This is a genomic window from uncultured Maricaulis sp. (assembly GCF_905480005.1).
Classification (GTDB): domain Bacteria; phylum Pseudomonadota; class Alphaproteobacteria; order Caulobacterales; family Maricaulaceae; genus Maricaulis.
In genome coordinates this window covers 1-51,345 of sequence record NZ_CAJQOO010000038.1, presented here as the reverse complement: position 1 = coordinate 51,345, position 51,345 = coordinate 1, and the positions used below count along the sequence as shown (strand labels likewise).

The 51,345-nt window shown below is 63.0% G+C and carries 36 protein-coding genes and 1 pseudogene; 15 read left to right on the top strand and 22 right to left on the bottom strand.

The window, feature by feature from the left end; all coding sequences use genetic code 11:
* Positions 1-238 precede the first annotated feature (238 nt).
* From QZ266_RS04775 to QZ266_RS04765, 3 genes are all read right to left on the bottom strand, one after another.
* The gene (locus QZ266_RS04775; RefSeq protein ID WP_295692074.1) at positions 239-1,369 is read right to left on the bottom strand and encodes a hypothetical protein; all 1,131 of its coding nucleotides are present in this window, start codon (positions 1,367-1,369) and stop codon (positions 239-241) included.
* A 189-nt stretch (positions 1,370-1,558) separates the two neighbouring features.
* On the bottom strand, positions 1,559-2,764 hold the full coding sequence (locus QZ266_RS04770; protein WP_295692072.1) for a hypothetical protein: 1,206 nt from the start codon (positions 2,762-2,764) through the stop codon (positions 1,559-1,561).
* Between the two features lie 107 nt (positions 2,765-2,871).
* Entirely contained in the window at positions 2,872-3,330 is a 459-nt protein-coding gene (locus QZ266_RS04765; RefSeq protein ID WP_295692070.1) for a hypothetical protein, read from the bottom strand.
* A gap of 82 nt (positions 3,331-3,412) precedes the next feature.
* On the opposite strand from QZ266_RS04765, the gene QZ266_RS04760 reads away from it, so the two are divergent.
* Positions 3,413-4,567, top strand: coding sequence for a PQQ-dependent sugar dehydrogenase (locus QZ266_RS04760; protein WP_295692069.1), 1,155 nt, complete (start codon positions 3,413-3,415; stop codon positions 4,565-4,567).
* Positions 4,568-4,573: 6 nt separating this feature from the next.
* Here QZ266_RS04760 and QZ266_RS04755 read toward each other — a convergent pair whose 3' ends face one another.
* The 4 genes from QZ266_RS04755 to QZ266_RS04740 form a co-directional block, all read right to left on the bottom strand.
* Positions 4,574-7,774: an efflux RND transporter permease subunit gene (locus tag QZ266_RS04755; RefSeq protein ID WP_295692068.1), complete on the bottom strand. Its 3,201-nt coding sequence runs from the start codon at positions 7,772-7,774 to the stop codon at positions 4,574-4,576.
* Positions 7,771-8,904, bottom strand: coding sequence for an efflux RND transporter periplasmic adaptor subunit (locus QZ266_RS04750; RefSeq protein ID WP_295692067.1), 1,134 nt, complete (start codon positions 8,902-8,904; stop codon positions 7,771-7,773). The genes QZ266_RS04755 and QZ266_RS04750 overlap by 4 nt, the downstream gene beginning before the upstream one ends.
* 73 nt (positions 8,905-8,977) lie before the next feature.
* Positions 8,978-10,159, bottom strand: coding sequence for an NAD(P)/FAD-dependent oxidoreductase (locus QZ266_RS04745; RefSeq protein ID WP_295692065.1), 1,182 nt, complete (start codon positions 10,157-10,159; stop codon positions 8,978-8,980).
* 3 nt (positions 10,160-10,162) lie between these two features.
* Positions 10,163-11,101 (bottom strand): alpha/beta fold hydrolase, encoded by a 939-nt coding sequence (locus tag QZ266_RS04740; protein WP_295692063.1) that lies wholly within the window; start codon positions 11,099-11,101, stop codon positions 10,163-10,165.
* Between the two features lie 101 nt (positions 11,102-11,202).
* Here QZ266_RS04740 and glpK point away from each other — a divergent pair, with 101 nt between their 5' ends.
* A complete protein-coding gene (gene glpK / locus QZ266_RS04735; RefSeq protein ID WP_295692062.1) occupies positions 11,203-12,690 on the top strand; it encodes a glycerol kinase GlpK in 1,488 nt (495 codons plus the stop codon).
* Positions 12,691-12,816: 126 nt separating this feature from the next.
* Positions 12,817-14,349, top strand: a complete 1,533-nt coding sequence (locus tag QZ266_RS04730) for a glutamate synthase-related protein (protein ID WP_295692060.1) — start codon at positions 12,817-12,819, stop codon at positions 14,347-14,349.
* Between the two features lie 14 nt (positions 14,350-14,363).
* On the opposite strand, the gene QZ266_RS04725 is transcribed toward QZ266_RS04730, so the two are convergent.
* The 3 genes from QZ266_RS04725 to QZ266_RS04715 are packed head-to-tail and all read right to left on the bottom strand — an operon-like array spanning position 14,364 to position 17,438.
* Entirely contained in the window at positions 14,364-15,515 is a 1,152-nt protein-coding gene (locus QZ266_RS04725; protein ID WP_295692058.1) for a PLP-dependent aspartate aminotransferase family protein, read from the bottom strand.
* A 1-nt stretch (position 15,516) separates the two neighbouring features.
* A complete protein-coding gene (locus tag QZ266_RS04720) occupies positions 15,517-16,455 on the bottom strand; it encodes a homoserine O-succinyltransferase (RefSeq protein ID WP_295692057.1) in 939 nt (312 codons plus the stop codon).
* Entirely contained in the window at positions 16,452-17,438 is a 987-nt protein-coding gene (locus tag QZ266_RS04715; RefSeq protein ID WP_295692056.1) for a homoserine dehydrogenase, read from the bottom strand. Before QZ266_RS04715 ends, QZ266_RS04720 begins: the two co-directional genes overlap by 4 nt.
* A gap of 366 nt (positions 17,439-17,804) precedes the next feature.
* On the opposite strand from QZ266_RS04715, the gene QZ266_RS04710 reads away from it, so the two are divergent.
* On the top strand, positions 17,805-19,478 hold the full coding sequence (locus QZ266_RS04710) for an ATP-binding protein (RefSeq protein ID WP_295692054.1): 1,674 nt from the start codon (positions 17,805-17,807) through the stop codon (positions 19,476-19,478).
* 201 nt (positions 19,479-19,679) lie between these two features.
* Complete coding sequence (locus QZ266_RS04705; RefSeq protein WP_295692053.1) at positions 19,680-20,459, top strand: SDR family oxidoreductase; 780 nt, start codon at positions 19,680-19,682, stop codon at positions 20,457-20,459.
* A 204-nt stretch (positions 20,460-20,663) separates the two neighbouring features.
* On the opposite strand, the gene QZ266_RS04700 is transcribed toward QZ266_RS04705, so the two are convergent.
* The 5 genes from QZ266_RS04700 to QZ266_RS04680 form a co-directional block, all read right to left on the bottom strand.
* Entirely contained in the window at positions 20,664-23,396 is a 2,733-nt protein-coding gene (locus QZ266_RS04700; RefSeq protein WP_295692052.1) for a pitrilysin family protein, read from the bottom strand.
* Between the two features lie 88 nt (positions 23,397-23,484).
* Complete coding sequence (locus QZ266_RS04695) at positions 23,485-23,832, bottom strand: zinc ribbon domain-containing protein YjdM (protein WP_295692051.1); 348 nt, start codon at positions 23,830-23,832, stop codon at positions 23,485-23,487.
* Between the two features lie 86 nt (positions 23,833-23,918).
* Positions 23,919-24,455 carry a hypothetical protein gene (locus QZ266_RS04690; RefSeq protein ID WP_295692049.1) on the bottom strand — a complete coding sequence of 179 codons (537 nt, stop codon included), beginning with the start codon at positions 24,453-24,455 and terminating at the stop codon, positions 23,919-23,921.
* Positions 24,456-24,562: 107 nt separating this feature from the next.
* On the bottom strand, positions 24,563-25,618 hold the full coding sequence (locus QZ266_RS04685) for an AraC family transcriptional regulator (protein ID WP_295692046.1): 1,056 nt from the start codon (positions 25,616-25,618) through the stop codon (positions 24,563-24,565).
* Between the two features lie 4 nt (positions 25,619-25,622).
* Entirely contained in the window at positions 25,623-25,940 is a 318-nt protein-coding gene (locus QZ266_RS04680) for a hypothetical protein (RefSeq protein WP_295692045.1), read from the bottom strand.
* 198 nt (positions 25,941-26,138) lie between these two features.
* Between QZ266_RS04680 and QZ266_RS04675 the strand changes: the two genes are divergently transcribed.
* From QZ266_RS04675 to QZ266_RS04665, 3 genes are read left to right on the top strand one after another with little or no spacing between them, the layout of a single operon-like run.
* Positions 26,139-27,590, top strand: a complete 1,452-nt coding sequence (locus QZ266_RS04675) for an efflux RND transporter periplasmic adaptor subunit (RefSeq protein WP_295692043.1) — start codon at positions 26,139-26,141, stop codon at positions 27,588-27,590.
* Positions 27,590-28,270: an ABC transporter ATP-binding protein gene (locus QZ266_RS04670; RefSeq protein ID WP_295692041.1), complete on the top strand. Its 681-nt coding sequence runs from the start codon at positions 27,590-27,592 to the stop codon at positions 28,268-28,270. The genes QZ266_RS04675 and QZ266_RS04670 overlap by 1 nt, the downstream gene beginning before the upstream one ends.
* The gene (locus QZ266_RS04665) at positions 28,267-29,502 is read left to right on the top strand and encodes an ABC transporter permease (protein ID WP_295692039.1); all 1,236 of its coding nucleotides are present in this window, start codon (positions 28,267-28,269) and stop codon (positions 29,500-29,502) included. Before QZ266_RS04670 ends, QZ266_RS04665 begins: the two co-directional genes overlap by 4 nt.
* A gap of 2 nt (positions 29,503-29,504) precedes the next feature.
* On the opposite strand, the gene QZ266_RS04660 is transcribed toward QZ266_RS04665, so the two are convergent.
* Complete coding sequence (locus tag QZ266_RS04660) at positions 29,505-32,969, bottom strand: PAS domain-containing protein (protein WP_295692037.1); 3,465 nt, start codon at positions 32,967-32,969, stop codon at positions 29,505-29,507.
* 240 nt (positions 32,970-33,209) lie between these two features.
* Here QZ266_RS04660 and QZ266_RS04655 point away from each other — a divergent pair, with 240 nt between their 5' ends.
* The 3 genes from QZ266_RS04655 (at position 33,210) to QZ266_RS04645 (ending at position 38,746) form a co-directional block, all read left to right on the top strand.
* Positions 33,210-35,069 (top strand): dipeptide ABC transporter ATP-binding protein, encoded by a 1,860-nt coding sequence (locus tag QZ266_RS04655; protein ID WP_295692036.1) that lies wholly within the window; start codon positions 33,210-33,212, stop codon positions 35,067-35,069.
* An 83-nt stretch (positions 35,070-35,152) separates the two neighbouring features.
* Positions 35,153-38,017 (top strand): pitrilysin family protein, encoded by a 2,865-nt coding sequence (locus tag QZ266_RS04650; RefSeq protein ID WP_295692035.1) that lies wholly within the window; start codon positions 35,153-35,155, stop codon positions 38,015-38,017.
* 24 nt (positions 38,018-38,041) lie between these two features.
* Positions 38,042-38,746 carry an FKBP-type peptidyl-prolyl cis-trans isomerase gene (locus tag QZ266_RS04645; RefSeq protein WP_295692034.1) on the top strand — a complete coding sequence of 235 codons (705 nt, stop codon included), beginning with the start codon at positions 38,042-38,044 and terminating at the stop codon, positions 38,744-38,746.
* A 45-nt stretch (positions 38,747-38,791) separates the two neighbouring features.
* On the opposite strand, the gene QZ266_RS04640 is transcribed toward QZ266_RS04645, so the two are convergent.
* Positions 38,792-40,348, bottom strand: coding sequence for a pilus assembly protein TadG-related protein (locus tag QZ266_RS04640; protein WP_295692033.1), 1,557 nt, complete (start codon positions 40,346-40,348; stop codon positions 38,792-38,794).
* 93 nt (positions 40,349-40,441) lie between these two features.
* Positions 40,442-41,944, bottom strand: a complete 1,503-nt coding sequence (locus QZ266_RS04635) for a pilus assembly protein TadG-related protein (protein ID WP_295692031.1) — start codon at positions 41,942-41,944, stop codon at positions 40,442-40,444.
* 128 nt (positions 41,945-42,072) lie between these two features.
* Between QZ266_RS04635 and argE the strand changes: the two genes are divergently transcribed.
* Positions 42,073-43,242, top strand: a complete 1,170-nt coding sequence (gene argE / locus QZ266_RS04630; RefSeq protein ID WP_295692030.1) for an acetylornithine deacetylase — start codon at positions 42,073-42,075, stop codon at positions 43,240-43,242.
* On the opposite strand, the gene QZ266_RS04625 is transcribed toward argE, so the two are convergent.
* The 3 genes from QZ266_RS04625 to QZ266_RS04615 form a co-directional block, all read right to left on the bottom strand.
* Positions 43,239-44,408 (bottom strand): DUF1501 domain-containing protein, encoded by a 1,170-nt coding sequence (locus QZ266_RS04625; RefSeq protein WP_295692028.1) that lies wholly within the window; start codon positions 44,406-44,408, stop codon positions 43,239-43,241. The two genes, argE and QZ266_RS04625, sit on opposite strands and share 4 nt — an antisense overlap.
* Before the next feature lie 9 nt (positions 44,409-44,417).
* A complete protein-coding gene (locus QZ266_RS04620) occupies positions 44,418-45,788 on the bottom strand; it encodes a DUF1800 domain-containing protein (protein ID WP_295692026.1) in 1,371 nt (456 codons plus the stop codon).
* Positions 45,789-45,905: 117 nt separating this feature from the next.
* Complete coding sequence (locus QZ266_RS04615; RefSeq protein WP_295692024.1) at positions 45,906-47,111, bottom strand: NAD-dependent epimerase/dehydratase family protein; 1,206 nt, start codon at positions 47,109-47,111, stop codon at positions 45,906-45,908.
* A 385-nt stretch (positions 47,112-47,496) separates the two neighbouring features.
* Here QZ266_RS04615 and gap point away from each other — a divergent pair, with 385 nt between their 5' ends.
* The 3 genes from gap to QZ266_RS04600 all read left to right on the top strand — a co-directional run bounded on the left by gap (position 47,497) and on the right by QZ266_RS04600 (position 50,970).
* Complete coding sequence (gene gap, locus QZ266_RS04610) at positions 47,497-48,507, top strand: type I glyceraldehyde-3-phosphate dehydrogenase (protein ID WP_295692022.1); 1,011 nt, start codon at positions 47,497-47,499, stop codon at positions 48,505-48,507.
* A gap of 24 nt (positions 48,508-48,531) precedes the next feature.
* The gene (gene pgk, locus QZ266_RS04605; RefSeq protein ID WP_295692021.1) at positions 48,532-49,743 is read left to right on the top strand and encodes a phosphoglycerate kinase; all 1,212 of its coding nucleotides are present in this window, start codon (positions 48,532-48,534) and stop codon (positions 49,741-49,743) included.
* Positions 49,744-49,932: 189 nt separating this feature from the next.
* Positions 49,933-50,970, top strand: a complete 1,038-nt coding sequence (locus tag QZ266_RS04600) for a class I fructose-bisphosphate aldolase (RefSeq protein ID WP_295692019.1) — start codon at positions 49,933-49,935, stop codon at positions 50,968-50,970.
* Positions 50,971-51,098: 128 nt separating this feature from the next.
* Here QZ266_RS04600 and QZ266_RS04595 read toward each other — a convergent pair.
* A pseudogene (locus QZ266_RS04595) lies at positions 51,099-51,345 on the bottom strand (hypothetical protein); the annotation flags it as partial.

Here is a 51,345-nt window from a genome sequence, read left to right as displayed (position 1 = left end):
ATCGACGAGACCACGATGCGCATCGAGCTGATTGTGGATGAAGAGCCGCTCTATGCCGGCATCGACCCCTACAACAAGCTGATCGACCGCAATTCAGACGACAATCTGATGCCGGTGACAATCGAGTAGACCGGGCTCTCGACGGGACTGGAAAAGGCCGGCCTCACTAGGTCGGCCTTTTTCTTGTCCGCGATCGGGTCGACCCCGGTCAATCGGTATTGCCGGGCGGCGTCGCCGGTCAGGTGACGAGAACCTTGGGAACCCCGTCGCCCCTGTCGCGGATGAGGCTTCGCAGGAATGCCGGAAAAATCTCCATCGCATCACGCGCCGAAAGTGAGTCGGGATCGCGATGTCGCCACCAGTATTCCCAATAGGAGGTCACATGGCTCAGCGCCGACAGGTCGCTGCCCAGATGGTAGAAATAACTGTCAGCCTTGAGCAGGAAGTCGCGAATGGTTTCGGCGTTTCCGCTACTGCAGAACCGGTCGAATTCTTGTTGGAAGCCGTCGAGAACGGAGATCAGTGCTGCCCAGCGCTGGCGGGTTTCCCTGAGGATGAGACGCTGGATCTCATTGATCTGCTGTCGTTCGCTCGGGGTCACGCCGCGAATGATCACATCATCCATTTCGATGACAAATTTCCGGAGCCGATCCGTCGCATCGTGCAGCTTCCAGCGGTAGTAAAGCACACCCTTCCAGCCGTACATGCCGTCGGCAAACTCCTCGGGTGTCATGCCGAGCGTCTGGCGCAGCGCGTTCATCTTGGCGGTGTCATTCCCCTCGATGATCTCGACCGCGAACTTCATGGCGCGGGCGTCGTCCTCGGCGAGATTCTCGCGTCCGAAAGCAAGGCCGACCACGCCGGCAATCTGCCTCGCCACATAGGCCTGCATGGCCTTGCGTTCCTTTGGCGCGATCTGGAGATACCGCGGGTCGACCGGCCGCTCATGTTTCAAGAAGCGGTCCGCCAGCAGAAAGGGATCGAAGGATGGAAGCTTCGCGAGTTCGCGAAGGCGGGTGAGATCGTCATCAATATTGTCGCCGCCTTCGACCGTCAGGTCGAGAAACAGGCGCAACTTCGCCAGGCCGCGTCTTTCCTCGACAAACAGCGAGTGACCGCCCATGCCGAGGTCGTCGATGGAGACTGGAATGATCACCTTGGTGACGACGGCCGCATCGACCGACATCAAGGCGCGTTCGTGCGGCCGCACAGTGTGCTTGATGAGGAAGCTGTGATTGAGCTTGGGATTCTTGAAGACCGGGCGCTGATCGAAATCGAGATCATGCTTGTGTGCACGGGTGATCGAATAGAGGTCGAGAATCCGCGTCGTCCCGCCACCCTGCACAATTCGCGTTAGATTTGCGTCCATGTTCAATCCGAGCCCACACCAGGCAAGGCTAATCGAGGACGTGTCGCCGACCGGTAACCGTCGCTGACGCGGCGGATCATATATTATGAAGTCAGCGCCTTGGCCGGCTGCGTGTCCTGAATCCGACGAGCCGCGCGGCCGGGGCCGGCGGCCCGTGGTGGGCGGGACGAGGGTGGGGATAGGGAAGCGTCAGGCGGCGTTGACGGCCTGAACGACCGGGTGGGGAATGAGGGAATGCGTGCGCCGGCGGGTGCCATCCAGGTCGGGTTCACGACCCGGAGAAACCCGGGTGACACTGGCAATGAAGTCAGAGAACAGCATCACGGCCTCACGGGCCTGCAGGAAACCCTTGGCATTTTGCTTGGACCAATAGGTCCAATAGCCCGGGATATGGCTGACGACCGACAGATCGCTGCCGACATCATAGAAAAGGCTCGGTGCCTTGAGCAGGAATTTCCTGAAGCCATTGGCGTCCTCACCGCGGCAGAAGCGCGCGAAGACCTGCTCATACTCCTCCATCACCGATGTGAGGCTTTTCCAGCGATGTCGGGTTTCCTCGATGATTCTCCGGCGCATGTGCTGCAGCTCGTTATACTCGTGATCAGAGGCGCCGACGATACTCACGGCCTTGAGCTCGTTGAGGAAGGATTTCAGCGCGCCGAGCGCTTCGCCCATGCTCCAGCGATAGTAGAGAATGCCCTTCCAGCCGAAGATGCCGGTCTTGAATTCGATCTCGGTCATGTCGAGGGATTTCCGCAAGGCCTGCATGCGGCCATCCAGGTCTCCGGGCAGGAGCTGGCGCGTGAAGCGCATGGCCCGATCATCATCGCGGTCGGCATCACTGGTCCCGAAGGCCAGGGCCACGACCGAGGCGATCTGCTGGGCGACGGATTGCTCCATCCGCTCCGCCTCGGCATCGGTGATATCGAAATAGCACTCATCGATGGGGCGCACATGATCCCGGAAGCGTTCGGCCAGGAGAAAGGGGTCGAAGGAGGGCAGGCCTGCCAGCTCGCGCAGACGGATCATGTCCAGATCCATCAGATGGGGTTCCTGCTTGCTCTCGAACAGGGTGCGCATCTTGCTGGCGAAACCGATTTCCTCGACGAAAACCGCATGCCCACCCAGGGCGAGGTCATCATGCGCGAGTGGTACGAGAACCTTCGTCACCACGGGCTGGCTCGACATGACATAGGGGCGTTCGTGGGCACGCACTGTGTGCTTGACGATGAAGCAGCGATTGAGCCGGGAATTCAGGAAGAAGGGATTGTCGGCATGGGCGTCATACTCGCCATGGCGGCGGGCGATCGAATGCAGGTCGAGGATGCGGGAGGTCGCGCCGCCCTTGACGATATTGCGCAGATCGGACCGGACGGTTTCGCGAATACGTGTCATCGGCATCCCTCTTCGTGACCTGCAGGCTAGGCAGGGGCGATTTAAGGATCGGTCTGCCGGAACAGGGGTATTCGAGATGCAATTGAGTCGAATGCGCGATGACGCAGTTAATGTGCGGCCGGTTTGAGCCGTGAGAACAGAAGCCCGGCGACGCCTCCGCCGAGGGACAGCATCAGCAAGCCACTGATCTCGCGACTTGAGGCGACAGGGGTGATCAGCGATCCCAGAACCGCACGATAGTAAATCGTGATCGCCGAAATCATCACGATGATGGCGACGGCACCTGCGAGAAAAAAGCCTACAGACCGCCAACCCGGTCCGAGTCGTCTGGCGATCAGGCCGGCGACCGGCAAGGCGATGGCGAATCCGATCGCCGTCAGCGCGCCCAGCGTCGGTCCGAACCCGGCCAGATCGCGCGCAATGGCGTCGAGGCGAACGGTGAGCGGAATTTCCGCCCCAATCGCGATCAGGGCCTGCAGATCGATATGCGTATTGGTCAGGCTGACAAGAATTGTGCCGACAAGGACGGCGGCCAGATAACTTGCCGTGATGCGAAACCGGTTCATATTCCTGACCCAATCGGGTCCTCTACAGCCATTCGCAGAGCCTATAGGGTGGCGCCGGTGACGACAATTCGGGAGTGGCGCGATGCGCATGATCTGGGCAAGTCTGATTCTGGCCGCGGCTGTCGTGACGGGCCCCGCTACCGGGCAGTCGGCGGGTGAAGCGCCGCAACTGGCAACCGTGGTCGAAGGACTGGAATACCCCTGGAGCCTCGCCTTCCTGCCCGATGGCCGCATGCTGGTCACCGAGAAGCCCGGGCGGCTGCGGATCGTGACGCCCGACGGCGAGGTCTCCGACCCCGTCAATGGTGTGCCGGCGGTGTTGTGGTCCGGTCAGGGCGGGCTGCTGGACGTGGCGATCTCTCCCGACTTTGCCACCGATGGCGAAGTCTTTCTGACCTGGTCGGCCGGTGAGCCCTACGACAACACGCTCTATCTGGGGCGGGGCCGGATTGAAGGCGAGGCCCTGAGCGATTTCGAGACCTTGTTCGAGGCGGCACCGCATCGGCGGTCCAATGTTCATTATGGAGGTCGGATCACCTTCTTGCCGGGTGGTATCACGGGTCATCGGGCGGGCAGTCATGCCCCCATTCCCGAGACCTTGGTCCTGGGCATTGGTGACGGCTTTGACTTTCGAGAACAGGCCCAGAACCCCGCCAGTCATCTTGGAAGCTTCGTACGCCTGACCCTCGACGGCGAGCCGATGCCCTCGCCGTTTGAGGGCGCTGCGCCCGGTATTTTCTCCATCGGACACCGCAACCCCCAGGCGGTGCTGTACGATGCGGTTGATGGCGTTCTCTACGCCAATGAGCACGGGCCGCGCGGCGGCGACGAGATCAATATTCTCATCGAAGGCCGGAATTACGGCTGGCCAATTGTCAGCCAGGGCACGGATTACACCGGCGCCCTGGTCACGCCGTTCGACACCTATGACGGCATGATCGAGCCTCTCCACGCCTGGACGCCCTCCATCGCGCCAGCCGGGATGGCGCTCTATCGCGGTGACATGTTTCCTGAATGGGAGGGCGACCTCCTCGTCGCGGCCCTGATCGCCGGCGATGCCGATACCCCGTCCGGCCATGTCCGCCGGGTGGATCTGGAGGCCGGAGAGGTGGTCGGCGAGGAAATCCTTTTCGGCGAACTCGAGGCACGCATCCGCGATGTCCGCGTCGCGCCGGACGGCGCGATCTGGCTGCTCACCGACGAGGCGGACGGACGTCTGGTCCGGGTGTCGCGCTAGCGTCGACTACTCTGCCGGGGCCGGCTCGACCGATTCCGGATGACTTGCCTTGCGGTCGAGGCCGAAGAATTTCGCCAGCCGGGACGGCGCGCCGAGCATGACCGGAGTCAGAAGCAGGGTCAGCAGGGTCGAGAAGCCAAGCCCCCAGACCACGGCGGAGGATAATTGCACCCACCATTCACTGGCCGGGCCACCGATCGACAGCGTGCCGTGCGCGAAGTCCGCATTGAGCTGGAAGACCATTGGCAGGAGGCCGAAAATGGTCGTGATCGTGGTCAGCATGACCGGCCGCAGGCGCTGTGCTGCCGTGCGCACGATGGCTTCATCCACGGCCATGCCCAAGCCGCGAAGACGCTGGAAGGTGTCGATCAGGACGATATTGTTGTTCACCACGATCCCGGCCAGCGTCACCACGCCCGTACCGAGGAAAAGGATGGAGATATAGGGGAAGGTCAGCATCACGCCGAGCAGTACCCCGATGACCGACAGAACCACGGCCTGCAGGGTGAGCAGGACATGCCAGAAATTGTTGAACTGCCAGAGCAGGATGACTGCCATCATGAAGAGTGAGGCCGCCATGGCGCTGGCAAAGAAGGCCCCGGCCTCGGCATTCTCCTCGTCGGCACCAAGATAATTGACCTCGACCGAGCGTGGGATTGTGCCGTCGGCGATGCGATCCGCGATGAAGCCGCGAAGCTCGGTCAGCAGGATATTGCCGGCATAGCCCTCATCGGCATTGGCGCGGACAATCAGGACACGCTTGCCATCGCGCCGCGAGATCGAGTCGAGGCGCTGCCGGGCTTCCCGGGTGACGAAATTGGAGATCGGCACGGCCCCGGTTTGCGTATTCACCCGCAGATCGTCGAGGCGTGAAATATCGCGATCGGCCGCCGGGAAGCGGACGCGGATATCGACTTCTTCGTCGGCATCATCCGGGCGGTAGCGCCCGACCAGCGTGCCGGTGGTGACGAGTTGCACCGCTGCGCCGAGCTGGGTCACGTCAGCGCCGTACCGACCGGCTTCCTCGCGATCAACATCGAGGCGCCATTCGACACCGGGAAGGGGCAGGGTGTCGTCAATGTCGGCGAGCCCCTCCATCTGGTCCATATAGCCGCGCACCAGGCGCGTTGAAGCCTCGAGGGCTTCGGCATCATTCGAGCGCAGTTCGACCTGGATGTCCTTGCCTACCGGCGGGCCCTGCTGGAAGGGGCGGACCTCGATGATGACTCCGGGAATACCAACCATGGCGTCGCGGATTTCCCGTTCGATCAGGCGGCCATTGGGGCGCTGGCCGAAGGGTTCGAACTCGACGAAGATACGCGCCACACTGTCCGCCGGCGCCGCGCCGACCCCGTCGAAGGGCGAGCGACCGGGCGGGGTTCCGGCGACGGTGTAATAGCCCTTGATCCCCTCAATGCCGGCCAGTCGGTTTTCCGCCTCCAGGGCTAGCTCATACTGCTCTGCCGGCGAGAGGTTTCCGCGCGCGCGAACGAAGACATAGAGCTGCTCCGGTTCCGCATCGAGGAAGAATTCGGTGCGCATGTTCGAGGCCGTTGCCCCGAAGCTGACGACAACGCCGACGACGACTGTGACTGCGGCCAGTGCGACCATGACAGGGCGTCTGACCAAATGGGTGATCAGGCGCGCATAGCGGCCGGTCAGTCCGGGCAGGTCGGTCGGATCGCCATCTTCCTGGGCGTTGAGGTGCGCAACGGCGCTGTCGGCATCGACGACACCACCCTTGCGGCCGAAGACCGAGCCCAGCGTCGGCAGGAAGACCAGCGCCATGACCAGGGCGGAGGTGAGAACGAAGATCAGGGTGAGTGGCAGGAAGGCCATGTATTGGCCCGGGATGGAATCCCAGAACAAGAAGGGCACGAAGGCGGCCAGCGTGGTCGCGGTCGACGAGACGATCGGCCAGAACATCCGCTTGCCGGCGCTGGCATAGGCTTCCTTGCGGGTCGCGCCCTCGGCCAGTTTGCGGTCGGCATACTCGACCACGACAATGGCGCCATCGACCAGCAGGCCGACGGCGAGGACCATCGCGAACATCACCATGAAGTTCACGGTCAGCCCGTAAATGTCGAGCAGGAGGAAGGAGAAGAGAAAGCTGGATGGGATGGCGATGCCGACCAGAAGCGCCGAGCGCAGGCCGAGCGCGGCCACCACGATGATCAGGACCAGGATGATGGCCAGCATGATGGAGGATGTCAGGCTCTGCAGGCTGTCTCGAACATAGGTCGAGAGGTCGAGCGAGAAGTCGTGACGGATGGTTTCCGGCCAGGCCTCGGCGATTTCATTGGTCCGGGCCCGCACTGCAGCGGCGGTGTCCATGATGTTTTCGCCCGACCGACGCACGACCTGAAGCGTATAGGCCGGGGCGCCGTTATAGCGCGCGAAACTGTCGGCATCCTTGAAGGTCCGGCGCACCGTGGCGACGTCCTGCAGGGTCACGACCGTATCACCGGATCGGGTCAGGGGCAGATTGAGCGCGTCCTCCGCCTCTTCGAACAGGCCGGGCACCTTGACCTGGAAGCGTGCTTCGCCGCTGTCCAGTGAACCCGCGGCGATCAGGCGATTATTGGACTGAACCGCATTGAAGAGCTGGGCATAGGTAACGCCATAGGTCTCCAGCCGGGCCGGATCGATGACGATTTCCAGCACTTCTTCGCGCAGGCCCTGGACATCGACCTGAAGAATTTGCGGCAGGGCCTCCAACTCGTCCTCGAGGGTGCGAGCTATCCGGTAGAGGGCCCGTTCCGGAGCTTCACCATAAATCTGCACGGCGATGGTCGGCGCGAGGGCCGAGTTGAACTCCTGGATGACGGGCTCGCGGACATCTTCCGGGTATTCGCGGCGCGCCATGTCAACGGCTTCGCGGACATCCAGAACGGACTGGTCGGCATCGAAGGGGACATCAAATTCCGCCACCAGGGTACCGACGCCGAGGCTGGCCGTCCCGTTGAGTTCTTCCAGCCCCTCGATGGCCCGCATCTCGGTTTCGGTCGGGCGAACGATGAGGCGTTCGGCGTCTTCCGGTGAAATCCCGTCGAGCGGGACGGCGACGATGACGAAGGGGAAGGGGATGTCCGGGTCGGCCTCGCGCGGCAATGTGGCGAAGGCAAACAGTCCGGCGATCAGTGCGCAGACGAAAATGGCCAGGATCATGCGTGCCCGGCCAATGGCGAAATCAACGAGACCGGTCACCGGCTCGCTCCGGCCTCGCGGACTTCCACACGCGTACCGTCCGAGACGAAGTCCTGGCCGACCACGATGATCTGGGCCGTCTCCGGCAGTCCGCTTACCCAGACCTGCTCACCATCATCGCTCAGGAGTTCGATGGGCAGGAAACGCACCGTGTCGCCATTCTCGATGATCCGTACACCCAGATCGCCGTCGGAATTGAGGGCGAGAATGGAGGCCGGCACACGGTGAGCCGGTTCCAGTGGCAGGTTGAGCCGGATTTCCGCCGTGATGCCCGAGCGGATGGCGCCGTCAGGATTAGGCACTTCCAGCTCGACCCGGAAAGTGCGGGTTGCGGGATTGGCGCGACGTTCGACAAAGCGGATCACGCCGTCCACCTGCTGGCCGCTGAGCAGGCGCGCGCTGCCCGGCATGCCAGGCTCGAGGGCCATGATATCGCGTTCGGCGACTTCGGCGATCACGAGGATCGGATCGAGCTGAAGCACCGTGCCGCACGGATCGCCGGTCCGCAGGAAATCACCGATCTCGGCATCACGACCGTCGAAATACCCATCGAAGGGCACCCGCAGTTCGATATTGGCCAATTCCTCGCGGGCAGCGCGCAATTGGGCGCGGGCAGCATCGCGGCCGGCTTCCATCGCCGCAACCTGGTTGGACGAGCGGTGGCCGCGCGCCATCAGCTCGGCAGCGGCATCATATTCCAGCTGGCGGGCCCGCAGATCGGCTTCGGCCTGGTCCACAGCGGCGCCGCGTGCATCGACATCGAGTCGGCAAACGACATCGCCGGCAGACACGGGGCTGCCTTCCAGAATGGGCGCCTCGACAACACGACCGCCGGTCTCGGCGCGGACGGTCACGGCACGGATCGTCTCGGTGCGGCCGCGCAAGCGCAGCTCCGCCGGGCGCGGCGACGCGGCGACAGTCCGGGTAACCACTTCAAAAAGCGGGTGGGAATCGGACGCGTCGTCCGACTGGATGACGGCATCGCTGCGCAAGGCGGTTCCGACCGTGAACAGCAGAACCACCGCGACGAAAATGCCAGCCGCGTAGAGGTAGGACGAATTGAACTTCATGACCAAATGTGTCTCGCCGGAATCGGTCGACGACTCGCCATCAGGGCGAACGTCGTTCACGTCCCAAGAGATACCCCCCATCCCGTTGCATGGCGAGAACAAATCCGAGAATTGTCCCGCCTCATTATTCTTGTCACACGACCTGACCGGCACACCAGCCGGACGACCATGCCCATTGGAAGTTGTATCCGCCAAGCCAGCCCGTGACGTCAACAACTTCTCCAATGAAATACAGGCCGGGCAGATCTCGAGCGGCCATGGTTCGGCTGTCGAGCCCTGCTGTATCGACCCCGCCTAGCGTCACCTCGGCCGTGCGATAGCCTTCTGATCCGGTCGGTGTCAGGGGCCAGGATTCCAGCCTGTCGGCAAAAACCCGCAAGCGCTTGTCGGACTGGTCAGCCAGATTGCCGGTGATCTCCGCGTCCTCGACCAGCATATGGGCGAGGCGTTTCGGCAGATGATCGGCCAGCGCGGTTTGCGTCGCCTGTCGACCATTGGACTGCCGGGCGTCGCGCAAGAGAGCGAAGAAATCCAGGTCGGGGCGAAGGTGGAGGTTGATGTCATCGCCCTCGCGCCAATAGGAGGATATCTGGAGGATTGCCGGTCCCGACAGGCCGCGATGGGTGAAGAGCATCGCCTCCTCGAACCGGGTCTTGCCATGACAGGCAACCCCATCGACGGCGACACCGGCCAGCGGCTTGAAACGCGCCAGCGTTTCCGGATCAAAGGTCAGCGGCACCAGGCCGGGTCGGGTCTCTATGAGGTCGAGTCCGAACTGGCGAGCGATATCATAGCCAAATCCGGTCGCCCCCATTTTGGGAATGGATTTGCCGCCCGAGGCGATAACGAGAGAAGCGCAGTCCAGTGCGGCGCCGTCCGAGAGGGAAAGCGCAAAACCCTCGCCCTTGCGCTCGACCTGCGTCACCGAGGTCGAGAGGCGCAAGTCTCCCCCGGCCGCGGCCAGGTCTTTCAGCAGGGCGGCGATGATGTCCTTGGCCGAGTGGTCGCAAAAAAGCTGACCCAGCGTCTTTTCATGCCAGGCGATGCCGTGGCCATTGACCCAGTCGACGAAATCCCACTGCGTGTAGCGCTTGAGCGCCGACTTGGCGAAATGCCGGTTCTGCGACAGGAAATTCTCCGCCGTCGCATACATGTTGGTGAAGTTGCAGCGACCGCCTCCAGAGATGCGGATCTTCTCGGCCGGGGCCTTGGAATGCTCGATCAGGGTGACCGAGCGTCCGCGCTTGCCCGCCTCGATGGCGCACATCAGGCCGGCCGCGCCGGCGCCGATGATGACGACATCCCGGCTGGCCATGGATCAGCCGGTGACCTGGTCGAGCCAGTCAGCGAAGGCATCGATCTGGGCGTCGCGACCGATTTCGTTCATGGTCTCGTGGCGGAAGTCCTTGAGCACTTCCAGCCGGACCTCGGTGAGGCCCGCCTTCTTCAGGCGCTTGGCCAGGACCTCCATCGACTTCCCGCCTTCGGTCGCCGGGTCTTTCGAGCCGGCAATCAGATGCAGGGGCAGCCCCTTGGGGAGGGGCGCGAGATGGGCGTCATCCTCGGCATAGGCGACGCCGGATAGGAAGTCTCGCCAGAGCGACACCGTGGACGGCCAGCCGCAGACCGGATCGTTGACATAGGCATCGACCTCATCGGTATCGCGCGACAGCCAGTCGGCATCGCTGCGGCCCTCCGGAAAGCGCTTGTTCCAGGCCTTGAAGGTAAGATTGTCGAGCGTGTGACTGGTCGCCAGCTTCCCGCCGCCAAACAGGGCTTCAAAAAAGAGCACGAAGCGCATCACGCCTTTCAGGCCGCCCAGCGCCATATTGCCGTTCCAGATCGCCGCAGCGGTAACGCTGTCGGGTTCTCTCAGGATATGATTGAAGGCGATGACCGAGCCCATGGAGTGGCCGAAAATTACCAGTGGCAGGCCGGGCCAGCGACGTCGCGCCTCGGCGTGAACCGCGGCGACATCTTGCATCAGCTTGTCCCAGCCATCGACGTCGGCAAAGCGGCGCGGACCACCATCGGCGGCTTCGGTGGCGCCATGGCCGCGATGATCCTGTGCGATGACATGATAGCCGCGTCGGGCCAGCTGGGCGGCCATCCGGGCATAGCGTCCGGCGTGCTCGGCCAAGCCGTGATTGATATGGACAATGCCGCGCGGCCTACCCTCGGCATCCTGCGTGTAAATCGCCAGATCGGCGCCGCTGGGGCTGGCCAGCCTGTCGAGCCTGAATGTCGCGTCGCTCATGCATCCTCCCGTTTGTGGTGAACCTAACGCGTTTTCTCATCCGCCGTCAGGGCTATAGTCACAGCGGCAATCAGGTGAACGGGCAATCGGGGAGGATGGCGATGTTTTCCAAACGCAAGGCATTGTTGGCGATCGATCAGGGCACAACGAGTTCGCGGGCGGTGGTCTTCTCGCCCGAGGGTGAGGTCATCTGCGTGGCCCAGCGTGAGTTCGAGCAGATCTACCCGCAGCCTGGCTGGGTCGAACACGACCCCGACGTGATCTGGGCGACAGTCCGGGCGACCGCGCGCGAAGCCCTCGCCGCCGCAGAAAAGGCCGGCTGGCGGGCCGACGCTATTGGAATCACCAATCAGCGCGAGACAACGCTGGTGTGGGACCGGGCGACGGGGGAGGCCATTCACAACGCGATTGTCTGGCAGGACCGCCGCACCGCCAACACCTGCGCGAGCTTGCGCGATGCCGGCCATGCCGAGCGTGTGTCCGAGCGAACAGGCCTGGTTCTCGATCCCTATTTCTCCGCGACCAAGATCGCCTGGATACTCGACCATGTGGATGGGGCCCGCGCCCGGGCCGAGGCTGGCGAGCTGGCCTTCGGTACTGTCGATAGCTGGCTGATCTGGAAGCTTACAGGCGGGGTGCACCATGTGACCGACGCGACCAATGCGAGCCGGACGGCCCTCTTCGATATCAGCGCCAATCGCTGGGATCCGGACCTGCTGGACCTGTTCGATGTGCCCGCCGCCCTGCTGCCTGAAGTGCGCGATTGTGCCGGTGATTTCGGCACCGCTGGCAAGGCTGTGCTCGGCCGCGAATTGCCGATCTGCGGCGTGGCCGGCGACCAGCAATCGGCGGCGATCGGGCAGGTCTGCCTGGAGCCCGGGGAGATGAAATCAACTTATGGCACCGGCGCCTTCCTTCTGATCAATACCGGCGACCGCCCGGTTCGGTCGAAGAACAAGCTTCTGGCCACGATTGCCTATCGTATCGCTGGCGAAACGACCTATGCGCTGGAAGGCTCGGTCCTGTCGGCCGGGGCAACCATACAATGGCTGCGCGACGGGCTTGGACTGATCGCCAAGGCGTCGGAAATCGAAGCGCTGGCCGATAGTGCCGATCCCGATAGCGGTGTCTATCTCGTGCCGGCCTTCACGGGTCTGGGCGCGCCCTATTGGGATGCCGACGCCCGCGGAGCGCTGGTCGGCCTGACCCGAGGGTCGGGCCGGGCCGAGATTGCCCGGGCGGCGCTGGACAGCTCGGTTCATCAGACTTGCGATCTGCTGGAGGCGATGGCGGCGGACGGCGTCGAGGCGCGCAGCTTGCGGGTCGATGGTGGTATGGCGCGCAACAATGCCTTCCTCCAACGCCTCGCTGATCTGACCGGCATCGAAACCGTGCGCCCGGCCAGTGTCGAGGCGACCGCCTGGGGCGCCGCCTTCCTGGCCGGTCTGGGTTGTGGCCTCTTCGCGTCACTGGAAGATGGTCGCAAGGTCTGGAACGCGGACCGCAGCTTTGCCCCAGGCGGTGACGCGGATCGCCGCGACGCTGACCGCAAGGGCTGGCATGAGGCGGTGGCGCGGGCCCGGTCCTGATCGCGCGGCGGGCTGAGCCGGATTTCTGAGCTCCGTGGAATCCCGGGCGATAGGCTTTGTCGATGGACAGGTTTGCCGGAATGTGGCGCTGTTGCCGCGGAAACCAGACGCGAAGGACAGGGCCCCATGACAAGCACGCCGATCATCGCCGCCAAACGACCGGCCAAGGTCGAGCTGGAAGCCGGCAAGTCCTACTCCTGGTGTCGCTGCGGCCGTTCGGCCAACCAGCCCTTCTGTGACGGCTCGCATCGCGGCACGGATATCAAGCCGCTGACCTTTACTGCCGAGAAAACCGGCCCGGCAGGTCTCTGCCAATGCAAGGCCAGCCGAAATGCCCCCTTCTGCGATGGAAGTCATGCTGGCCTGGGTGCGCTGGAGCCTGGCGATGCTGTCCCGGCGGCGACAGGCGATACGGTTCCCGCGGCCTCGCCGACGCCGGAGGAGCCAACGGTTTTGCGGATTCACGACCTGGCGCGCGATGGTTTGTCCAAGCTCGGCCATCATGGCGAGATGGGAGCGATGGGCGTCCCGCGGAAGGATTTGCCGCATTGGGATGATATCCAGATCCTGCCGGCGCAAATGGCGCGCAAACCGCTGCTTGATGATCACCCTGTGGACGCCCGAACCGTGATCGGGCCGAGGGCTGGCAAGCCGCTCCAGCTCGATATGCCGCTCTTTGTCTCCGATATGAGCTTTGGCGCCCTGTCGGAAGAAGCCAAAACCGCCCTGGCGCGCGGTGCCGAATTGGCGGGGACCGGGATTTGTTCCGGCGAGGGCGGGATGCTGCCGGAAGAGAAAGCGGAGAATAACCGCTATTTCTATGAACTGGCATCGGCCCGTTTTGGCTGGAGGCCGGAATTGGTCGCCGATGTGCAGGCCTTTCATTTCAAGGGCGGTCAGGGCGCCAAGACCGGTACCGGCGGACACCTGCCCGGCGACAAGGTGCAGGGCAAGATCGCCGAAGTGCGGGGTCTGCAGCCTGGAGAAAGTGCGATTTCCCCCGCGACCTTTGCGGACCTTGTCACCCCGGACGATTATCGCCGTGTCGCTGACGAGGTTCGCGAGCGCTCTGGCGGCATCCCGATCGGCTTCAAGCTGTCGGCCAATCACATCGAGGATGATATCGACTTCGCCCTCGCCGCGAGTGCGGACTACATCATCCTGGATGGACGCGGTGGCGGTACGGGCGCCGCGCCACTCATCTTTCGAGACCATATTTCGGTGCCGACCATTCCCGCTCTTGCCCGCGCAAGGCGGCATCTCGATGCGAAGGCGGGGCGAGAGGTCACGCTTGTGATCACCGGCGGGCTCCGGGTCGCCGAGGATTTCGTCAAGGCCATGGCGCTCGGTGCGGATGCGATTGCGGTGTCCAATTCGGCCATGCAGGCCGTCGGTTGCATTGCCGCGCGAATGTGCAATTCCAATAATTGCCCGGTCGGGATCGCAACCCAGAAACCTGAATTGCGAGCGCGGCTTGATGTTCAGGTCGCAGCCGAGCGTCTGGCCCGCTATTTCGGTGCCTCGGTTGATCTGATGCGGGTGCTGGCCCGGGCTTGTGGCCATGCCGAGTTGTCAGCCCTGTCTCCGGCCGACCTGTCGACCTGGAAGCGCGAAATGGCTGACCTGAGTGGCGTGCGCTTTGCCGGCTGGGCGTCGTGACCGGCTGGCCGGGTTCAGAGGCCTGAAGACAAGGCCCTGTCGAGATCGGCGATCTGGTCCTCGGCGCTCTCCAGTCCGACCGAAAGTCGTATCAGGCTGTCGGCGACACCGGCTTCAGCGCGCGCTTCCGGTGACATGGAAGCATGGGTCATCAGGGCCGGGATGCAGCACAGGCTTTCCACCCCGCCGAGCGATTGGGCCAGCGTGAAGATTTCAAGCGAGGCGACGACAGCTCGCGGGTCGGGGGCGTCCCCGGTCAGTTCCAGGCTTATCAATTGACCAAATCCGTCCTGCTGCCGTGCGGCCAGTTCATGGCCGGGATGGTTTTCCAGTCCGGGATAATCAACGCGGGCAATGCGCGGATCCGCGTCCAGCCAGCGAGCCACGGCGAGGGCGCTTTCGCACTGGGCCTGCACGCGTAGCGGAAGCGTGCGCAGGCCCCGCAGGGCGAGATAGCTGTCAAAGGCGGCGGCGCCGACGCCAACGCAATTGGCCCACCAGGCGAGCTCGGCCAGGCGTTCCGGATTGGCGCAGCACAGCGCGCCGCCCACCATGTCGGAATGCCCGTTGAGCAGTTTGGTCACTGACTGAACGGAATAGTCAGCGCCCCAGTCCAGCGGCCGCTGCAGGATGGGCGACATCACCGTATTGTCTACTGCCAGCTCGGTCCCGGCCTTGCGCGCCAGGCCGGCCAGGCCCTCCAGGTCAGAGATCCGAAGGCGTGGATTGGACGGCGTCTCGGCAATAATGAGGGCGACGTCCTGGTTGAGCGCGTTGGCGACCTGGTCGAGATCGCTTGTATCGACATAGACCGGTACCAGGCGACCGCCGCGCCCACGGGCATCGAGGAGGCGCCGAGTGCCGCCATAAGCGTCATGTGAGCACAGGACCCGCGCGCCGTGGGGCAGTCCGTGCAGGAGAAGGTCGATCGCTGACATGCCTGATCCAGTGACGATGGCACCGGCGGCATTCTCCAGTTCGGCAATGGCGTCAGCCAGCAGGGCGCGCCCCGGATTGCCGGTGCGGGCATAGTCGAATGCCGGCTGGATGGCCGGGTCCTCGCGCCGGTAGGCCGTCGAGAGCGAGAGCGGCGGAATGACAGCATTCCAGCTCCGGTCGGTATTCAACCCTGCCCGGATTGCTTTCGTGCGTTGATCGCTCGACATGTCAGCCCCCGAATATTTCGGTCAGAGTGGCGGCGATGATCGCGTCTTCCTTGAGGAAGGCGTCATGGCCGTAGAGCGAACTGAAGGTGATCAGGCGACCATTGGGGGTGCGTTTGGCGGCCTCCGCGATCTGGTCAACCGGCACGAGTCGATCCTCCAGCGCTGCCAGCCAGGTCACCGGGCAGGTAATGGCTCGGACATCGACCCGGTGTTCGTCCATGGAGCGCGAGAGAGCCAGAAAATATTCGGGATCGACCGTCTGGGCATAGCGTTCGCCCTGGGCAGCGAGATAGCCCGTGACACCACTGGCGTCGCGGCTCTCGGGGTCCGGCGCGGAGAAGCGGGTCTCGAATTCCTGCGGCGTGCGATAGGTGGTGACGGCGATGCGGCGGGCGAGGTCCAGCCCGGCCTTGCCATCGCCGAGACGCAGGGCCAGCTGCACCGTGTCGCGCTGGATGGACCGCCAGGCCTTGGTCATCTCGCTCGCCCGATCAGCTGCGGACACGACCACCAGCTGGCGCACCCGCTCCGGCGCCAACTGTGCCAGGGCGAGTCCGATCATGCCGCCATAGGATGAGCCGACAATGGCGAACTCACGAATATCGGCCGCATCGGCGAGCGCGAGAATGGCCCGCGCCTGATCCTGTGTGGTCGGGAAGGGATGGGCGTCTGCGCCAATGAAGTCGAAGGACAGGATGCGGTAGCGATTGGTGTCGATGGGTTTGCCGGGTCCAGCCTGCTGGCGCCACCAGCCATTCTCCTGAGGCGTGTCCGTAACAATACGGCCGAAGGAGATGCCGCCGAGGATCAGGATTGCGGGCGCGCCGTCCGGCCCGGTGACCCGTCCGCTGACCTTGACCGGCGACCCCGTGCCGGTGAGGGCGATGGTGGAGAGGTCCCGATACCGTTGGGCCGGGGGATGTTCCAGGGTGACGCTCATCGGTGACGACCCTCGGCGAGCAGGGCGCGGACATCGGAGAGGACAGAGCCCGCCGTCGGCGCCTGGCCGGCACCCTTGCCATTGAGCACGATCGAGGTGCCGCTGGCACAACAGACCTCGATCGCATTCTCCTCATTCTCGACCCGGGCCAGGGGATGGTCCTCGGGCAGCGCGATCAGACGGACACTGGCCGTCACACCGTTTTCGCCCGCGACGAGTTCAGCGACCTGGCGATAGCGCAGCGCTGTTTCCCGCGCGCCCAGAATCTGACCGACGGACAGGTCGAACAGGCTGTCCGCGGCGATGGCATAGGCATCCGGGGCAATATCGAAGGCAGCGCGGGCGATCAGGGCCAGCTTGGCGGCAGCATCCAGACCGTCGAGATCAGCGCTCGGGTCTTCTTCGGCAAAGCCGGCGGCTTGTGCGGCTGTGATTGCATCATCAAACCCGACGCCCTTCTCCAGCAAGCCCAGGACGAAATTCGACGTGCCGTTGAGGACGCCGCGCACCCGGGTCACGGTCTCGCCAGCGACTTTCAGCCGGGCCACGGTTTCCAGCACCGGGACCCCGCCTCCGACTGCCGCAGAATAGGCGAAGCCTGTTCCGGCCCGTCGGGCTCGCGCTTCCAGGTCCGGACGCCGCGCAATAACAGCCTTGTTCGCGGAGATGATGTGAATGCCGCGCTCAACCGCGAGGGTCAGGGCTTTCTCGGCCGCCGCGCAATCGGGCAGACCGTCAATGACGAGGTCCGGCCCGGTATCGAACGCGGCGGTGATGTCGGTCAGCCAAGCATAGCGCTCATCGCCCCGGCGGCGCGGTTTGCGGGTGACGATGGCCGCGATCTCGACCTGCGTCTCCATCGCTTCCAGCCCGGTCAGAACGCCGGCATTCACGGTGCCACATCCCAGCAGGACAACCCGCAGCCGCGGCGTCAGGGTCTCCGATGGGAGCGTATCGAGGGGATAATCAAGGGCCGCAACCAAGGACATTCTTCCACATTCCGTCTGGGCGGAAAGCGCGGACACACCGATTGCGGGATACTGACGAGGCGACTGAAAAGGGTGGCGATTGCCGTGCCTCGATCGATCCGCTTTAGCCGCACTTGTTCCGCGCCCGCAAGCTAGACATCAAATCGGCGCGACTTCACGTATAAAGATATGTTTATATGTGTCAAGCGGTGCTATCGGCGAATGCCGTCATTCGCGGGCGGACAGGCCAACGCACAGGGCCCGGTTGACCGGAAAGCGGCGCCCCGGATCGCCCGCCTCGGTGTCGATTAAGCCTTTTCTAGGCCTTCCCGGTTTTGACTTTGCCGGCGTTCGGGGAGAGCGTGCAGCAATGGTCGTTCGATGATCCGGCATTCCGACAGTCCAACCAATGGCAAGGGCCGCGTTCTGGCGATCACCTGTGTCGTTTTCGGCCTGATTTTGGTGTCGTATCTGGGCGCGGTCTCACTCGCCCTGCCCGGCTGGACGCCGGCCAAGGCTCTCGGCCTGTTCGCATCCGGTCTGTTTATCGCGCTGGGCGTGATCGCGTGGACGACCAACCAGTACCGCTGGGTTGCCCATACCTTTATTCTCGGCGCTCAGCTGATGGCATTTGCGGCCTCGCTGACCAATGGGGGTTTGCTGGGATATGTTGCGCCGTTGCAGCTCATCGCCCCGCTCGCGGCCGGCTTCTTTCTGAGTGCCAGGGCCGCGACAGTTTATGGCATCAGCTCGGTCATTCTCTTCGCGCTTCTGCTCCTGCTTGGCGTGCAGGGCATTATCACACCCACGCCTTACTCGATGGATGCTGAACGCGTGGCGGCGTTCTTCCTGTTGAGCATGGTCAGTATTCTCAGCCTGATCTGCGTGATCGGTTTCGTCCGGACGCAAGAAAACCTGTTGAGGGAGTCACGCAAGGCCGAACAGGCCAAGTCCGCATTTCTTGCCAATATGAGCCACGAAATACGCACGCCAATGAATGGCGTGCTGGGACTTCTCGAACTCGCCCGCGAGAGCAAGGATGGCACCCTTGACCGGCAGGGTGTTGCCACTGTCCATGCCTCGGCAACGGCATTGGTGACGGTTCTCAACGACATCCTTGACGTCACCAAACTTGATCAGGGTGGTATCACGATCAATCGCGAGGCGTGCGATCTGCGCCGCTTGTGCACCGATGTTATCGCCCTGTTCGCGGTTCAGGTCGCGGACCGGGATGTGGTCCTGAACCTGGAATATGACGATAGCCTGCCGCGCTGGCTCATGCTGGATCCAGTGCGCGTCCGGCAAGTCTTGTGGAACCTTGTCGGCAATGCCGTGAAGTTCACCGAGCATGGCCACGTCATATTGCGCGTGACGGCCCATGATCGCGAGCCTGATCGCCTGATGGTAGAGGTTGAGGATAGCGGCATTGGTCTGTCTCGTGAGGCCCAGGACCGGATTTTCGACCGCTTCGCACAAGCCGACGAAACGACAACGCGGGACTATGGCGGCACCGGCCTTGGTCTGGCGATCTGCCGTGATCTGACGGCGCTGATGGGCGCGGCACTGTGTGTCGAGAGCGTGGTCGACAAAGGTTCCACATTCCGTTTCGAGCTCACCGCTGTGGCTGCGGATGCCGGCGCGGGAGCAACCGCCGAACGGGACCGCTCCAGCGGACGTTCCTTGCGGGTCCTTGTTGTCGATGATCAGCCGATCAACCTGACCGTTGCCGCCGCCCTTCTGACCCATCTTGGGCACGACCCCTGTCTGGCCGAAGGGCCGGACACAGCCATCGCGCTGGCCCGGGCCGAAGCGTTCGACGTGATCCTGATGGATATCCAGATGCCGGGCATGGACGGTCTGGGCGTCACCGGAGTGATACGACAGGAGGCGGCGCTCAACGCGGAGACCCCGATTTTTGCCGTCACCGCCAGCGCGCTGGACGAGGACCGGGCCCGCTATCGCGAACCGGGCATCGACGGTTGTATCGGCAAGCCGCTCCAGCTGGAAGCCCTGGCTGAACATCTCGGGAGCGCCCATCCGAGGGCGGCGGCCTGACCCAATCTCGGCCGGCCCTTTGAGGGGGCTGCCTGCCTCGTTCGTCTTCCGGTTCTGACTGCCGCCGGCACGTGCGCCGCCATCCTGTGACCCATTCAGCGCTGAATGCACGACATCCCATACCGAACCCTCGACAGTCGCGCTCGCAGCCGCTACGCCTCAGGTCGGAAAGTCATGAAACCCGAGCGGGAGGTCTCCGACATGTTTGACAATCTTTTCAGCCTTGAAGGCCGTGTGGCGCTGATCACCGGTGGGTCGCGCGGCATTGGCGAGATGATCGCCGAGGGCTATGTGCGCGCCGGTGCCAAGGTCTATATCACGGCGCGCAAGGCGCCGGACTGCCTCGCCACGGCCGAGCGCCTGTCCGAGATCGGCACCTGTATCGCCCTGCCGGGTGATGCCTCGGGCGCGGATGGGGCCCAAGCGCTGGCGTCGAAGTTTCTCGAGCATGAGAGCAAACTCGATATTCTGGTCAATAATGCCGGGGCCGCCTGGGGTGCGCCGCTGGACGAGTTTCCCGAGAGTGGCTGGGACAAGGTCATGGACCTCAATGTCAAGACGCCCTTCTTCCTGATCCAGGCGCTGCACGGTGCGCTCAAGGCTGCAGCCTCGCCGCAACAACCGGCGAAGGTGATCAATATCGCCTCCATTGACGGGCTGTCGGTCAACATGATGGAGACCTATTCCTACGCCGCGTCCAAGTCCGGCATCATCCATCTGACCAAACGCCTCGGCATGGAGATGGCCAAGGAGAACATCAACGTCACCGCGATCGCACCCGGTGCCTTTGCGTCCAGCATGAACAAGGTCGCGCGCGACCATGCCGACATGGTCTCGAAGGGTGTTCCGTCCGGCCGGGTCGGTGAACCGTCCGACATGGCCGGTGCCGCGATCTTCCTGGCCTCACGGGCCGGTGATTATGTGGTCGGTTCGACGCTCGTTGTTGATGGTGGTGTGGCCCAGGCGCGTGGCGCATTCTAGGGCTCTCATCGCAAACTGACTGGTGAAGGGGCGGGCGCTGCGTGGCAGCCCCGCCCTTTTTCATGCGCTGACAGTGGCAGTGTTTCGACGTCGTTTGGCGCATGCTTCACGGCTGATTGGCTGATGCCTGGATCCAAAGAAAACGGGCGCCGGAGAGATCTCCGGCGCCCGCGTTTCAGGATCGGGTGTGATCCGTTGCTAGGATTACTGCCCCATGCGGCGGACTTCGACGTCACCCATTCCCAGCTCGCGAATACCGGCTTCGATCTCGGCAGCGTCGCCAATGATCAGCCAGACAAGCTGCTCCGGGTTCACGACTTCCTGTGCCGCGGCACGGACCTCGTCGAGGTCGAGGCCGTGATAGCGCGCAGTCAGCGTGGCCGGGAAGTTCCAGTCACGACCCAGATTCTGGCTGGAAACGAGCGAGTTCCGGACGGCGGCGGCCGTCTCGAACTGGCCCGGCAGCGAGCGGGTATTATTGTTCACCGAGCGCTCCAATTCGTCCGGCGTGGCCGGATTGGAGGAGGTGAATTCGCCGAACTCGCGCAGAAGTTCGGACAGGGAGTCCGTCGTGCGGTCGGTCTGGACCGGCGCATAGACCATCCAGGGGCGTTGGCCGCGGGCACCCCAGAGCAGGGTACGCGCACCATAGGACCAGCCCTTGTCTTCGCGCAGATTCATGTTGACCCGGGCCGAGAAGGAACCGCCGATGGCGTCATTCATGGCCGAGTAGACTTCCGGATTGTCGACCGAACCCGACGGGCCGATCAGGCCGGCCAGGATCAGCGATTGCGGCGAATTCGGACGATCAACAATGATCACCCGGGCGCTGTCGCCATTGGACGCCTCGGCCAGGTTCTTGGCCGGAAGCGGGGTCGACGGAGCCCGCCAGTTGCGGAAAGCCCGCTCCAGGATAGGCGTCACTTCATCCAGCGTCGTATCACCGACGATGAACAAGGTAGCATTGTCAGGACGCAGCCAGGTGGCCTGGTGTGCCAGCAGATCGTCCCGCATGAAGCCGCTGACGGCTTCTGGCGTTCCCGAACCGGTGAACGGCACCGAATAGGCATGGCCATCGCCATACATTTCCGGCGGCAGGAGACGCAGCGCGATCGAGATCGGGTTGGCCATTTCCTGCTGGATACCATTCAGCGTCTGCGAACGGACGCGATCGATGTCCTCGTCACGGAAGCTCGGATCGGTGATGATCGTCGCCATCAGCTCGACCGAGGGGCGCAGATTGGTGCGCAGGGCCGAGAGGCTGACGGAGGCGGTGTCGAGACCGGCACCGGTGGACAGGTTGGCACCCAGGCTTTCGGCCCGAGCGGCAATGTCCGTGGCGTCCATCCGACCCGCGCCTTCATCCAGCATATTCATGGTGAAACTGGTCAGACCCAGTTCACCACCTTCGACGCTGTCGGCTGCATAGCCGCTGTCGAAGACCATCTGCATCTCGACCACAGGCACCGCATCACGGCGCACGAAGACGATATCGACGCCATTGGACAATTCACCGGTTTCAACCGTCGGCCAGGCCAGTTCCGGCGTCGAGGCGACGACGGGCAGGGCCGAGCGATCAGCATCGGTTTCGACGCTGGCATAATCGCCAAAGGGCAACACGGTGATCTCGTGGGAACCCGTGGTCAGCCAGTCATTGGCGGTCTCGGTGATGCTGTCCGGCGTGGCGTTGTTGAGGCGCTCCAGATGGGTCCGCCAGAACGCCGGATCATTGGCATAGAGCGCACCCTCGGCGAGGGTGACGGCCTTGCCGCCAAAGCCACCGATCTGTTCCAGACCCCGCACGACGCCGGCATTGATCCGGGTCTGGGCGGTTTCCAATTCCTCGTCGGTCGGACCTTCGGCCAGAAGCTCCGCAACGATTTCATCGATGCGTGCCGAAGCCGCATCGACATCTTCGCCGGGGTTCAGCGTGACCTGGATATGGAATTGGCTGGCCAGCTGGTGCGCTTCGACATAGGCGAAGGCGCTGGTTGCGACCTGGCGCCCGAAGACGAAGTCCTGATAGAGGCGCGAGGTGCGGCCACCACCCAGAACAGTGGCGAAGAGCTGCAGGTCGGCACGCTCTGCCGTGATGCGGCCCGGGACGACCCAGGTCCGGTAGATGCGCGATTGCGGCACATCATCATACAGCGTCTCGGTGGTGCTGTAGCGACGTTCCGGGATCCAGGATTCAATGCGGTTCAGCGGCGGGCCGACGGGGGCGTCCCCGAAATAGCGCTCGACCAGCGGACGAGCTTCCTCGGCATTGATGTCACCGGCCAGGACCAGGACCGCATTCGAGGCGCCGTAATACTGTCGGAACCATTCCTGCACATCTTCCAGTGAAGCGGCATCAAGGTCTTCCATCGAGCCGATCGTGGAGTGGGCATAAGGGTGGCCTTCCGGGAAAAGCGCACGCAGGCGGGAATAGCTCACCATGCCGTAAGGCTGGTTGTCACCCTGGCGTTTTTCGTTCTGGACCACGCCGCGCTGCTCATCGAGGCGCTCCTGGTCAACCGCGCCCAGAAGGTGGGTCATGCGGTCGGATTCCATCCACAGCGCCATTTCCAGCGCCGGCGTCGGCACCGTCTGGAAATAGTTCGTGCGGTCGAACCAGGTCGTGCCGTTCATGCCGGTCGCGCCGACATCCTCGAACGGGCCGAAATAGTCGTCATTATAGTTTTCCGACCCGTTGAACATCAGGTGTTCGAACAGGTGCGCAAAGCCGGTGCTGCCTGCCGGCTCGGAGCCGGAACCGACCCCGTACCAGATGCTGACCGCGACAACCGGGGCCTTGCGATCCTCGTGCACGACAACGGTCAGGCCGTTTTCGAGCTCAAAGCTTTCATAAGGAATCTCGACGTCCGGGACCTGGGCCGTAGCCAGCCCAGTCCAGGACAGGGCGACCGCAAGGGTCGCCGCAAGAATACGTGGCATCAGTCTCTCCCACCTTACCAGTTCATGTGGCGACACATGTAGACCGTGGGACGCCGGGGTGAAGTAAATTTCCTGTAATGTGGTGCGGTCAAACCTTCTTCACGAACTCGGTTTTCAGCCCCATCTGGCCCACGCCATCAATGCGGCAGTCGATATCGTGGTCGCCATCGACGAGGCGGATATTCTTGACCTTGGTGCCGACTTTCACGACCTGGCTTGTGCCCTTGATCTTCAGATCCTTGATCACGGTGACCGTATCGCCATCCGTCAATTCGGTGCCATTGGCGTCGCGCCAAACCTTGCCGCCCGTTATATCCTCACTGCCGGTGGCCGTGTCGGGCGACCATTCATGAGCGCATTCCGGGCAGACAAGCAGGATCGAGTCCTCATAGGTCCACGGGCAGGCGCATTTCGGACAGGGCGGCAATTCGCTCATGGGTCGACTCTTTCGGATCGGACGGGCAGATGGAAGTCATCCTTAGACGCCTTCCATCTGCCCAGGTCCAGAACCGGAATACAGGGTCAATCTGCGAATTGCGACGCCATCTGGTCGAACCAGCCCTGATACATCGGCTCGATATGAGCGCCGTAGTAGAGCAATTCCGGGGTGTCGTAACGCAGCGCCAGATTGGCCTGGGTGAAGGCGGTAGCCGGGGGCAGGTCGTGGCTTGGCGCGCCATGGGCGGCTTCCAGGGCTGCGCGCAGCTCGCCGGCCTCTTCCGCTTCGGTCAGCACCCAGACAAAGGCCAGGGCATCATCAGCGAAGACAAATTCAGCCTCTCGCGGGGCGCCAGCATGGTCCAGACCCGTGCAATCAGCCTGGATGTGGCTGGTCTGGGCGACCGGCATCTCCTCGAGCGGCAGGTCGCGGATGGTCAGCGTGTCACAGGCGGCGTCCAGCATTGGCCGGATGGTCTCCAGGCTGGCCCCGAAACGGGCCATCGCCGGTGCCGTCTCCGGGCCGGCCTGGGCCGGGCTTGGCGTGGTGGCGCAGGCGGCCAGAGTGATCGCAGCGGTCGCGAGGGCGAGTGGGTTCAGGGGGGCGGCTTTGGCAGTCATGCTGGGGTCCTTCGGGTCAGCGATTTGGGACCCTCTCTCTGCCCGGCCAGGCCAATCGGGTCGTCCCGGATCAGGATATGGGACGGTACGAGGCATGATCCGGGACCTCAGCCCGATCTGGCACGTCGGGTCTGCGCCCGGTCAAAGGCCCGGCTCGGTGTCTCCCCGCGAAGTTCGCGATAGAGACGATTGAAGGCGGACTTGGAGTTGAACCCGGCCTCGAAGGCGAGCGTGAGCAGGGTCTCATCGGCTCGCCCGGGATCCGCCATCATGGTGTCGACAGCGTCGACACGCAGCCCGTTCACATAGGCCGAGAAGCTCCGGCCGCTGCCGGCATTGACGGCCCGCGACACATCTCGGCTCGTCCCGCCGGCCTCACGCGCGATATCGGCGAGGGAGAGTCGCGGCTCGCGCCATAATTCACGTTCGCGGACGATCCCGTCGATGCGCGCGAAATCATCCAGCATATCGGCGTCATCCGGCGCGGATCGGGAGGCCGCGCCGGCACGGCCCGCTTCCAGTCCCCTGGGTGACAGCGCGCCGCGCGCGCGAACATGATCACGCGTACGCCAGGCCATCGCGGAGAGCAGGGATGTCACCGCGACCAGGACGAGCGCCAGCCCGGTATCATCGAGTGTCGGAAGGCGTGCCGCGAGGGCGGAGCGGGCGATGTCGAAGGCGGCAATCAGAACAAAGGCGTAGAAGGCATGTCGAACCCAGCGCAAATGGACCCGGTCATCATCGGCCCGGATCTCGCCGGTCAGGCGCTGGTGTTCTCGCAGTGCGAAAGCGATGGCGACAAGATATCCAACCAGGAGCGGGAGTCCGGCAAGCTGGGGCATAGGGTCGGCAGGACGGAAGACCACAACCAGCAGCGCGGGTATGGCGTGCAGGAGGTCGCGCCAGCCTGGCCGGGCTTCGCGATAGCAAAGTCCGCGCACGAAAAGCCAGAGGCCCGGCCCGTAAAGCAGACCAAAGGCGCTGGTGATATCGGCGCTCTGGGGCAAGCCGGCCTGGCCGGTGATCAGATTGGCCAGCATGTGCGCCGCAAAGACCAGCGAAAGCAGGCCGAGGCTGGGCGAAATCCGGCGCACAACCAGAAAAACCGCCAGCAGGGTCGCGTGGTAGGCGGCGAGCAATTGCACGCTGTCGATCAGGGTCATGCGCTCAGCCTCCGGCGCGGATGGCCTGCATGACGCCGAGTATGATGGCGGCGTTGAAACCGATTCCGAGCGTCGTGATGATCCCGGTGACAGCGGCAACTCCGGTCAACATCAGGGCGCGGATCGGCATCATCATGACAGCCTCGACCCGAGCGGGGCCGGCCCAGCGCGGGCGCGTCAGTTTCTCGATCAGGTCGGTGAAACCACCTCGCCAGAGGAGGACTGTCAGCATGACCCAGATAACGGCCCAGACGATCGGCGCGAGCCGGATCGCCACGTCCATGCCGGGCAGGTTGAGCAGCGCCTGCAACTCTTCAAACATTCAAAACCCTTTCGGCATGCATATTCCTCATTAGCCTTTCCGCAACCTGCGCGCTACATGCGCAGGTGGATGCGGGCTCCGTTCGGTCTAGATGAGCGGAGATTGCAGGTGTGGCGACGGATCGGAGTTTCCGGCCCGTGTTACAGAAAGAGCAGGCTCGGGGGCCAATTGGCAGGCATGATGTCGACGAAACGGATAGTGATCGGTGTAGCCGGTCTTCTTGTGCTGGCTGCGGCCGGCTGGTGGTGGATGTCCCGCGGCGGTGACGCTACGGGTGAGGTTGTGATCGAGACCGAGACGGTCGCGGCAGGCGAGGTGCGTCGGATCGTATCGGCCTCCGGAGCCGTGCGGGCACTGGTTACGGTCGAAGTCGGTTCCCAGCTATCCGGCCAGATCGAGTCGCTTTTCGTTGATTTCAACGACACGGTGGAAGCCGGGCAGATCATCGCCCAGCTCAATCCGGAGACCTATGAAACCCGCATTCGCGAGGCCGAAGCCAATCGCGCCACGGCGGCGGCCAATCTGTCCCTGCAGCGCGCCAACCGGCTCACCGCAGAAGCCAATGCGCGGTCGGCCCGTCAGGAATATGATCGTATCCAGGCCCTGTTCGACCGCGGTATTTCAGCCCAGTCGGCGCTGGACAATGCCCTGACCGCCCATGAGGCTGCCCAGGCCAGCCTGGCTGTGTCCGACGCCCAGATCCGCAATGCCCAGGCCGTTCTGGCCCAGCGTGATGCCACCATGGAAGGTGTGCAGATTGATCTGGATCGCACGACCATTCGCGCGCCGATTAACGGGATCGTGGTCGACCGTGCCGTGGATCAGGGGCAGACCGTTGCTGCAAGCCTGTCAGCCCCGACCCTCTTCACCATCGCCCAGGATCTCGGCCAGGTGCAGATCGATGCCCAGGTCGATGAAGCCGATATCGGTCAGATCGCTGAAAGCCAGCCTGTTGCTTTCACGGTTGATGCGTATCCCGGTCTCGAGCTCACCGGTGTTGTGGATCAGATCCGGCTTGCGCCACAGACACTGAACAATGTCGTGACCTATACGGTAGTGATCTCGGCGGCTAATCCCGGTCAGCGCCTCCTGCCGGGCATGACCGCCAATATGGACATTATTACCGGGGAACGTTCCGGTGTACTGACCGTCCCGAATTCGGCCCTGCGCTTCCGCCCATCCCCGGCGCTGGAAAGCCGTGCCCGGCCCGTGGATGATGGTGCGGGCGGCGGTCGCGGTGGTCCCGGTGGTGGACGCCGTGGCGGCAATCCGATGGCGCAAATGGCCGAGCGTCTGGAACTGACGCCCGACCAGCAGGAGCAGGCCGGGGCCATTTTCCGTCAGGTCTTCGGCCGTATGGCGGCTGCGGCTCAGGCTGGCGAGACGCCGGACCGCGAAGCAGCCCAGGCCGAGATCACCCGCGAGTTGCAAGCCGTCTTCACGCCGGAGCAGATGACCGCTTATCGTGACATGCAACGCGAAATGCGAGAGACCCGGTCGGCAACGATCTGGGTGCTCGAGGCTGATGGCGCCCTCGTCGAACGTCGCGTCAGGGTCGGCATCAATGACACCCAGAAGACCGAAGTGGTGGGCGGTCAGCTCGAGGCCGGTGACGCTGTCATTACTCGCGCTCGCGAGGTGCGTGAATAATGCCGGCGCTGATCGAGTGCCGGAATCTGGTCAAGACCTATGAGATGGGCGACCAGGTCGTGCACGCACTCAATGACGTCTCGCTGGATATCGAGGCGGGTGAGTATGTGGCCATCATGGGGACTTCCGGTTCAGGCAAATCGACCCTGATGAATCTGCTTGGCGCGCTTGATCAGCCGACATCTGGGCAATTGCGCATCGCCGGTGAGGATGTCCGGGCGCTGGGGCCGGATGCGGTTTCGCGTTTTCGCAATCGCACGATCGGGTTTGTCTTCCAGCAGTTCAATCTCCTGCCGCGCACCAGTGCTTTGGAAAACGCCGCTCTCCCGCTGATCTATTCCGGTCTGCCGCATGCGGAACGCGTCAAGCGGTCCATGGCGCGACTCGAGCAGGTCGGTCTGGGCGAGCGGACGGATCATCATCCGGCCCAGCTCTCCGGTGGGCAACAGCAGCGAGTCGCCATCGCGCGAGGGCTGGTCAATGACCCGAAAATCCTGCTCGCTGACGAGCCGACAGGAGCGCTTGATACCAAGACCTCCAAGGACATCATGGCGATTTTCGACCAGCTCAACCGCGAGGGGATCACTGTGATTTTGGTGACTCATGAGCAGGAAGTTGCCGAACATGCCCGTCGCCAGATCGTGTTTCGCGATGGCGAGATAGTGGAGGACCGCTCATGAATGCGCTCGCATCCTTGCGCGTGGCGCTGACCGCGCTTCGCATCAACGCGCTTCGCAGTGCACTGGCCATGCTCGGCGTCATTATCGGTGTCGCCTCTGTCATCGTCCTGGTGTCGATCAGCGAAGGAACGAAACAGGCGGTCGAGGCGCAGATTGCGAGCTTCGGCGCCAATCTCCTGATCATTCGCCCAGGCTCTTCCATGTTTGGCGGACGTCGGGGTGGCGCGGGCTCGGCTGACCCGATGACCGATGGCGATGTGGAGGCAATCCGCACAGAAATCGCCGGCCTTGCGGGCGTCTCGGGCGAAGTGTCGGCCGGGACCACTCTGGTCTTCGGCGGAATCAACTGGACCTCTCGGATCCAGGGCGTGAACCCCGATTATTTCTCCGCGCGCGGCTGGGTGATCGGCGAAGGGCGCGCCTTTTCCGGTGCCGAGGATGTGTCTGGTCGACGCTATGTGGTGGTCGGGCAGACCATCATCCAGGAATTGTTCGACGGGGCCAGTCCGCTGGGCCAGTCCATCCGGATTGGCGGCCAGCCTTTCGAGGTCATCGGCACGCTTGAACGCAAGGGTGAGACCTCCTGGGGTCAGGACCAGGATGATGTCGTCTTTGCCCCTCTGTCGACGGTTCGCCAGCGTTTCGGTGCCGGCATGCGCGCGACCGTGCGCGATGCGGTCTCGACCATCTATGCCGATATCGCGCCGGGTGAATCCACCTCGCGGGTGATCGAGGATATTCAGGACCTCCTGCGCATAAGGCGCGAGATCCAGCCCGGTGCCGAGGATGATTTCGCCGTCGGTTCACTCGCGGAATTCATTCGAGCGCGCAATGAGACCGAGAGTCAGCTCGGCCTTTTGCTGGCTGTGGGTGCCGGCATTGTCCTTCTGGTTGGCGGGATCGGCATCATGAATATCATGCTGGTCTCGGTCACCGAACGGACACGGGAGATCGGTCTGCGACTGGCCGTCGGCGCGCGGCGCGCAGATGTACGCAACCAATTCCTGATCGAGAGCATTGTTCTGTGTGTGATTGGTGGCCTGGCCGGCCTGGTGGTCGGGGTCGGCGGAACGCTCATCTATGCCGAGGTCGGCCAGCTCGACATCGTCATCGACCCGGTCATTGTCGCCATTGCGATCGGCGCGTCTGCCCTGGTCGGGGTTTTCTTCGGTCTCTACCCGGCGCACCGCGCGTCGCGACTCAACCCGATCGACGCCCTGCGTTTCGAATAGGGTCAGGGATCCGGCACGTTCCGGCGCGGCGGTGTTCGTGGCAGATCGAAGGTGAAGCGTGTGCCTTCGTCCTGCTCGGACTCGACGCGGATCGTGCCGCCGAGGCGTTCAACGGCTTGCCGAACGACCGCCAGACCGATCCCTGTGCCCTCATATTCTTCGCGCGTGTGAAGCCGCTGGAAGGGCGCGAAAATCTTTTCGGCGAAGCGCATGTCCATGCCGATTCCATTATCCGCCACCGTGAAGGTCCAGCCCGTCGCCGTGGCCTCGCTCGAAATCATGACCTCGGGGTCAGCGATGCCACGGTATTTCACGGCATTCGAGATCAAGTTCTGGAAAATCTGGGTGAGCAGAACCGGGTCTGACTGCAGCGTGGGAAGAGTCTGGATCTGGATGACCGCGTTGTTCTCGGTGATCCGGGTTTCGATCTGGTCCAGCACGTCCGTGACGAGCGCGCGCGTATCAACTTCCTCGAGATTCAGGGGCTGACTGGACAGTTTGGAATAGTCCAGCAGCTCAGTGATCAGCCGCTGCATGCGCTGCGCAGCATCGGCGAGGAAATCCAGACTGCGAACCCCGTCCTCGTCCAGCTTGTCGGAATAACGCCGCTTCACCAGTGAGGAGAAGGCGGCCACCTTGCGCAGGGGTTCCTGGAGATCGTGTGAGGCGACGGTGGCAAACCGGTCCAGCTCGCGATTGGTGCGCTCCAACTGGATATTGGTCGCGCGCAATTCTGTGACGTCGGTGAGGATGGCGTAGCTGCGCGACGGATTGCCGTCGGTGTCGCGCTCGAGGAAGGAAGAGAGCAGTACATCGACCGGATCGCCATTCTTTCGGACGTAGCGGTAGGGCGTATGCGTGTTGTGGCCAACCTGGAACAGGCGGGGCAGTTCTACATCGATCGCCCGCTCCTGCGATTCAGCATCGAGGAAGTCGGTTGATTTGCGGCCGATGACTTCCGATCGCTTGTAACCCAGGTGCGAGAGCCAGTAGTCACTCACCTCCACAATATGGCCGTCAGCATCGATCGTGTGCATCATGGCCGGTGTCGCGCGATAGATGCGCTCGAACCGGGCCCGTTCTTCCGACATCATGGCCTCGAGCTGGCGTGTGGCATCGACATTCCACAACACGCCGGACGCCGCGACGGGGCGGCCGCGCTCGTCTCGCTCGATGATCCGCCCGGTCAAGCGGTGCCAGACAAAGTCACCCTTCCAGTCGCGTAATCGGTATTGGTCGTCGGCCTGAACATTGGGCGTCGTCATGATGTGCGCGACAACGGCATCAACGCCGGCGATGTCGGCCGGATGAATGCGTTCGCGCCACTCGTCGAGACCGATTGTGCGGGCATCCTTTTCTCCGAAGAGCTCGGCAACGATGGTGCCGCGCAGATCAATGGTCTGGCGGGCCATGTCAATACGCCAGGTCCCCAGCGCGGCCGCGGTGACAGCCTGGAAGAGCTGTTGCTCGCGATCCGCCAGGGCTTCCTGGGTCGCAAGGCGTTCGCTGATGTCGGCAATGAAGCCGGACGCGACGGTCGGTACGCCATGGCTGTCCCGCTCCGAGATGCGGCCACGATTGTGGATGCGGATCCAGCCGCTCTTTTCCGATTGATACCGCAGGATGAGATCAACGGAGTCGCGTTCGCCGGACTCGAGCTGTTGGAAGGAGTCGCGCGTTAATTCCATGTCGTCGGGATGCACGCGCGATAGCCAGTCGTCATAAGTGACGCGGGCATCACCGGGAGGCAGGCCCATCATCTCGGCCACAATCGCGCTGACTTCGCCGACACGCGTTTTGAGATCGGTCCGCCACGCCCCTTCACCGGCAGCCAGCAGAGCTTCGCGCAGGCGCCGGTCGCTTTCTGCGAGCGCTCGCTCGAGACGGCGTTCTTCCGTGATATTGCTGACGATCCCGGCAGCTCGCTCCGCCGAACCGTCGTCGGCCCACTCGACAACCCGACCGCGCGATCTCAACCAGACCTCAGAACTGTCGGGACTGATCACCCGAAAGCGCCCAAGGCTCTGACTGGACCCGGAACCGGGTCGCTCGCGAGGTTGATGAAGGAATTCGTCGAAGCGCTTGCGAGCCCTTGCTCGACCTTCTTCCGGGATGAGACCATACCAGTCATCGGACGAAACCACGCTGCCGTCCTCGACATCGAGAAGGCGGGCGAGAACACCGGAAACGTGCAGCTGGTCTTGTTTGATGTCGAGGCTCCAGGCTCCGTCATTGGCGCCTTCAAGACCCTCACGCATCAATCTTTCGGTTTCGATCAGTTTGATCTCGAGCTGTTTGCGCTCGGTAATGTCGATGAGGACACCGGCAGCGACTCGAGTGTCGCCTTGTGGCTTTATCCGTCCGCGCGAGCGCAGCCAGACCCATTTATCTGTTCGAGCATCGAGGACCCGGTACTCGATATCCAGCGTGTCGCTGGTCCCGTCCGCCAGCGCGTCGACCAGGCTGCTGAGACCGGATTTGTCAGAGTCATGGACACGCGCCAGCCACACGGACCTATCGACTTCCTGCGGTTCCGGAGGCAGGCCGAGGATCGCCCGGATAGGGCCGATCGGCGTGACCTGACGCGATGCCAGATCGATTTCCCAGACGCCGCTGGACCCGGATTCGATGGCGTCCGCGAGTTGGCGTTCTCGAGCCGCCAGCTTGTCTTCCAGTGCTTGGCGGTCGGTACTGTCCGAGACAACGCCGGAGACCCGCAGCGCATGCCCCTCGCGGGTGAATTCGGTGACCTTGCCGCGCATATGCAGCCAGCGCCAGGCGTCGTCCGCGCGACGGGCCCTGAAGGTGACATCCAATGGCTGGGTCGGATTGGATCGCAGCGTCTCGATGGAATCGGCAAGATGCTGGCGGTGGTCTGTATCGGTAATCTCCAGCCAGCGCTCCAGTGAGATGGTCGCGTCGGCGGAGGAGATGCCGAGGAACTCATTGATGAAGCCGCGCGTGGAGCCAAGCCGCGTCACCAGATTGAGCGAGAATGCGCCTTCATTGGCCGACGCCAGGGCGGCGCGCAGCTGGATGTCGCTGGCTTCGAGCTTGGCTTTCAGGGACAGCTCCGCCGTCACGTCCCGGATGAAGAGAATGACGCCCGTGCCGGGCATCTCTGATCCGGGTGCGCCGGTGCTGTGGGTCTTGGGTTCGGGAGCGCGTGCGGCGACGGTCTCGCCGTCAAAGACCCGGCTGTTGCGGGTTCTGTAGCGGGTGGTGAAACGGCCCTCCGGCAGACCGTCGGGAATATTGAAACCCGCCTCTTCAAGCTGGTCATACGCGCGGGCATCAGCAAAGACGATCTGGGCCCGCTTGCCGGCCAGGTCGGCCTGATCATAGCCGAGGAGTTCAGCTGCGGATGAATTGATCGAGGTGATGGCCCCGTGAGCGTTCAAGACGAGAATTGCCAACGGCGAGCACGCGAACAGCGCCCGTTGCATTTCGGCGGACCGGGTGGTCATCGCGTCCTTGCTCCCGCACTGAGTGTCATCGATCCTCTTTCGGCCGCCCGCATGTCGACAGTTTGAGCCTGTCCGGTTCGTATTAAAAAGGTTTTACGGCGCGGAAACTTAGCATTCGCGCTGCAGAGGGGTCACGCAAAGACATTCCACGGCGGGGGCAGTTGTGAATGAGAACGAGGCTGGCCTTGCGCAATTGTGTCGATATGCTCCCTCGTCACCGAGTATTTGGGGAGTATTATTGTGCCCGACGCCCATCAGAATGCCTCCGGCGAATCGCCGATCCTTCAGGTCTCCGACCTTAATGTTGATTTCCGGACGCCGGACGGTGTGGTCCAGGCCGTGAAGGGCGTGTCGCTGGAGATCAAGGCGGGTGAGTGCCTGGCTGTGGTTGGCGAGTCGGGCTCGGGCAAGAGCCAGACTTTCCTCGCGGCAATGGGCCTGTTGGCCTCGAACGGCCAGGCAACCGGCTCGATCAAGTACCGCGGTGACGAGATCCTCGGTTTGTCGCCGCGCAAGCTCAACCGGGTGCGCGGTCGCTCGATGACGATGATTTTCCAGGACCCGTTGACCTCGCTGACGCCGCATATGACGGTAGGCGACCAGATGCAGGAAGTCTTGGGCATCCACATGAAGATGCGCGGCAAGGTCGCGGAAGCGCGCGCTCTGGAATGGCTCAACCGGGTCCGTATCCCCGAGGCCCAGCGTCGTCTTGCGCAATACCCGCACGAACTCTCCGGCGGCATGCGTCAGCGTGTCATGATCGCCATGTCGATGCTGTGCGAGCCGGATTTGCTGATCTGTGACGAGCCGACCACGGCGCTCGATGTGACCGTCCAGGCCGAAGTGCTCGACATCATGGATGAGCTGAAACACGAAACCGGCGCTGCCCTGGCCCTGATCACCCATGATATGGGCGTGGTGGCGCGCATGGCCGACCGGGCCCAGGTGATGAAGCACGGAGTCTATGTCGAGGGCGGCAAGATCGAGGACATCTTTGCTGATCCGCAGCACGCCTATACTCGCATGTTGCTTGAAGCGATGCCGCGCCTGGACCGACCCGATCGCCCTGGCCATACGGCGCTCAAGCCGGTCGCGGGCGAGGCCGATGCCGACCCGCTCCTCTCGGTGTCGGACGTCAAAGTCCAATTCCCGATCCAGGTCTCTGGGGGTCTGCGCCCGACCTACAAGACGTTGCGGGCCGTCGACGGGATCAGCTTTGACCTCCAGCCCGGCGAGACATTGGGCGTGGTGGGCGAGTCCGGCTGCGGCAAGTCGACACTGGCGCGGGCTGTCCTGCGGCTGGTTCCGGCCCAGGAAGGCGCGGTCTCATGGATCGGTCGCGACCTGCTCGGTCTCAAGGCGAATGATCTGCGCAAGGCGCGCGAGGATTTCCAGATCGTTTTCCAGGATCCGCTGGCTTCGCTCGATCCGCGCATGACGATCGGTGCCTCGATCGAGGAACCACTGCTCACCTTCCGCAAGGCGATGCGGCGCACGGAGCGCGAGGTCGTGGTCAAGGAGATGATGGAGAAGGTCGGTCTCGACCCGAACATGATCAATCGATATCCGCACGAGCTGTCCGGCGGCCAGAACCAGCGCGTCGGCATTGCTCGCGCCATGATCCTGCGCCCCAAACTCGTCATCTGCGACGAGGCCGTGTCGGCGCTCGACGTGTCAATCCAGGCCCAGATCGTGGAGCTTCTGATCAAGCTCCAGCAGGAGATGGACCTGTCGATGATCTTCATCTCGCATGACCTCTCGGTCGTGCGCGAGATTTCGCATCGCGTGATGGTGCTCTATCTCGGCCGCGTCGTTGAAATGGCGGATCGTGACCAGATCTATGAGGATGCCCGCCATCCCTATACCCAGGCCCTGATTTCGGCCGTGCCGGTTCCTGATCCCGTGGTCGAGAAAGCGCGCGTGCGCGTCAAGCTGGACGGGGAATTGCCCTCCCCGATGGATACCCGCGCCCAATTGCGTTTCATGAAGTCGAAACTGGTCGATGATCCGGATGTGGAGCAGTACCGCCCGCAATTGATGGAAGTCGCGGAAGGCCATTGGGTCGCCGAGCACGACCCATTCGAACAAGCGTCGGTCTGACCCGCAGTTTGCAGCTAATTCACTCGACAATGGCTCGGACCCCTCTAGGTTCCGAACCCTTGAACATGTCCGGGAGAGCAGGAATGGCAGAGAAATTCGGCAGGACACTGGGCGTCGCAAGCCTGGCCCTCATCCTCGGTCTGGCGGCGTGCCAGCCCGCTCAGGACAGTCAGGCGAGCGATACCAGCTTGCCGACCGATTATGCCTTTGTGCATGAGGTCACCGACCTTCCCGCCGATCCGGATATTCTCTACGGCCAGCTCGAGAACGGCTTGCGTTATGCGGTTCGCGCCAACCAGACGCCGCCCAATGTTGCTTCGGTGCGCATGGTCTTCAATATGGGCTCGCTGGGCGAGGCCGAGGATCAGCGTGGCCTGGCTCATTTCATCGAGCATATGGCGTTCAACGGCACGACCGACGTGCCCGAGGGCGAGATGGTGCCGTTGCTGGAACGCTATGGCCTCCAGTTCGGCCCCGATACCAATGCTTTTACCGGTTATGAGACGGTCGGCTATCAGCTCGATCTGCCGGATGCCGGCGATGAGGCGGTGGAGACGGCGCTTTTCCTGATGCGTCAGACAGCCAGTGAAATGCTGTTTGATCCGGAGGCTATTGATCGAGAGCGTGGCGTCATCCTCTCCGAAGAGCGCGTGCGGAATACGCCAATCCGCCGCTGGAATAACGCCCTCTGGCATTTCCGTCTGCCCGGCACACTGATCCCGGAGCGTGACGCGATCGGGACCACCGAGGTTCTGGAGAATGCCCAGCGCGACCGGTTTGTTGATTATTACGAGAATTTCTACACGCCCGAGCGGGGCATGGTCGTTGTGGTCGGGGATATCGATCCGGACGCCGTCGCCGCGCAGATCGAGGCCAGCTTTGCCGATTGGCAGGGGATTGAGGATGCGCGTCCGAATCCGGAGCTCGGCAGCGTCGCGGCAGACCGTCCTCTTTCGGCGGGCTATTTCTACGACCCTGAACTTTACACCATCATCACTGTGGATGCGGTGCGTCCGCATGCGCCTCGCCTTGATAGTTCGCAGACCCGCTTCGAGAATAATCTGGCCAATATCGGCGATGCCATTCTCAGCCGTCGTTTTGCCACGCTGACCAGTTCGGGCAGTTCGCCACTGATCCAGGCGGCTGCCAATCACGGCACCGATTTCAGCCTCGCGGATCGCGCATCCGTGCTGGCCATTGCTCGACCGGAGCGCTGGGAAGAAGCCGTCGCGACTCTGGAGCAGGAATTGCGCCGGGCCATGGAGTACGGCTTCACCCAGGCGGAACTCGATGAGCAGATTGCCAATCTCCACACCGCCCTGCGCGATGCAGCCGAACAATCCGGTACCCGTCAAAGCTCAAGCCTGTCCGACCAGATCTGGTCGAACTGGCGGTCCGACCAGGTGTTGACGACCTCGCAATCCATGCTCGCGCGTTTCGAAGAAACCTTGCCGCAAGTCACGCCCGAGTCTGTCAGCGCAGCCTTCCAGGCCCAGTGGGAGGGCGTTGAGCCGCTGCTCTTCCTCGCCAGCTCCGAGGAGATGGATGATGCCCAGACGCGGCTGATCGAGGCCTGGCAGACAAGCGCCGATACGCCAGTCGAGGCACCGGAAGACCATGGCGACCTGGTCTTTGCCTACACTGATTTCGGGGCTGCGGGTTCGATTGTCTCGCGCGAGGAGATCGAGGATCTCGGCCTGGTGCGTCTGCAGTTTGAAAACGGTGTGGCGGTCACATTCAAGCCGACCAGTTTCGAGGACGGGACGGTTCGCGTGCGCCTCGACTTTGGTCGCGGCGAACTTGAGCCGCGGGCCATGCCGGCCGTCGATATCATCGCCGGCTCGGTCTTCACGGCATCCGGTCTGGGCCAGCATTCCTCCGATGAGCTGGGCCGCGTCCTGGCGGGCCGCAATGTTGGCTACAGCTTCAATGTCGGGGATGACAGTTTCAGCTTCAATACGGCCACCACACCCGGTGATCTGCGCATCCAGATGGATCTGCTGACAGCCTTCCTCACCGATCCGGGCTGGCGCCAGGAAGGTTTGGACCAGTTCCGCGCCCTGATTCCGGAGATCCGCCGCAATTCATATTCGACCCCGGGCGGCGTCATGTCGGCCGAGGTCTCGCGCATGATCCGATCGGGTGATGAGCGTTACGGCCTGCCCGATCCGGAACAGGTTGCAGGCGTTGATATGGACGCGGTTCGCGATTTTCTCACGCCGGCGCTCGACAATGCGCCGATCGAGGTGACGATCGTTGGTGATGTCAGTGAAGCGGCCCTGATCGAGGCCCTGGCCCCGACGCTCGGCGCCCTGTCGGCCCGTGCCGAGAGCTGGCCTGATTATGATGAGGCCCGCACGATTGTTTTCCCGGACGCCGTCGAAGAGCCGGTCGTGCTGCGCCATAATGGTCCGGCCAACCAGGCGCGAGCCAATGTTTACTGGCCGACCTTCGACGACAGTGACGCTCAACGCACCCGGTCCATGGCCCTGCTCAACGCCGTCTTCGACCTCAAGCTGACCGAGCGTCTGCGTGAACGCGAAGGCCTGACCTATTCGGCGTCGAATGCCGCGTCGGAGTCGGATGTCTATCCTGATTACGGCTATCTCTATGTCGGGGCTGATGTCCGTATCGAAACGGTCGACCAGACCTATGCCGCGATCAATGAGCTTGCGGCGGATCTGGCCTCCGGTGCCATCAGCGAGGACGAAGTCCTGCGCGCCCGGCGCCCGCTGATCGAACAGATCGAGAATGCGATGGAGAATAATGGTGCCTGGATGAGCTGGTTGTCCCAGTCATGGAGCCACCCGCAGCGTCTCGACCGGATTCGCTCCTTGCGCGGTGATTATGAGAGCGTTTCGCGTGAGCAATTGGTCGATCTGGCTGCGACTTACCTCTCGCCCGAGCGCAGCTGGCGTGTCACCATCCTGCCGAGAGATACCGAGTAGCATTCAGCCGACAGGACAGACCTGATGATCCGATTTGCCCTTGCCGCAAGCTGCTGCGCCCTGGCGCTGTCAGCCTGTTCCGAGCCGACCGGCTCGACTCCAGACGAGACAGAGACCGAAGCCATGACCGACACCACGACCCGCGCCGAGACGACGGCGTCCGGCGATGACACCGCAATGCGTGAGCGCCTGGCCATGGCGGAGCGCGTTGTTCCCAATCTCGATGCCTTGATTGCGCGTCAGTATATTGTCGACGAGGCGCGGGCCTGTTCGGTTGATGACAGCGTCACCATTCCGCTGGTTGATCTTCCCGAGGACCCGGCCGATGCCGCCGCCAATGGCGCGCTGGCCGATCAGTATCTCAACAATATTGTGGGCGAGCCTTGCGTGTTCCAGCTGCCCTCCGGCCTGATTTTCCGGATCCGGACAGCGGTGGAAGAGGGCGACAGCCCGACGCGCGGCGACATGGTCACGGTGAATTACCGCGGTCAACTCCTCAATGGCGAGGAGTTCGACAGCTCCTGGACACGGGGTGAGCCGGCGACCTTTCCGTCTGACCGCCTGATTGCCGGCTGGGTGGAAGCCCTGCCGTTGATGCAGGTCGGTGAGCGATGGGAACTCTTCATCCATCCGGACCTGGCCTATGGCATGCGCGGCAGGCCGGGCGGACCGATCGGGCCGAACATGGCGCTGGTCTTCGAGCTGGAATTGCTCGACCTGCCGGGCTGATTACGCCACGCCTGAAATCGAATGAGACGGCCTGACGCCTGTCGCCTAGCGCGACAGGCGCAGGTTTGTCAGATCACCGGCGATCATCTCGAAGGCGTCTTCCAGCGCTTCGGCCGACGGCGAGTCGAAATACAGGCTCGAATGGCTGGCGCAATCACGCATCAGGTCCCGGGTCGAGCTGGAATTGACCTGGAAGGTGATGGTGTAGACGCGAATACCCTGCGCCTTGGCATAGTCGCAGGCAGCCTCCGTCCGGTCGTCAAGCTCGCCGGATAGCACATTGCTGCTGGAGGAGCGTCGCCCCAGCCGGCCGTCGGCGACAAAGCCATAGGCCTCATAATCCGACATCTGATTGGTACTGCGGCCGCTCATGACATTTTTGCCATCGGTCAGGATCACCATGGCCTTGATGTATTCGTCGTCGGACCAGGGCGCGCCTTCGGTAAAGGGGGCGCCGGGTGAAAGTGTGCGGATACCCCAACCAATGCCATTGGGGATATTGGTTGTTCCGTGGGCACCCATGTCGTCGATTGCGCTGAGGACGGTGCGCTCATTGGTGGTCAGCGGCGTGATGGGCGTCGTGGTACAGCGCCGGTTCGGGCCTTCGCGGCTCGGGCGTCCATTGTCGTATTTGTCGAGATATTCGAGGCGTGTATCGACGCCGCCGCTGATGCCGTCAGACAGATAGGAATTGGAGTAGTTGCCGGTGTCCGGCTCGTCCGGCGCGAAATAGGGAATGAAGAGGGTTTCCGGGTCGCTGCGGTTCGGCGTCGTGTCATCAATATCCATCGGGATGGAGCGCGCTTCGACGCAGCCATCCCAGGACGTGTTGCGCAGCTGGTCGAACAATTCCCAGTGATTCACGACAACTTCTTCGGTCGTGCAACGGCGGCGACGTCCGCGCCCGCTGCAGGTCTCCACCTCGACCGGATTGCCGCCCGCCCACTCCGCGTGGATCGGCGACTCGGCATTCGGATCGAGCCACCAGGCACGCTCGTATTGTGTGCCGACATTCACCGTTGCAGCGAAGGGCACGAGGCCGATCTTCACGTCTGTCGGATCATCGGCGGCATCAAACAGGATTTCTGTGAGAAGCTCGGCGCTGTCGCGCAGGTCGCGGATCTTGGAACCGTCCATCGAGCCGGTATTGTCGAGCACCATGACCAGTTCCAGGCGCTGCCTGGCCCGCTGGACCTCGCTCTCCCAGTGAACGGTGATGTAGTCGATGCCGGCCATGCCCAGCATGGTAGTCTGGACGCGGGCTTCACCGGTCACGGTGACCGTGTCGGACTCATCGTCGATGTTTACATTGACGTTCTGGACCACGCCGAGCTCGCGGCCTGGATAGTTCGCCGCGATGAAATCATTGGCGAGGCTGGTTGCATCCGCGTTTGACAGCGAGGTGTTCACACCCACAGCGAGGGCCGCGGCGTCCAGCGCCTGGGCAAGGCGGGAGCGGGCATTCATCGACTGGCTGAGATCCACCGCCCCGCCGGACAACAGGGCCACCGGGACCAATGACAGCGCAAAAATCGTTGCCACATTCCCGCGCGTCTCGCGGCGGAACCGGGCGGCCAGATTTTTCAGGGCTTTGAAAGCCATGGCGGTGATCCAATGCAGAATTCTCGGGAATCCTACCGGATCGGGATTAAGGGGGCGTTATATGCCACGGTTATTGAGAGATGAATCCGGACCTTAGCGGGACAGGCGCAAATTGGTCAGGTCACCGGCGATCATCTCGAAGGCTGAGCGCAGGGCCGCATCGGACGGGCTGTCATAATAGAGCGTCGGATGGGACGCGCAGTCGCGCATCAGGTCCCGCGTCCGGCTCGAAGAGACCTGGAAGGTGATGGTGTAGACCCGGATACCGAGTGATTTGGCGTAGTCACAGGCTGCTGTCGTGCGATCATTGAGCGCGTTGCGGATAGTTGAATCCGAGGTCGAGATAACACCGAGCCGCCCATCGCGCACATAGCCATAGCCGGAATAGTCCGAGTAGTTGGCGTTATTGCGGCCATTGAGATAATTCTCGCCGTCGGTCAGCACGACCATCGCCTTGATCGTGTCGTCCTCCTCGAAGGAGACGCCCTCGGTGAAGGGCATTCCGGGCGAGAGCACGCGCACGCCCCAGCTCACTCCGATCGGGATATTGGTCGTGCCGCTGGCAATCATGTCTCCGATCGCATCATCAATCGTGCGCCGGTGATCGGTCAGCGGCGTGATCGGCCGCGCCGTGCAGCCCCTTTGCGGACCGCGACTGCTCGAATTGATCCAGGCATCGGTGTATTTCGGGGTGTTGCGCATCCGCGCCCGCTCGTCATACCCGCCGATCCCGTCATTGAGATAAGAGTTCGAATAGCCGGAATTACTGGCGTAATTGGACTCGTCCGGTGCGAAGTACGGGACAAAGAGCGTGTCCGGGTCCGAGGTGTCCGGCGTTGTGTCCTCCACATCATGCGGGATGGCACGGGCCTCAATACAGCCGGTCCAGCTGCGGTTGCGGAGGGTGTCGTATAGCTCCCAGCGATTGGCAGACGGGTTGAAATTCTCCGAGTGCAGCGGCGAGCGTGCCTCCGGGTCGAGCCACCAGTCGCGGGCAAAGCCGGTGCCGACATTGACCGTGGCGGAGAAAGGAACGAGGCCGATTTTCAGCCGGTCGGCATCAGCGCCGTCGAACAGGATGTCGGTGAGAAGAAGGCCGGCATCGCGCAGACTGGCAATCTTCGAGCCGCCCATCGAGCCGGTATTGTCGAGTACCATGACGAGCTCGAGCGAGGACCGGGCGCGCTGGACCTCGCTTTCCCAGTGGACCGTGATGTAGTCCAGGCCGATCAGGCCGAGAATGATTGTGTCGACCCGGCTTTCTGCCCGCACGATCACCCGGTCGTTATTGTCATCGAGGTCCACCGTGACGTTCTGGATCGCGCCGAGTTCGCGGTCGGGGTAGTTGGCATTGATGAAGTCCGCCGCGAGACCGGCGGCATCGGCCTCGCTGATCGAGGTTCGGACGCCGACCGCCAGGGCTGCCGCATCAAGGGCGCTGGACAGACGGGTCCGCGCGTTCAGCGCCTGGTTCAGGTCAACTGCGCCGCCGGCCAGCACGGTGATCGGCACCAGGAGAAGCGAGAACAGCATCGCGACATTGCCGCGCCGGTCCGCGCCCAGTCGTTGCAGCCATGTGAAGGCGTGTCGCCACATATTGCGGCCCCGTTTCAACTCGATTGGCAGTCAGTGTGACGGACGCAGACCCGCGCGCGGAGCGAAGTTTCAATTCGCTGTAAAAAGACCCATAACAATTCCTGCCAAATACGGATCTTATTGTCCCGATGACCGCTAACACCCATCTCGATACCGCCATTGCCGAATTGCGCGACCTGGTCGCCTTCGACACAACCTCGCGCAACTCCAACCTGCCGCTGATCGACCATGTCGAGGCCAAGCTCCTCGCCCTGGGCGCAGTCTGTGAGCGCATTCCCAATGAGGATGGCACGAAGGCCAACCTTCATGCGCGCTTCGGCCCGGCGGTGGATGGCGGGGTGGTCCTGTCCGGTCATACCGATGTCGTGCCGGTCGACGGCCAGCCTTGGACCTCGGACCCCTGGGTGCTGACCGACAAGGGCGACGGCCTGCTCTATGGCCGCGGTACGTGCGACATGAAGGGCTTTTCGGCCTGCATTCTCGCACTGGCGCCGCAAATTGCCGCCACCGAACTGAAAAGGCCCGTTCACATCGCGCTTTCCTTTGACGAGGAAATTGGGTGTCTCGGCGCACCAGCGCTGATCGACCGGATCATGGAAGGCCCGGTCAAACCGGCTGTGGTCGTGGTGGGAGAGCCGACCGACATGCAGGTCGTCACCGCGCACAAGGGGCTGTTCTCGCTGACCGTGACCGTGCGTGGCCGAGAAGCCCATTCTTCGCTGGTCCGTGATGGCGCCTGTGCGATTACCCACGCTGTGCCCCTGATGCAGTATCTCGCCGACGAGGCCGGCAAGATGGAAGCCGCGGCGCCGGCCGACAGCCCGTTCAATCCGCCCCATGGGACGCTGACCATTGGCGAGATCAAAGGCGGTACGGCGCTCAACATCCTGGCCCTCGATTGCGAGTTCGGCTCGCTGATGCGGCCCTGTCCCTGGGATGACCCGCACGCAATCGCCGACGGCTTGCGGTCGCGCGCCGAAAAGATCGAGACCGAGATGAGGAAAAGCGCGCCGGAAGCCTCGATCGAGGTCAAGGTCCGTTCCGACGTCCCCGCTTTCGCGCCGGAAGAGGACGGCGCCGCCGAGCGTCTCGCTCGTCAGCTGACCGGCGATAACTCCACGCGGGTTGTCTCCTACGGCACCGAGGCCGGCCAGTTCCAGGCCGCCGGGCTGAGTGTTGTGGTCTGCGGTCCGGGTTCAATCAGCCAGGCTCACCAGCCGGATGAGTTTGTCGCGATTGACCAATTGGATCAGTGTTGTGTGTTTCTGGAGAAGATGGTGCGGGTGCTGGAGTCCTAGCCGATCAGCCCGCGGAAGCCGCTGCTCCCGAGGCCCGGAAACACTCGCTGGTCCAGTGCGCGCCGGTCGAGGCCCCAATGTTCGGCCAGCACTGTGCGGCAGAGGTTTTCGGTCCGGTTGGCGGGGACAAGGTCGCGATCCTCGTGGAGCGTGTCGAGGCCGGGCCAGTCGCCGATGAGGCGGCCACCACGAACCGCCCCGCCGAGCAGGAAAGCGGTCCCCGCTGTCCCGTGATCGGTACCGCCGGAGCCATTGGCCCGTACAGTGCGGCCGAATTCTGTCAGTACAAGCACGGCGGTGTCCGACCATTGCGCCTGAAGACCGTCACGCAGGATGGCGAGTGCCGCGTCGAGGGCGCCGAGACGGTTGGCGAGCTGTCCGTCATCACTGCCTTGCCGGACATGGGTGTCCCAGCCATCGAGACTAATCACGGCGAGGCCGGGGCCATCCGGCGCCGCTAAAAGATTGGCGGCGGCACGAGCGGTCTGGAGATAGGCCTGACCCGGCCCACCGCCGCCTGTGCCCATGTCGTTCATCAACATCCCGTCGGCAATGGCATCGGTCTCGACCGCCATGGCCAGGGTCTCGGCGAGTCGGGAGTCACCGGCATAGAGGTCCATCAAGCGTTCGATCGTTCCGTCGCTCGGGTCTGGCAGAATGCCTGGTGACCAGGAGGTGGTGGCTGCATCGCCGCGCAAGATAAGCGGTACGGTCTGACCGATTCCGACCGAGGTGGGGCGGTTCGCGCTGACTTGCAGGGCGCGATTAAGCCAACCGTCGCGGATTACCTGGCTGCCGGCCTCCAGATAGTCCTGACCGTCAAAGTGCGAGCGTTCGCGATAGCCGGTTGCGGTTGCCGGCAACAGGACCAGTTCGCGGTCGTTCCAGAACCGGTGCAGATTGGTCAGGCGCGGATGAAGGCGAAAGCCCTCACCGACATCGAACCCGCCCGAGATGGCCAGATCCTGGCGCAGGTCGCGGTAGCGCGGTTCAGCTGCCGGGATCAGGGCCGCAAGGCCATCCATAGCGCCGCGCAGGATGACAACAACGAGCTTGCGATCGTTTGCAGTGCGGGCATGAGCGAGACTGGTGCCACCGAGCGTCAGCGCGCCTGTGGCGAAGGCGCCGGCGAGAAGCTCGCGTCGATCAGGCTGGAATCGGGTCATGGCTCTCTCCTAGCGGCGCAGGAATTCAGGGGACATGAGAAGCAGGGTCAGGCCCTGTTCAGCGGACTCGGCAGCGGCGATGGCCAGCGCGGTACCGCCTTGCAATCTGCTACCAAGAATTTGTGGGCCGCGTTCACGGGGTCTGGCGTTCGCGCCGGCCCGGCGGGCCAGCTCATTGGCGAAGTCGAGCCGTTTCATAAGGGCATCCGGCCCGCCCCATTCGCTTTCGGTATCGGGCCATCCGGCCGGCGAAGGAGCGCGGAAGGGGATTTGTCCCAACGCCCGAAGTGAACCGCCGAGCGCGCGTGGTCGCAACTGGGTGATGTTGAGCGCCCGAAAGGCCGAGACCAAGTATTCCTCGGGCGTCTTGAACTTGCGGGGCTCTGGAGTGAAGGCGCCAGGCGCCGCGATGACGGCTTGGGCCAACGCCGCAAGGTCACCGTCAGTGGCAATGAATCGCGCCCGGATATGGGCGATGTCGACGGCATCCGGAGTGTCGGCGATGAAATGCCGGGCCAACTTGGTGGCGATAAAGGTCGCGGTTTGTGGCCGACGGGCGAGCATGCGCAGGGCGTCGGGTGCCTGGTCTCGCGCGGTTCCGCCGAAACGCTGACCGAGTAGTGTTTGTGCGCCCGGTTCATGGATGCGCCCGTCGAATACCGTGCGGCCGATCTGGTCATCGCTATGGCGCATCTGCTCATTGCCGATTGTCCAGCCGGTCAACAGCTTGGCCAGGCTGACAATGTCATCCTGACTGTATCCGCCATCAACGCCCAGCGTGTGGAGCTCGAGGATTTCGCGGGCAAGGTTTTCGTTGAGGCCGCGGCCGCGTCGCCGCCCCGGCCGGGAGTTGGGTCCGACCGACTGTGCATTGTCGAGATAGAAAAGCATGGCCGGATGGAGTTCCGCGGCGATGAGTAGGTCCTCGAACCGCCCGAAGGCGTTGGGCCGGATGGCTTCCAGCTCGTGGGTGGGCGCCAGCAAGGCCATGGGCGGTGATGTGATCGCAACGCTGAAATGATTGGACCAGAAGCGGATCCAGCGCTCTGAAAAGCCGGTTCCGGTCCGCAAGGCCAGCTCCGTGCGGGCCGCGATATGAGCAGCCGAGCCTGATCGCAGGATGCGTCCGAGTTCGTCCCTGGCGGTTCCCGGATTCTCTGCAGTCCCGTTCTGGATGGCCGCCAGCCGGGGCTGGTATTCCTGCCGGAAGTAAACAATGGACTCCCGCGCGTCGCGCAGCCCGGTCCGGTCGATGGCGTCGATACGGCCGATCTGGTCGACCAGCCAGTCCCGTCCATGACCGTCTATGGCGGCGAGTTCGCCCGGCTGCGCGCCAATCCCGAAGCGTGTCACCGCGATAGCTGTCTCGATCCGGCTCATTTTGGCCCCCCGCGTCAGTTCCGTATCTTATACGAACCGGCGCGGAATATCCGTCGTGAGCGAGACAAAAAAAGGGCGCCCCGGCGGGCGCCCTCGGTGTCCGGATGGCGGGAGGTTTTACTCCGCGGCCGTCTCCGCCGGCTTCGCGGCCGCATCTTCCCGACCCTTGCCCCAATAGGAGATACACGGGATTTTCGAGTGATCGCAGCGATCCGCGAATTTGCGGGCGATGTCGGTGACTTCTTCCATCAGGCCATCGGCCAGCGTGGTCGGTTTGAGGCCGAGCTGGAGGAAGGTGTCGTTCTCGACATGGAGATCGTTTTCGTCCGCTTCATTGCGCGGATTGGGAACGAGTTGCATCTCGGCTCCGGCGAGATCGGCGATCATCTTCGCCAGGTCGCGGACCCGGTGGGTCTCGGTCATCTGGTTGAGAATGTGAACCTTGTCGCCAGCCTTGGGCGGGTTCTCAACCGCCAGCTGGATACAGCGCACGGTGTCCTGGATATGGATGAAGGCGCGCGTTTGGCCGCCCGTGCCGTGCACGGTCATCGGATAGTTTACCGCCGCCTGCATCAGGAAGCGGTTGAGCACGGTGCCGTAATCGCCGTCATAGTCGAAACGGTTGATCAGGCGTTCATCGCGCTTTGTTTCTTCCGTCTGCGTACCCCAGACGATGCCCTGGTGGAGATCGGTGATCTTCACCTTGTCGTTCTTGTTGTAGAAATGGAAGAAGAGCTGATCCTGGGTCTTGGTCATGTGGTAGATCGAGCCCGGATTGGCCGGGTAGAGGATCTCCTGATCCTTCAGACCTTCATCCGTTTCGATCTTCACCTTGAGATAGCCCTCGGGAATCTTCATGCCCGCCGTGCCATAGCCATAAACGCCCATCGTGCCGAGATGGACGAGGTGGATGTCACGCTCGCTCTCGACGATGGCGGCGAGTACGTCATTCGTGGCGTTGAGATTATTGTCGACCGTATAGCGCTTGTGGCGAGCCGATTTCATCGAATAGGGCGCCGCGCGCTGTTCCGCGAAATGGACGATCGTGTCGGGTTGCTCGGCCTCGATGAGATCGACCAATTCCTGATAGTCCTTGCCGATATTCATGTTCACGAAGGCGATGTCGCGACCCGACACCTCTTTCCACGCAGCCAGGCGTTCCGACATCGGCCGGATCGGAGTCAGGCTCTCGACCTCCAGCTCGATATCGATCTTGCGGCGCGACAGGTTGTCGACGATGACGACATCGTGGCCAAGACTGGAGAGGTGAAGTGCGGTCGGCCATCCACAGAAGCCGTCTCCGCCCAGAACGATTACTTTCATGCGACGTCTGCCCTCGACGTTAGATCCCTAGACTTTTTGTTCTCGCAGCGGCGCGCGGGCATGGCAAGAGGTGGCCTGCTATGGGTGCTGCTGCCCCGAAATGCAGCCAGGACCGGCAGCGAGGCCCGCCGCGGCGGAGCGACATGGTGCAACCGGTAACGGTATCATTGAGGATTGGTGCGGAAAATGCGTTGGTTCGGCATCAAAATTGCGAGCAATTGCACAATTCGGGGTCAAATGACTGCAGTGCCCTGAATTGGGAAAAATTCCGTCTCCGGCGGATTCCCGCACAGCATTGGTGGACTAGCACCCCAAAGGTCGCTAAATCCGCGCCAACTTCCTCCGGACGTCCCCCGGTCCGGTGTTCTGACATGGAGAGATGAGTATGGCCCTTCGGGTTGCGATTACCGGTTTTGGTCGTATCGGCCGTCTGGCGTTGCGCGCGGTTCTTGAGAGCGAGCGCTGGGACGAAGTCGAGATCGTCGCGATCAATGACAGCTCGACCCCCGAAACCAATGCCCACCTCCTGACCTATGACAGTGTGCACGGTCGCTATCCCGGCGAGATCAAGGTCGGTGATGACTGGATCGATGCCGGTTTCGGCAAGATCCAGAAAGTCTCCAATCGCAATCCGGCGCAATTGCCCTGGGGCGATATGGGTGTCGACATTGTCATGGAATGCACCGGTGCCTTCAACTCGAAAGAGGCCTCGATGGCCCATATCGAGGCGGGCGCCAAACGCGTGTTGTGCTCGGCTCCGGCCAAGAATGCCGACAAGACCATCGTCTATGGCGTCAATCACGACCAGCTGACCGCCGAAGACATCATCGTCTCCAACGCCTCGTGCACGACCAATGGCCTGGCCCCGGTTGCCAAGGTGCTCAATGACGCCGTCGGCATCGAGCGCGGTCACATGACCACGATCCACGCCTATACCGGCGACCAGCCGACGCTGGACCGCAATCACAAGGATCTGCACCGCGCCCGCGCCGCCGGCATGTCGATGGTCCCGACCTCGACCGGTGCCGCCAAGGCCGTCGGCCTGGTCCTGCCGGAACTCGTTGGCAAGCTCGACGGCGCCGCCGTGCGCGTCCCGACCCCGAATGTGTCGCTGATCGACCTCGTCTTCACGCCGGGCCGCGCCACTACGGCAGAAGAACTGGCCGCCGCCGTCCGCGCCGCCGCCGACGGTCCGATGAAGGGTGTGCTGGGCTATGACAGCCTGCCGCTGGTCTCGATCGATTATAATCATGACAGCCGCTCTTCCATCGTCGCCCTCGACAAGATCAAGGTCATCGATGAGCGCCTGGCCCGGGTCATGACCTGGTATGACAATGAGTGGGGCTTTGCCTGCCGCATGGTCGACACCACGGTCGCCATGGGCAAATTCCTTTAGCGTCAGCAGTCAGAGAGTTACGCCATGACCGAGATCCGCCGCATTCAGGATGCCGACGTCCAGGGCAAGCGCGTGCTTGTCCGGGTCGATTTCAACGTGCCGATGAAAGACGGGCAGGTCACCGACGCGACGCGTCTGGAATCGGCCCTGCCGACCATCGACCATCTCGTCGAGCGCGGCGCGAAAATTATCCTGATGGCGCATTTCGGCCGTCCCAAGGGGCAGCGCGTCGACACGATGTCGCTCGAGCCGGTCTGCCAGCCTCTGGCGGATCTGATGGGTGTCGAGCTCAGCTTTGTCGATGACGTGGCAGGCGAGGATGCGATCGCGGCGGTGAACGGTATGGCCGATGGCGATGTCCTCTTGCTGCAGAATACGCGTTTCGAGGCCGGCGAGGAAAAGAATGAGGCCGGCTTTGCCAAGGCGCTGGCAGCGCTTGGCGACATCTATGTCAATGATGCCTTCTCCGCTGCGCACCGCGCGCATGCCACGACCGAGGGTGTGACGCGCCACTTGCCTGCCTATGCCGGTCTGGCCCTGCAGCGCGAGATCGACCATCTGGTCGCGGCGCTGGAAAGCCCGGAGCGTCCGGTCATCGCCCTGGTCGGCGGGGCCAAGGTTTCAACCAAGATTGATCTCCTGCAGAACCTGGTGAAGAAGGTCGACACGCTTTTCGTCGGCGGCGGCATGGCCAACACGCTCCTTCATGCCCAGGGCATCAAGGTCGGCGCCAGCCTGTGCGAGAAGGACCTCGTGGACACTGCGCGCGCCATTCTGGCCGCGGCCGAGGAAAGTGGTTGCAAGCTCATGCTGCCGAGCGATGTCGTGCTGGCGAAGGAATTCAAACCTAATCCGGAGACCCGTCTGGCCGCCGCAACCGATGTCGCAGAAAATGAGATGATCCTCGATTGCGGACCGGCCACCGTGGTCGCGCTCGGTCAGGCGATCGACAAGGCGAAAACCTTGATCTGGAATGGTCCGCTCGGCGCCTTTGAAACGCCTCCCTTTGACACGGCCACCGTTGAAGCCGCCCGCCACGCGGCGCGCGCTGCAGCCCAAGGCGATCTGATCGCGGTTGCCGGTGGCGGTGATACGGTCGCAGCGCTTAACCAGGCCGGTGCCGCTGACGATTTCACCTTTATCTCGACGGCCGGCGGTGCTTTTCTTGAATGGATGGAAGGCAAGACGCTCCCGGGCGTTGCGGCGGTCATGGGCGATGCCGAACTGGTGGCCTGACCTGGCGCCATGCCGGATCGGGATGACAGCCCCTGAGCTTCATGGTATCGCTAACATGGAATGCCGGAAATGCGCGGAAATCCGCGTAGGCCCGGTGGGAAATCGCTTCGCCCCGGGGTAAAAGGGCGATAATCGGAACGGGCAGGCGGGCGCCTGCCGCAATATGCTTGAACAGCTGGGGGTATCCTGATGGATCTCGATCAACTCAACGAAATCGCCTGCGCCATGGTGGCTCCGGGCAAGGGTCTTCTGGCGGCTGACGAGTCGACCGGCACGATCGGCAAGCGCTTTGCCTCGATCGGCCTGGACAATACGCCGGATAATCGCCGTGACTGGCGTGACATGCTCTTCCGCACCGAAACGGCCATGAGCAAGCACATCTCCGGCGTCATCCTCTATGACGAGACCATCCGCCAGAGCGCCAAGGACGGCACCGCGCTGACCAAGCTGATCACCGATGCCGGCTCCATCCCGGGCATCAAGGTCGATATGGGCGCCAAGCCGCTTGCCGGCGCGGAAGGTGAGACGATCACCGAGGGACTCGACGGCCTGCGTGACCGCCTCGCAGATTATTACGATCTGGGCGCCCGCTTCGCCAAATGGCGCGCCGTGGTCAATATCGGCGGTGGCAGCGATGAAAGCGTCCCGAGCCAGTATTGCATCAATACCAATATGCACGCCCTGGCCCGCTATGCGGCCCTCTGCCAGGAGGCCAATATCGTTCCGATCGTCGAGCCGGAAGTCATCATGGATGGCGATCACTCGATCGAGCGCTGCTATGAAGTCACCGAGTTCGCGCTCAAGACCCTCTATCGCGAGCTGTTTGACCAGGGTGTTATCCTGGAAGGCACGATCCTGAAGCCGAACATGGTCATCTCCGGTACCAAGAATGCTGATCGCGCCTCGGCCGAGGAAGTGGCCGACATGACCGTCCAGTGCCTGGCCAATTGCGTGCCGGCAGCTGTGCCGGGAATCGCCTTCCTGTCCGGCGGTCAGACCGATGAGGAAGCCACCGAGCACCTCTCGATCATGAATGAGGCTTATGACCTGCCCTGGCCGCTGACCTTCTCCTATGGCCGCGCCCTGCAGGCGGCTCCGCTGACGGCCTGGGACGGCAAGGCGAGCAATTATGCCGCCGCCCAGACGGCCTTCAACCACCGCGCCCGCATGAACGGCCTTGCCTCGCTGGGTGAGTACAAGCCTGCGATGGAAAAAGAGACGGCCTAGGACCGAACTGGTTATCTCGCTCTGAAAAAAAGCCCCGGACCGCCAAGCGCAATCCGGGGCTTTTCGTGATTGAGCCTAGCCAGCCGCCGGCCTGGGGTGGCCGGCCATATCTCCACTGGCGCGAAAGTCTAGAATTCCGACAGGGTCAGGGTGACCGGAACCAGGGCGGCGCGGGCCCTGTCGACCTGCGGACCGACCCAGACCGTGTACTGGCCCGCTTGGGCAGAGGCCAGGCTGACAAAATCCGTTCTCTCCAATTCGTCATTGCAGACGAACTCACCCGATGGCGTCCGGATCAGCAGCGTGAGATCTTCTGCCGAAATGGCGCGGATCGCCAAGCCGGACCCTTGCCCCTCATACTCCAGATGCAGGGTT

Coding starts and splice junctions, on each gene's coding strand:
- QZ266_RS04765 (WP_295692070.1), bottom strand. CDS start 3,330: ATGAACCGGTTTCGCATCACGGCAAGTTATCTGGCCGCCGTCCTTGTC.
- QZ266_RS04770 (WP_295692072.1), bottom strand. CDS start 2,764: ATGACACGTATTCGCGAAACCGTCCGGTCCGATCTGCGCAATATCGTC.
- QZ266_RS04730 (WP_295692060.1), top strand. CDS start 12,817: ATGACAAGCACGCCGATCATCGCCGCCAAACGACCGGCCAAGGTCGAG.
- QZ266_RS04650 (WP_295692035.1), top strand. CDS start 35,153: ATGGCAGAGAAATTCGGCAGGACACTGGGCGTCGCAAGCCTGGCCCTC.
- QZ266_RS04695 (WP_295692051.1), bottom strand. CDS start 23,832: ATGAGCGAATTGCCGCCCTGTCCGAAATGCGCCTGCCCGTGGACCTAT.
- QZ266_RS04660 (WP_295692037.1), bottom strand. CDS start 32,969: ATGACCACCCGGTCCGCCGAAATGCAACGGGCGCTGTTCGCGTGCTCG.
- QZ266_RS04745 (WP_295692065.1), bottom strand. CDS start 10,159: ATGGCCAGCCGGGATGTCGTCATCATCGGCGCCGGCGCGGCCGGCCTG.
- QZ266_RS04685 (WP_295692046.1), bottom strand. CDS start 25,618: ATGACCCTGATCGACAGCGTGCAATTGCTCGCCGCCTACCACGCGACC.
- gap (WP_295692022.1), top strand. CDS start 47,497: ATGGCCCTTCGGGTTGCGATTACCGGTTTTGGTCGTATCGGCCGTCTG.
- QZ266_RS04720 (WP_295692057.1), bottom strand. CDS start 16,455: ATGAGCGTCACCCTGGAACATCCCCCGGCCCAACGGTATCGGGACCTC.
- QZ266_RS04635 (WP_295692031.1), bottom strand. CDS start 41,944: ATGTGGCGACACGCCTTCACATGGCTGCAACGACTGGGCGCGGACCGG.
- argE (WP_295692030.1), top strand. CDS start 42,073: ATGACCGCTAACACCCATCTCGATACCGCCATTGCCGAATTGCGCGAC.
- QZ266_RS04665 (WP_295692039.1), top strand. CDS start 28,267: ATGAATGCGCTCGCATCCTTGCGCGTGGCGCTGACCGCGCTTCGCATC.
- QZ266_RS04710 (WP_295692054.1), top strand. CDS start 17,805: ATGATCCGGCATTCCGACAGTCCAACCAATGGCAAGGGCCGCGTTCTG.
- QZ266_RS04680 (WP_295692045.1), bottom strand. CDS start 25,940: ATGTTTGAAGAGTTGCAGGCGCTGCTCAACCTGCCCGGCATGGACGTG.
- QZ266_RS04600 (WP_295692019.1), top strand. CDS start 49,933: ATGGATCTCGATCAACTCAACGAAATCGCCTGCGCCATGGTGGCTCCG.
- QZ266_RS04620 (WP_295692026.1), bottom strand. CDS start 45,788: ATGAGCCGGATCGAGACAGCTATCGCGGTGACACGCTTCGGGATTGGC.
- QZ266_RS04740 (WP_295692063.1), bottom strand. CDS start 11,101: ATGAGCGACGCGACATTCAGGCTCGACAGGCTGGCCAGCCCCAGCGGC.
- QZ266_RS04690 (WP_295692049.1), bottom strand. CDS start 24,455: ATGACTGCCAAAGCCGCCCCCCTGAACCCACTCGCCCTCGCGACCGCT.
- QZ266_RS04640 (WP_295692033.1), bottom strand. CDS start 40,348: ATGGCTTTCAAAGCCCTGAAAAATCTGGCCGCCCGGTTCCGCCGCGAG.
- QZ266_RS04625 (WP_295692028.1), bottom strand. CDS start 44,408: ATGACCCGATTCCAGCCTGATCGACGCGAGCTTCTCGCCGGCGCCTTC.
- pgk (WP_295692021.1), top strand. CDS start 48,532: ATGACCGAGATCCGCCGCATTCAGGATGCCGACGTCCAGGGCAAGCGC.
- QZ266_RS04705 (WP_295692053.1), top strand. CDS start 19,680: ATGTTTGACAATCTTTTCAGCCTTGAAGGCCGTGTGGCGCTGATCACC.
- QZ266_RS04645 (WP_295692034.1), top strand. CDS start 38,042: ATGATCCGATTTGCCCTTGCCGCAAGCTGCTGCGCCCTGGCGCTGTCA.
- glpK (WP_295692062.1), top strand. CDS start 11,203: ATGTTTTCCAAACGCAAGGCATTGTTGGCGATCGATCAGGGCACAACG.
- QZ266_RS04775 (WP_295692074.1), bottom strand. CDS start 1,369: ATGGACGCAAATCTAACGCGAATTGTGCAGGGTGGCGGGACGACGCGG.
- QZ266_RS04615 (WP_295692024.1), bottom strand. CDS start 47,111: ATGAAAGTAATCGTTCTGGGCGGAGACGGCTTCTGTGGATGGCCGACC.
- QZ266_RS04760 (WP_295692069.1), top strand. CDS start 3,413: ATGCGCATGATCTGGGCAAGTCTGATTCTGGCCGCGGCTGTCGTGACG.
- QZ266_RS04670 (WP_295692041.1), top strand. CDS start 27,590: ATGCCGGCGCTGATCGAGTGCCGGAATCTGGTCAAGACCTATGAGATG.
- QZ266_RS04725 (WP_295692058.1), bottom strand. CDS start 15,515: ATGTCGAGCGATCAACGCACGAAAGCAATCCGGGCAGGGTTGAATACC.
- QZ266_RS04700 (WP_295692052.1), bottom strand. CDS start 23,396: ATGCCACGTATTCTTGCGGCGACCCTTGCGGTCGCCCTGTCCTGGACT.